Consider the following 47,415-nt stretch of genomic DNA (forward strand, 5'->3'; position numbering starts at 1 on the left):
CCGAAAGATTCGCCCCGCGACCACCCACGCCCGATGATCTCGGGCGCTAACCTGCGAGTTCGCGATCATGAGAGCGTCGGAAACCTCGCGGGTGAACCGAGAGACTAGTCCCTCGACCACCCCACGCCCGATGACCCCAGGCCCTGATCTTGCGAGTTCTCATGGGAGCGTCGGAAACCTGCGGGGCGACCTGACAGATCCGTCCGGCGACCACCAACAGCCGATCAGCCAGGCGCATGAGCTTGCGGCTTCTCGATCACAAGAGCGTCGGAAACCGCGCGGTCGAACCGAGAGACCCCACACGCTGTGCCCGATTCATCGGGCCCTTCTCTCTGTCCCGTGCCCACTGATCACGCGAGGATCCGGGTAACTCCCCGGCCACCTCGAAGCCGCACCCCCGAAAACGTGAGGCCGACTGCCAACGGTCGCGCTACCGGAGCTTCCGCTGAGTCCCGGGGAGGCGGTCGAGTGTTTTCCCGTGCTAGCGTTTTAGGCGCACATTCGGCCGAGCTCCGTAGCTCATTCAAGCGAGCAAGTGGGGGAATTGTGACCACCAACGACCAGAATCTGACGTCGCCGCCTTGGCTGCAAACTGCGGCTGGTGAGTCCGATGAAGCTGCTGCTCCCGATGCGGCCAGCTCCACGTCCGGCGACGCTGACGCGGATGCGGTCGCTGCTGACGCGAAGGGCGATACGGAGAAGCCGGTCGACGCAGAGACCGCGACGGCCGATTCCGGCGAGACCGACTCCGCTGCTGAGCCCGCCGTTGGCCCCGCTGACCAAACCATTTACCAGCCAGGCGGTTTCGCACCGCCCGGTTTCGGGCCGAATGGAGAGCCCGGGTACCCGTCGGGCGAGTTCCCGCAGGGCGGTTTCGCACCACCGCAGCTCGGGCCGAATGGTGAGTTCCCGCCCGGCTTCGCGCCGCCGACGGGCCCCAACGGCGAGTTCGCCCCAGGTTTCGTTCCCGGCTTCGCGCCTGGTTTCGCTCCCCCGCAGGGCCCCAACGGTGAGTTCCAGCCCGGCTTCGCACCGCAGGGCCCCAATGGCGAGTTCCCGCCCGGCTTCGCACCAGGCGGATTCGCGCCGGGCCAAGGTTTCGTACAGTTCGGCCCGAACGGTGAGCCGATTCCCGGCGGACCCCAATCAGGCTTCCCCGCAACTGGTTTCGCGCCAGGCCAAGGTTTCGCGCCGCCCCAATTCGGTCCGAATGGTGAGCCAGCTCCCGGCGGACCCGAATCCGCAGCAAATGGCTTCGCACCAGGCCACGGTTTCGCGCCACCCCAGTTCGGACCGAACGGGGAACCACTTCCCGGTGAATCCGGCGCTGCCGCAACCGGTTTCGCGCCTGGCTTCGCATCCCCCCAGGGGTTCACTACTCCACAGGGAGACCTAGCCGCTGGCGATCCCGAATCCGGTTCAGCCCAGGGCGGTTTCGCTCCCCCGACCGGCGAGCACCCGGCTCCTACCGGCGAGCCGCAGAACCCGCAGAGCGAAGCGATCTACAGCTGGGCTCCCCCGCCCCCGCAGCCGATCTATCAGCAGCCGATGCAACCGGGCATGCCCCCGCAGGGCGCGCCCGGTCAACCAGGTCAACCACAGTGGCAGCAGAGCCAGTACCAACCGTTCCAGCCGCAGCATGTGCCCGCGCCCGGTCAGCCTGGTCATTCGATCAATGACCTGAATCTCCTTCGGCGCGCACGCAAGTCGCCGCGTGGCGGTTGGCGCAAGGCTGTGCACAAGGCATCGGGCGGGATGATCAACCCGGGCGAGTCAGCCGCTGACGTTGTCCACCGCGACCTCGCCGAACGCGTCAACCAGCCGGTGCGCGGCGACTACCGAATCGCGATCCTTTCGCTCAAGGGTGGCGTCGGAAAGACAACGACCACAGTCGGTTTGGGCTCGACCTTCGCTTCGCAGCGTGGCGACCGCGTGATCGCGATCGACGCCAACCCCGACCTCGGCACCCTCGCGCACCGCGTTCCGCGCCAGACCCGGTCGACGGTCCGCAACCTGCTCGAAGACCAGAACATCAGCCGCTACTCCGACGTGCGCGCCCACACCTCCCAGGCCCCGAGTCGCTTGGAAGTGCTTGCGTCCGAACAGGATCCGGCTGTTTCGGAAGCGTTCAGCGAAGCTGATTACCGCAAGGCGATCGGCATTTTGCAGTCGTTCTACAACATCATCCTCACCGACTGTGGCACCGGTCTGATGCACTCGGCGATGGCGGGCGTGCTCGACATGGCCAGCTCGCTTGTCCTGGTAACAAGCCCCGCCATCGACGGCGCCCGCAGCGCATCGGCAACCCTCGACTGGCTCGACCACCACGGCTACAGCAAGCTCGTTGAGCGAACTGTGGTGGTAGTCAACGCTTCTCGTCGCGGCGCATCGAGTGTCGACCTAGACCAGCTACGCAAACTGTTCCTAGACCGCACCCGCGCGGTCCAGATCGTCCCCTTCGACGACCACCTGGCCGAGGGTGCCGAAATCGACTTGGAACTGGTAAGCAAGCCAACCCGCAGGGCCCTCCTCGAATTGGCCGCGATGGTCGCCGACGACTTCGCCTACCAGGCAGTCCAACAGGGCGGCTTCCACCCAGGCCACATCCCCCCTGGCCAAAACCCCCAACCGGGCTACACCCCGCAACAGCAGTACCCGGGAGCCCCGACCCAGTCCTAGGCGTGTGATGCCCCGCCTGACCCAAACGGTCGGGGCACCACCGCCCAGCGCGATACACCCGACGTCGCGCCTACCGCAACCACCTGGTTGCGAAGCGATTGGCATTTTCGTGCACATTCACGCGCAAACTCCCGCTTAAGGACCTGCGACCCCCGAACCCGCACGAATATGCCACCCGTTTCACCCGCGACACGCCTACCAGCGACCCTGCGTCCCGTCATGTGACAATTCGCGCCCTAGAAGTGCGCCGCGTAAATCTCCCGCGCCAACTCATCGCGAAACCCCGCAAACTCTGGATGACCACGCACCGCACCAAAATCCGTCGGGTCACCAACCGCGGCCTTGAACTCTGGCCGCACATCCGCGACTACTCGCCCCGGCTTAGTCCCCATCACAAGCACCCGAGTACCAAGCAAAATCGCCTCGTCGATGCTGTGCGTAACAAACACAACGGTCTTACGCCGATCACGCCACAACGCGAGCAATTCCAACTGCAACCGCTCCCGAGTGAGCGCGTCCAAAGCGCCAAAAGGCTCGTCCATCAACACAACTGACGGATCATTAGCCAGCACCCGTGCGATCTGCGCCCGCTGCTGCTGCCCACCCGACAGCTCATATGGCTTGCGATGCCCCAGTTGGTCAAGGCCAACGAGCTTGAGCAACCGGTCAGCTTCCGCGCGACGCACCGCCTTCGATACCCCGCGCACCTTCGGGCCGAACTCAACATTGCCCCGCACGGTCAACCACGGGTACAGGTTGGCCTGCTGGAATACCACCCCACGCGCAGGATCGGGACCATCGACCACCGCGTCACCCGCCCGCACGAAACCTGTTGTCGGCGTGAGGAACCCAGCAAGCAGGTTCAACAGCGTTGACTTGCCGCAGCCGGAAGGACCGACGACGCAAACGAATTCACCCGTCTCGATGGTGAGATCGGTCGGGGCGAGCACCGGGGTGTCGTAGGACTTGCTGACCCCGGTCAACGTCAGCGTCGTCGGCCCGGCGCTCACTTGGCCGAACTCGCTGCCGGAGTAGCCGCGATGCCGTCCTTGTAAGACTGCGTGCTCCCAACCGCCGCGATGCTGCCCTGGCTGAGCAGGAAGCGAGCGGTGCCTTCGAGGTCACCGGCGAAGCCGCCGCCGAGGTAGCGATCGCCCGCCTGCTCAGCAGCGGTCAGGTATTTGTAGCCGGTGAGCTGGGGCGCAACCTTGTCGGGCGCGATGCCCAGCTGCGCGCCAATCGACACCGCCGCATCGGCAGGCTTCCCGATGATCTCCTTCACTGCCGCATCCTGGACCTTCGCCCACAGCGCGGCAAAGGCGGCGTTGTCGGCGAGGAACTTGCGGTTGCCAAGCGCGACGTCGTACGTCGGCGCGCCCGCGGCAGCGGTTTCGGCGCTGCTGGTCACGACCTTGCCGCCCGCTTCGGTGAGCTTCGACAGCGTGGGGTCCCACACCCACGCCGCGTCGATCTGGCCGCCGTGCCACGCTCCCGGGATCGCTTCGGGCTGCAGGTTGATGAGCTCAACCTGCCCGGTCAGTCCCGCCTTGTCGAGCGCGGCCAGCAAGCTGTAATGCGACGTGCTGCCGAACGGTGTCGCGACCTTCTTGCCGCGCAGTCCGGCGAGCGCGGTAACCGACTTATCCCGCACCACAAGTGATTCCGACGTCCCGATCACATCGTGAATCCACACCACCTGAACGGGGAGGTTCAGCGGAGACGACAACGCTTTGGTCGCGGGCGACGAACCGAGGGTCGCGATATCAAGGCTGCCCGCGCCGAAGGCCTGCACCACATCGGCACCGGAGGAGAACTGGCTCCAGGTGATCTTCGCGTTCGGCGCGCACGCCTGCAACAGGCCGCGATCCTTGACGATGAGGTCCGCATTGGGAATGGCCTGGTAGCCGAGCCGCACGGTGGAAGTGATGCTCGAATCCGGCGCGAACGGGCATGCCGCCGCCTTGGACTCGGTGTCGGTGCGACCCGACTCGACGCAACCGGCGGTCACCGCGGTGACCGCCGCGAGTGCCGATACCGCGGCGACAACGCGGAGTGACTTCATGACTTTCCTTTCCAGGGAACAACTTTGGTGCCGATCGCCGCGATGATGGCGTCGAGCAGCACAGCCGCCACCCCGATCACGATGATGCAGGCGATGGTCAGTGGCGTATTGAGCTGCGTGCCGGAGATGTAGGCCAAGCCGCCGATGCCCGGGATGCCGTTGTTGAGTTCAGCGGCGACAACGGTGGTCCACGCGAACGCGGTCGCGATGCGAATACCGCTGATGACCTGCGGCAATGTGGCGGGCAGGACAACGAGTGCGACCACTTGCGCGCGATTCGCGCCGAGCGACCGGGCGGCGTTGAGGTAGTCGGGTTTCACGGCGAGGACGCCGTCGAGGGTGGCGATCACGATCGGCGGGAAGGCGGCGAGAAAGAGCAACCAGATCTTGGAGGTGTCGCCGATGCCGAACCAGACGATCAGCAGGCCGATGTAACCAAGCGGCGGCAGCGCGCGCAGGAAGTTGATGATGGGCCCGGTGACCCACCTGACCGGTGCGACCATGCCCATCAAGAACCCGACTGCTGGCCCGACGAGTATCGCCGCGCCGACGCCAATCGCGATGCGCTGCATGCTTGCGAGCAGGTGTTCCCACAGGTAGTAGCCCTGTTCGCCGATCACGACCCGGTCGACCCCGTTGGCAATGGTGTGCCTGGAATTCGCGCGAACGAACGCGTCCCATACCGCCGCGGGCGACGGAAGATAAAGCGGGTCGACGAGTTTCAGCGCCGTGACGAGCGTCCACCCGCTCACCACCAAACCGATGGCGACAACCCCAGCCCAGACTGGTCCAACCTGCCATCGCCGACCACCCGGCTGCACGTCGACAGTCGGTGCGGCCATCGTCACCTCAGCGACATCGGTCACCGCACGCTCCTTCGACTAACCCCGCAATGAAGGTATCCGCGCAGGTAGGTCGCTTGGGAGGGTAAAAGTCATGCTGAGTAGAAGCCAGCCGCGCCCACGAGGCAGCGCCTGCCGCAACTAAATGGTTGCCAAACGACTGGCATTTTCGTGCACGTTCACGCGCAAAACCTCACTCGGGCCCCTCAGCGCCCCGAACCCGCACGAAAATGCCACCCTTCCCGTGCGGCTGAAGAACCTCTTCTCGACGGTGAGGTCCATAACCCTCACTCCCCGCCGACAACACCCTGCGCAGCCGCGACAAACGCCTCAAGTACCGCACCAACTGCCGCCCCCTGCGTCCCCGCCCGCGTCACCAACTCATACACCCGCGCCGCGCGCACCCCCTCCAATCGCAATATCACCAAATCTGGGTGCGCGACCGCGTATCGCGGCATCAACGCGACCCCATACCCCGACGCAACCAACGTCTCGATCACCCGAAAGTCGTTCAACCGCTGCACGATTCGCGGACGAACCCCGGTAACTGTCGCGATCGACTCAAGCACATCGTCGACCGGAAATCCGCCGCGCACGCTGATCCAACTCTCGTCGGCCAACTCGTCAGGTCGCACCGATTCCCGACCGGCAAGCGGATGACCTCGTGCGACAACAACATCGATCGGTTCACGCATCAACGGTCGACACGCCAAGCGCGGTCCCGACAACGCGGGAGCACGTTCGTCGCGGTGACTCAACACGATGTCGTAGTCGGCCAACAATGACCCCGCCTTGCTCGGCGGTAAATCCTCGTCACCCGCGATCACCTCGACGCCGCTACCGGCAAGCAACGCGAAAACCGGCGGCAGTAGCAGCGCGGCGCCCGACGGGAACGACGCGACGCGAACCTGCCCGCGCGGCATTCCCCGATAGCTCGCCATCTCGTCGACGGCGCGGTCCATCGCGGCGAGCACGTCGTCGGCGCGCAGCACAAGCGCATGACCCGCGTCGGTAAGCCGCACCCTGCGCCCGTCGGGCTCAAGCAACGCGACCCCAGCCTCGCGCGCCAGCACCTTCAACTGCTGCGACACCGCTGACGACGTCATCGACAGCGCTTCGGCGACCGCAGCAACCGTCCCGCGATCTGCGAGTTCCCGCAAGACCCGCAACCGCTCAACCGAAAACATGAAGTAAAACTACCGTATTAGTCCACAATAATTCGATTGTGCTGCACATTTAGCGACCCGCACGATAAACAGCGTGACCCCTCGTGACCGCATGCTCGCCCTCTTCGTCGTCCTGCTCTGGGGCCTGAATTTCCTCGCGTTGCGCGCGGGCCTTGACCACTTCCCGCCCATGTTCTTCGCCGCATTGCGCTTCGCGGTACTCGCGATTCCGGTGCTGATCTTCATCCCCCGCCCCGACGTCCCCGTCCGCTGGCTCGTGCTTTACGGCCTCGGTTTCGGCGTTGGTCAGTTCGCTTTCCTTTTCACCGCGATGCGACTAGGCATGCCAACCGGTTTGGCCTCGCTCGTGCTCCAATCATCAGCACCGTTCACCGTCGTGCTCGGCGCGATTCTGTTGCGCGAGAAGCTCACTCGCGTGCAGATGATCGGGCTCGCTGTCGCGGTCGGCGGCATGGCGATCATCGGCGCTGACCGGCTCGCCAACGCCACCTTGGTGCCTGTCCTGTTGTGCCTGGCGGCAGGGCTGTCCTGGGCATTCGGCAACCTCGGCGCGCGCAAGACTCCCGCGACCAACCCGCTGCACGTGACGCTATGGATGTCGGTAGTGCCACCGCTGCCACTGTTCGCGCTCTCGATGGCGATCGAAGGCCCAACGGCAGGCATTAATGCCTTCGCCCGCGCCACCCACGACGGTCATGCCGCCTTCGTCGCACTGGCCTACACCGTCATCGCCGCGACGATCTGCGGCTCGGGCCTGTGGACATATCTGATGAGCCGCTACCCGGCCGGAGTGGTAGCCCCCTTCTCACTGCTCGTCCCGATTGTGGGGTTCACCGCGGCCTGGCTGGTGCTCCACGAGGAGCCGAGCGTGTTTTCGCTGGTTGGCGGGGCGATCGTCATTCTTGGCGCGGCAGCGGCAACTGGCGTTCGCATACCGGGCGGGCGGCAGGTTTCCCCAGAACTTGCTCGGATCTGACAGGAAGCAACCCGCAACCGTCGGTGACCTGGTTAGCATGTGGCTCGTTGCTGGTACTCGCGTCGCTATACAGTAATAGCTAATTGCAAGCAATACTCCCAACAGGTAGCTGGACAAAAACCATGGCGAAAATGCGGTGGCCCGTCTCGCGAAGGACGTTTCTTCGCGGCACGGTCGCAGCGGGGGCGATCACGGCGGGGGCCGCATCTATCGCACGTGGTGTCGCGTTTGGCGCACCGGCTGGGCGTCGCGTCGCGGTGATTGGCGGCGGCGTCGCTGGCCTCACCGCAGCCCATGAGCTGGGCGAACGCGGCTTCGATGTCACCGTTTATGAGGCTCGCGAGTTAGGCGGAAAAGCGCGCAGCATCGGTTTCGCTGGCACCGGACGCGACGGTCGACCCGACCTCCCCGGCGAGCACGGCTTCCGTTTCTTCCCTGGTTTCTACCAAAACTTGCCAGAAACAATGCGTCGCATTCCGGTTGCCGGCAATGCCGACGGCGTCTGGTCGAACCTGCTTACCGTCCCCGAAGCGCGATTCTCGCGACGCGACGCCGATGACGTTCTCCTCGCACTTCCCGAGGGCCTGCTCAGTCCCGCGAGCCCGGAATCCATTTCCGAAACCATTGGCGCGACGCTATCGACAATGACGAAAATGTCGTCCCAGGAACTTGCCTATTTCACTAACCGGCTCATGGTGTTTAACACCAGTTGCGATGCCCGCCGTTTCGGTCAGTGGGAACACACGTCATGGCATGACTTCGTCCACGGTAATCAGCGTTCGCATGAATTCCGGGCGCTGATTTCTCGCTCGCTCACGTCAATCATGGTGGCAGCCAAGGAGAATCTGGCGAGCACGCGAACCATTGGGGCGATGGGTGAACAGTTCCTCGGCAACCCGCTCGGCCTTGGCAACGACGGTGGCCTCGACCGCGTGCTCAACAACACGACCAACGCCGCGTGGATCGACCCGTGGGTCGCGCATCTGCGCTCGCTTGGCGTGCGGTTCGAGACCGATGCGCGCGTTGACGCGTTGAGCGTGCGCGATAAACGCATTAGTGCCGCGCGTACGAGCTCGGGTAAGACGATCGACGCCGACTACTTCATTGTCGCGCTGCCCGTAGAACAGGCGCGAAAGCTGTGGTCAAGTGAAATCCTTTCTCTCGCACCGGAATACGAAGCGATGAACAATCTGTTCGTCGACTGGATGAACGGCATGCAGATCTACTTCCGTTCGCCGTTGAATATTTCGCGTGGTCACGCCGCCTACGTCGACTCGCCGTGGTCGCTCACGTCCATCAGCCAGAACCAGCTCTGGACAACCAAGCTCCCAAGTTTCGGCGACGGCACGGTCGCCGACTGCCTTTCCGTCGACATCTCCGACTGGAACACGCCAGGCATGCTTTACGGCAAACCCGCAAAGGAATGCACGCACGAGGAAATCTTCCGCGAAGTGTGGGCGCAACTGACCGCGCACCTCAACGATCGCGAACAATTGCTCCGCCCAGCGGATGCGCATTCCTGGTTCCTCGATCCAGGCATTACCTGGCAGGGCAGCCGAAATGACAACGCCGATCCACTGTTGATTAACACCGCGGGGTCGTGGGATTCGCGGCCAAACGCACGCGGGCCGATCGAAAATCTATTCCTCGCCGGCGACTACGTGCGCACCGACATCGACCTCGCGACGATGGAAGGCGCGAATGAATCGGCGAAGATGGCGGTGAACGCGCTGCTTGACGTCGCGGGATCATCGGCCCCACGCGCGACGACGCTGCGGCTGCGGCGCACGCCCGAACTCGAACCCATGCGCGCGCTCGACGCCCAACGGTACGCACAGGGTTTGCCCAATATCTTGGATGTTCAGCCTTAGCGGGTCCGCCAAGCGCGTGCACCCGTCGCGCACATAGACTCGCTGCGTGGCAGACATCTCGATGCGCGGGCGCCTTGCCCTGCGGGCAGCGGCGGCGGCGTCGTGGGCTTCGCAGAAGGCCGGACGCGGCAAAGGTTCGATGATCGGCGGCCTGATCGCGTTGCAGATCGACCCGTCGATCATGACGCAACTTGGGCGCGGCAGGCGGACCGTGCTGGTCACCGGCACGAACGGCAAGTCGACGACTACCCGCATGACCACCGCTGCCCTCGGCACGCTCGGCCCCGTCGCGACCCAGGCCGACGGTGCCAACATGGACGCGGGCATTGTCGCGGCATTAAGCCAGCACCTCGACGTGCCGCTCGCCGCGATCGAGGTCGATGAACTGCACTTGCCGCACGTCAGCGACGCGCTTGAGCCGTCGGCGATCGTGCTGTTGAACCTGTCGCGCGACCAGCTCGACCGCGTCGGCGAGATCAACATGATCGAACGCAAGCTGCGCGCCGGGCTCGCGAAGCATCCGCAAGCGGTCGTGATCGCCAACTGCGACGACGTGCTTGTGTCGTCGATCGCCTACGACCACCCGAACGTGGTGTGGGTCGCCGCGGGCAGCGGGTGGGCTGTCGACGCGACAAGTTGTCCGCGCAGCGGCGAGCCGATCGTCTGGGAAGGCGACAACTGGCGTTCGACTGGCACGGATTTCCAACGCCCACAGCCGGATTGGTGGCTGGATGGCGAATTCGTCTGCGGCCCTGACGGTTTCCGCGCACCACTTTCGTTGGCCCTTCCTGGTCGCGCGAACCGGGGCAATGCGGCACAGGCCGTTGCCGCCGCTGTCGCGCTTGGCGCGGACGCGCTGAAGGCGGTCGACGCGACTAGCACCGTGCGCGAGATCGCTGGGCGATACCGCACGGTCACCGTTGGCGACCACGACGCGCGACTGCTCCTCGCGAAGAACCCGGCTGGGTGGCAGGAAGCGCTTTCGATGATCGAGCCGAGTTCGGCTGGGCTCGTGATCGCGGTCAACGGGCAGGTGCCCGACGGCGAAGATCTGTCGTGGCTGTGGGACGTGCGATTTGAGCACTTCGAAGGAGTGCAGGTTGTGGCATCCGGTGAGCGCGGCACCGACCTCGCGGTGCGCCTGACCTACGCTGGCGTCCCACACACCCTCGTGCCCGACCCGCTCGACGCCATTAAATCGTGCCCGTCCGGCCACGTTGAAGTGCTGGCCAACTACACCGCGTTCCGCGACCTCAACCGCGATCTGGAGGCGCGCGCATGAGCGAATCGACAATCCGCATCGGCCTTGTTTTGCCCGACGTCATGGGCACGTACGGCGACGGCGGTAATGCTTTGGTCCTGCGACAGCGGTTGCGGATGCGCGGATACGACGCCGAAATCGTGGAAATCACACTGGCCGATCCGGTGCCGGATTCGCTCGACATCTACACGCTTGGTGGTGCGGAAGACTCCGCGCAGCGGTTGGCGACGCGCCACTTGCAGCGGTACCCGGGGTTGCAGCAGGCGGCAGCGAAAGGCGCTCCGGTGCTTGCGATTTGCGCCGCGATCCAGGTGCTCGGCAATTGGTATCAGACCTCCGCTGGCGAAAAGGTCGACGGCGTAAGCCTTTTCGATGTCACCACGTCGCCGCAGGACACGCGCGCGATCGGCGAGGTGACGACCACGCCCGTGCTTGAGGGACTTAGCGCGCCGCTGACCGGCTTCGAAAACCACCGCGGCGGAACCCTGCTCGGCGCTGCGGCGTCGCCACTTGCCCGGGTGACGCGCGGTGTTGGCAACGGGGTTGGCGATGGGACTGAAGGCGTGGTGCAGGGTTCAGTACTCGGCACGTACCTGCACGGCCCCGCCTTGGCGCGAAACCCAGAATTGGCCGATTACTTGATCGCACGGGCTTTGGGTGTATCGCCGAACGAACTTGCCCCACTTGACCTGCCGGAAGTCGCACAGCTGCGACGCGAGCGATTGCGCGCGTAAGGGGACCCGCGAATCGTCACTTGACGGACGTGGAGCATGCGCTTCGGCGTGTCGCACCCGAACTGGTTGGCATTTTCGTGCACGTTCGAGGCTGAACCAGCCGAAAACGGCCTTTGCACGTGAACGCGCACGAAAATGCCAACGACGGCAGGTACGACACGCCTGGACGCACCGCTTCTTACCCGACCGGCACCAAGCTCCCGCACAGCTCGTGCACCAACCGCATCTTGCGAAGCACTGGTTCGGGCAGCACGAATGGGTACAGGTCATCGTGGCCCATGCTGCGGTTCAGCATGTTCAGCGACCACGCCAACGGCAACCACAGTTCGATGATTTTGTCGAAGCCCGCGCGGCCGACCTGTGGGCGGTCGAGAGTCGCGCCTGCGGGCGCGAACCCGAAGGCCGCGGCCGTATCCAGGGTGTCGCGGATATGCAGGTAGTGCGCGAAGGTTTCGGCCCAGTCTTCGGCCGGGTGCATTGTCGCGTACGCCGACACGTAGTCGCGTTCCCAACCCGGGGTCGCGCCGGATGCGTAGTAGCGGTCGACGGCGGCGCGGTAGTCGCTGTATGGGTCGCCGAATAGGTCCGTGAACTGGGGTGATGCGCCGGTTTCGGCGACCAGCACGGTGAAGTAGTAGTGGCCGATCTCGTGCCGGAAATGGCCGAGCAAGGTGCGGTACGGCTCGGCCATCGCGACGCGCAGCTGTTCGCGATGGGGGTCGTCGGCTTCGGCGAGGTCGAGGGTCACGACACCGCCAAGGTGACCGGTGCGCACCCGGGTTGTTCGGCTCGACAGCAGGTCGAAGGCGAGCCCGTTCGGGTTGGCATCCGAGCGTCCATCGACCGGCAGTCCCAGTTCAACAAGCTCAAAGATCAAGCGGCGCTTCGCTGTTTCCGCTTCGGCGAACGCCGCGAGCCCGTCCCGGTCTGAGTCGTTGGGACGGGTACGCGTGAGCTGGCACGATTCGCACAGCCCCTCTTCGGCGACAAGCCAATTGCACCGCGCCACATGCATATTCGCGCACAGTCGGTAGCGCTGCGCGTCGACAACCCCTTGTTCCGGTGCGTCGGCTTCGCTCAAGATCACGAGTGCGCGGTCGCGTAGCGAGAAACCGAGTCGGCTGGAGCAGGCTAAGCAGACCGAATTTTCAAAAGCCAACCGTTGCCCACAGTTTGGACACGTGAAATCGCGCATAGCCGCACCTCCGCATAAGCAACGTTGCCCTACCAGCGGGCTTCGCGCCGCGCTTGCGCCGATAATGTCACGCGATCGCCGCCGAACCGACTAGACACCGCCTAGTAGGGAGCGCCCGGGCGGTCTCCCGCGCCTATGTTCCGCCAAGCAAGCGCCAGGCACCATCGCGCGCGCGTGCCACACCGACCGCGTCGCCACCCCACAACCGCGAATTCCCGTCGGCGGGTCGCGAACTCGCAACGCTGCCGTACCGCCCGGCCGACCCCGCTCCTAAGTTCCGCCAAGCAAGCGCCAGACAACCTCGCGCTCACGTGCCACGTCGATCTCCGCACCGCCCGACAGTCGCGAAAGTAGCTCGGACAGTCCCCAACTCGCCAGGTACCCGTAGCGCGCTGAGTAAATGCCGACCTCGTTGATCCGGTACGTATCGCTGTGGTCGAACAGCGCGTACGTGATCACCTGGTACAGGTCGACGGTCGACAGTGAATCCGAGCGCAGGCCCGTCCTCGCGTTCTTCGCGCCCAAGTGGGTCTTGATGTCGATCAACAACCCATCCGCGATCAGGTCCGCGTCCGCGTTCACCAGTTTCGACGCGTCGAAAGTTGGGCCCGGGTAGAACGGCGGGCGCAATTTGGGAAGAAAGTGCTGGTCAGCGACTCCGCGCAGCTCCCACAACTGGCGGATCGCATCGGGCGGCGCGAGCGACAACAGCGACGCGGGGTCGAACCGTCCCGCCTCCAACAACGACGCCAACGCCGAATCACGAAGCAACCCACGGCGATACACATCCGTACACAGGGCAAGTGCCCAGCACGCGCGACTCAGTCGATCAACATCCTCCGAGTCCGCCGAAGCCGCCGCCGATGCGCTCGCGACCCCAATCACGTCCTCGATCACCGCCAACTCGTGCGGGTGCCCGAAGAAGCCGAGCAGCGCGATCACCGGCGCGTGGTTGGGGACAAGCAGGAACCGAACGAGGAAGTCGAAGGCCGAACCGAGCGTCGCGGGGTTGGCCGGGTTCACTGTCGCGGAATCGACGAGCAGCGGCCCACTCCCCCGCCGAAACTCCGCCTGAATCGGCCTTACGTCAGGAAACCGCTGGTCAAGGTACTCCCGCAGCGGCGACTTCTTGTCGCGAAGAGCGGCCGACAAGTTCGTGTACACATACATCGACCGGCCCTCGCTTCATTAGGGGATGGGTGCAACGTCGACGGAAACGCGAATGGTCGACTGTTTGGCGTCGGTGTAAATGATGCCCCGCAACGGCGGCACATCGGCGTAATCGCGACCCCACGCCACAGTCACGTAGCGTTCGTCGGCGAATTGGTCGTTGGTCGGGTCAAAGGCGACCCAACTGCCCGTCCGGTCGTCGTCGGTCACCCCGGGCACCCAAACCGCCGCCCACGCGTGCGTCGCGTCGACCCCGACCATGCGTTCTTTGCCCGGCGGCGGGTCGGTCGCGAGATACCCCGACACGTATCGGGCGGCTAACCCATGCGACCGCAGGCAGGCCGCCCCGATCCGCGCGAAGTCCTGACAGACGCCTTCGCGCGCGGCGAAGACGTCGGCGACCTTGGTGCTCACGGTTGTCGACCCCGAGCGATAGCGAAAGTCGTTGTGTATCCGCGTATTTAGCTCGGCAACAGCATCAAGCAAACTGCGACCGGGCGTGAAACTCTCCGCAGCGTAATCGAATACCTCGGGCGTGATCTCGGGCGGCGTGAGGTCGAGCGTGAACTCGACAGCGAGCGGCCCGTTCGCCCCGCTCGGGCGCGCCTGCTCCCACGGCAGATCGACGCCAGGCACGGTAGCTGGGTCGATCGGGTCGACCTCAACAAACGACTCGCCGGTCACGTCCAACGCGCGATGCTCGGCGGTGACGTGAAAATACGTTGTCGTGTTGCCGTAAACGTCGGTGCCGATCGAGCGGTCCGAAGGCACGGGGTCGATCACAATATCGTGGTCGGAAAGCCGCTGACCAGGGCATTCCCTGGGCGTCAGATAGGCGCGACCGTACGAACTCGTGACAGCGTCGGAGTAGCTGTAGGTGGTCTTGTGCGTGACCTTGAAGCGCCTCATCCCACCATCCTCGTGTTGCCCCAGAGCGGTTGAATATCAACGGGCAGTGCCAGTTTGGTCGTCTCAAACGATTCCGACAGCTTCCGTAATCGCAGATGCACCCCGTCGAGCAGTTCGACCAGTTCCGTGCGCGCCTGCCCGTCGTCGGTGGCATCCAGGTCAGCGGGGTCAACGCGACGCAGCATCCGTTGCGCGTCGGCGAGCAGTCGCTGCGAACGCGACGAGCCGGTGCCGCCCGGCAGGGCGTGGAAGTCGGCTTCGAGGCGGTCGAGTTGGTAGACGAGCGAACGTGGGTTGCCCGCGTCGAAGAGCAACAGCCCACTAAGTGCGGCGACGTCCGCCGAACCACGGTGTCGCCGACGGTAACTCACTGCTGACTCTGTCGCGACGAGCACCGATTCGGTGACAACCCGCTCGACCTCCGGCGAATTGAGCTGTCCGAGCGTCGATTTCAGTAGCGCGGTCAGTGCGAGACCACGCTCGATCCGCTTGCCGATATCCATCACGTACCAACCTGTGTCGCGCACCAGCGATTCCGCGCCGATGCCCGACAGCGAAAGCAATGCCGCGAGAGCCAACGAGTGCACATCTTGGAGCGCGTTCTCCTGCTCGGCGTCGGCATTGCGGAAGGCGGCGAGCGCGCGGTCGACGGCACCGATGATCATCCAGGTGTCGCTCGACAGCTGGTCACGCACCGCGCGCGCTGCCGCGCCATACCGGTCGACGGCATGCGCGAGCGAACCCGATAGCTCGCTGTCGCCGGTAAGCGACGCGAGGTATTTGAACCCGTCCGCCGACGCGCCTGCCACGCGCGCGCCGATCGCGGCGGTTGTCGCGGCGTCGGATGGCGGGTGCACCGCGCTGCGGAACCGGCCCTGCGACTGACGCGGAACTTCCGCGACGAGAGTCAGCGGATCGTCGAATTGTGATCGCACCGAGCGCTTTTCCTCCGCAGATTCAACCTCGCTCGCGTCCGAATCGCGACGAGGCGCGGTTCCCGTAGTCCGCAACGCACGCGCCAGCGCGCTCGTACCGGTGTGTTCCCATGCGGAATCTGCCTGTGGTGCACCAGCTTCCACGGCTTCGGGCCCGTCGACCGGAACCGCGGGCGCGCTCACCGCGTCAACGTCGGCATCAAGTTCGAGGTCCAAATCAGCGGGTGGCTCCGGCGGCGTGACCGCGTTTCCCGTCGCGCTGCGCAAAACCGCTTCTGGCGCAAAGGTTCCCGTTGTCGCGGACAACGCGCGCATCAAGATCGGCAAGGCGTCTGCACCATCGAGCCACGGTCGGTAGCGGTAGTCCTGATACACGTCGTGCGTGGCGGCAAGCAGCCGAACAACCGACTCCGCCCGCTCGCTGTAGCGGCCCATCCAAAACAGGTCGTTGAGCACACGCGGCGAACTGACAGCTTCCACAACGGGCACCGCACGACGCGACCGGTCTTCGAACGCCGACTCAGTGGTGGCGGCAGGCGACGTTGTCGCCGCGCGCACCCAAATGTCTTTTGCCGCAACCTTAATCACGCTGCGCGTAGGTTCGAGACGCATCCGCTGCTGACCAAGTCCGCCTGACATCGCGGTATAACCACCACGTCTTGCCAGCGAAAACAGTCGCATCCCGACTGGTACCGGCGAGAACCCGCCATCGAAATCGACAGCCGGGGCAACCGAGAACTCGGCAGGTTCGACGCCAATCCACTTCCACGGTTCGGCTTCGATGCGCGCGGAAAGTTCGGCTCGCTCGGCGGCGCTCAGTGTTGGCCCGAATTGCGTCGAACCATCGACCGTCGACCGAATTACCAGGTCAGGGAGGTTCGTGAGCAGGTGTGAGCGCTCCAGCGCATCGCCAGCCCAGTACGTGGGCGGGCTGTCGAGCAGCAGGTCCTCACTCACGAGCGACCGCGCGATCTTCGGCAAAAACGCCGCGATCGCAGGCGACTCAAGCAACCCGCTGCCGAGCGTGTTGACCACCGTCACCGCGCCGCGCCGCAGCACCTCAACGAGGCCGACAACGCCGAGCCGCGAATCTGGGCGAAGGTCGAGCGGGTCGGAGAATTCGGCGTCGACGCGGCGCAGCACAACGTCGACGCGTTCCAGACTGCCAAGCGACCGCATCCACAGCGCACCGTCGCGCACGACGAGGTCGGCGCTCTCGACGAGCGGAAAGCCGAGCATCTGCGCGAGATATGCCTGGTCAAACGCGGTTTCGGAATTTGAACCTGGGCTCAGCACAACCACAACGGGCTCTTCGCCATCGGCCAATTCCGGCGCGGCTTCGGCAAGCATCAACCGCATCGCCCGCGCGAACGGCGTGAGCGGACGCGGCCCAGCGTGTTCGAACGCGGCCGGAATCGCCGACGAGACGACGCGCCGGTCGGCAAGCGCGTAACCGGCCCCCGACGGTGCCTGCGCCCAGTCGGCGAGCACGCGGAACTGGCCGTCGCTCCACCGACTGATGTCGCACGCGTGCAGGAAAAGCTGGTGCCGCCCGGGCACGGTGATGCCATGCGCGGCCCGCACGTACCCGGTGTTGCCGAAAACCAATTCCGGCGGCAGCAAGCCCGACGTCAGCAGTCGGCGTGGGCCGTATAGGTCGGTGAGGACCTCGTCGAGGACGAGCGAACGCTGTGTGAGACCGGTTTCGAGGCGCGTCCAGTCGTCAGCCGAGACCAACAGCGGGATGGGGTCGAGTCGCCACGGCTTCGGCGTCGCGGTTTCGACGCCCGGCACCATTTCGGTGTAGGTGACGCCGTCGTCTTCGATCTGGCGACGCACGCGGTAGTCGATGCGGTTGAGGCCGCCTTCGCCCTGCTCGACGAAGTCGGCCGACAGCTCCGACCACATCGACCGCACCTCGCCGCGCCCGTCGACCAGCTCGTCGTAATAGCCGTCGGTCGGCAAGCCGCACTCGTCAAAGCGGGCTTGCGCGCCACTGTTTGCCCGGTACCGCGCGAACTGTCCACGCATCGCATCATCGCGCTGTGCCACCGAGCCGTCCTCGCTTCTGTTGTTTACCGCTATTGGCGCTGTGCCCACTCCCACACCGTGCGTGCGCGACGTAGGTCAAGAATGCCTGGTGCGCCAACGTCGGTCGAGGCTGCCGCGATCTTGGCACGTAATCGTGCTGGGTCCATCGGCTTCACCGTATGTCCCGTCGTCTCAAATCGACGATTCCGTCGCGACTGCGCGGCGACCGCGTTCACCGGCGGCTCCTCGTACGCCATGCCGCCGGGGTGGGCGACGTGGTAGGTGCACCCACCGTGCGACACGCCCGTCGCGGGGTCGACCAGGTCGAAGACCAGCGGCGCGTCGACGGTGATCGACGGGTGCAGCGAGTTCGGCGGCTGCCACGCGCGGTAGCGCACGCCAGCGACCTGGACGTCGGCTTTGTCGGTCGCGAGCAGTGGGACCGGCATGCCGTTGCAGGTGAGGACGTAGCGACCGCGATCCGCGCCGACGACGCGGACTTGCAGCCGTTCCACCGACGAGTCGACGTAGCGGGCGGTGCCCTGACCGGTTGTTTGTTCGCCGAGGGTGAGCCACGGTTCGATCGCGCCGCGCAGTTCGATTTCCACGCCGTCGTGCACTGCGGTGCCGATGCGCGGGAACCGGAATTCGGTGAAGGGGTCAAGCCACGCCGTGTCGAAGTCGATGCCCGCTTCGCGCAGGTCAGCGGCCACTTCGGCGATGTCGTTGGTGAGGAAATGCGGCAGCAGGTAGCGGCCGTGCAGGTTGGCACCGTGGCGGATGAGCGGGGCGCGATAGGGCTTGTCCCAGAACATCGCGACGAGGCCGCGCACCAGCAGCGACTGCACCATCGCCATCTGGAAATGCGGCGGCATTTCGAAGCCGCGCAGTTCAAGGAGGCCGAGGCGACCGCGTGCCGAATCGGGGCTGTAGAGCTTGTCGATGCAGAACTCGGCGCGGTGGGTGTTGCCGGTGAGGTCGGTGAGCAGGTGCCGCAACGCGCGGTCGATATGCCAAGGGGCGGACTGAATTTCGCCGCCTTCTTCGTGCTCGGCACTGAGTCGCGCGATTTCGGCGAACGCGATTTCGAGCTCGTACAGCGCGGTCTCGCGACCTTCGTCGGCCCGTGGTGCCTGCGACGTCGGACCGACGAAGCGACCAGCGAACAGGTACGACAGGCTCGGGTGCCGCTGCCAGTAGGTGAGCATGGAAACGAGCAGGTCAGGACGCCTAAGCAACGGTGACCGCGCGGGCGACGTGCCGCCAAGCGTGATGTGATTGCCGCCGCCGGTGCCGCCGTGGGTGCCGTCGACGTCGAACGATTCGGTGCTCAGTCGCGCTAAACGTGCTTGCTCATACAGGGTTTCGAGCACCTGCGCCTGTTCGGCGAAGGACGAGGTCGGCATGATGTTGACCTCAATCACGCCCGGGTCCGGGGTTACCGAGAAAGTGTTGAGTCGCGAATCACTAGGAGGCGCATAGCCTTCCAGCACAACCGGCTGATTGATCGCGACCGCCGCCGCTTCAACTTTCGCGATGAGGTCGAGGAAGTCGGCGAGTTCGGCGACTGGGGGAAGGAACACATGCAGTCGGCCTTCGCGGACCTCGGCGACCAGGGCCGTCGTTGGGGTGAAGGTTGCCGGTTCGACGACAGCGGGGGCTGGCGGTTCATCACTTTCCGGCAGCGGGCGCTGATGCAGGGGGTCGGCGTCGGGCAGGATCGGCGGCGCGAACCAGGAGACCGATCCGATCGGGAGCCTGAGCCCGGCGGGTGAATCACCTTCGGCAAGAACGATTTTCCCCGGGCCGCCGCTGTCGTCGCGACCGCGCCGGAGCTGCCAGTCGGCGCTTGCCCACCCGGTTCCGTCGGCGCGCCGGTGGATGGGGAGGACGAAGGCGGTCGGCTGTTCGACGGACTGTTCGAGCTCGTCGAGGAGGATTTGCCGGACCTCGGGCGAGTCCTGCTCGGGGTCGATGTCGAGGGTTGGCGGTTCGCCGAAGGGCGCGCCAACGGTTGCGGCGAGGCGGGCAAGAGGATCCTCGAACGCGGGCCTGACCTGCTTTTCGGGCAGCCCAAGGGTGTTGGCGATGGCGGCGACGAGCTGTTGAGCGGCATCGATGTCGGCTGCGGCTGGGCGCGCGGCGAGGCCATTAGGCGCGGCATTGGCCGACTGCGCGACGGTTGATTGCACGTCGTTAGCTGATTCCGCACTCGCCTGCTGCGGCTGATCAGGGGTGGACGATGCGGGGGCGCGTTTAGCGGTTTTCCCCTTCGCCGACTTCGCGCTAGCGCGGGCGAGCTTGGCGGCCTTGCGACCCGCCTTTGCCGCCGCCTTAGCCTCTTCCCTCGCGAGCTTGGCAGCTTCCTTCGCGGCGGCCTTCGCCTTCTTACCGCTTTCGGCCAGCTTCGCCTTTCGCGCGCCCTTCCCGCTCTTTTTTGCGCTGGAGATTTCCGCATCAGGGACGGTTTCCCTTGCCGCACTGAGCGATTCATCGGCGAGGCCAAGCGCCTCCACCGCAGCCGCGACCTCGCCCGTCGGAGACTCAGGCGACGAAGGCTGGGCGGCAAGCTCCGGCTCATCATCGGTCAACCCAAGCGCGCGGACCGCAGCAACAACGTCGCCAACGCCTGTCGGGTCGAGAGCATCGACTTCAGTATCGAATTCCGGTGCGGCAGCGTCGGTTTCGTCAGCCAATCCCAGCGCGACTACCGCAGCCGAGACCGCACCACCGGGCACATGACGTCGCGCGTCGAACACCGCGGCCATGTCGAGCACGCTGTCGGGGTGCAACGCGAAGTGTTCGACCTCATGACGCGGGGCGTCCAGCATCGAAACTCCGGCTGAGCCATTCAAGCCGACATTGACCGAGTCGCCATCAGGCGAATCAGGTTCGGCAACAACGGAATCCGCGAAGTCGTCCGCATCAGCCAACCCCAACGCGACAACCGCGGCCGCGATCTCCGGGCGCGCGGCGGCAAACTTGCTCGCGGCAACAGCGGATTCTTCGCGAATCTCCGGTGACCACCCCGGCGCACCGACGCTGGCGGCAATGGGCGTCCACGGGTTCGTCAGCAAATCTTGGCGCTGCCAAATCGGCACCCCATCGGCCCGCCACGCGATCGCGATTTCCCAGCGTGGCAGCGGTTCGCCCGGGTACCACTTGCCCTGGCGGTACTGCACGATGCCGCCGGGAGCGTAGATGGCACGGAGGCGGTCGCCAAGGTCGACGGCACGTTCGCGCTTGTGCTGACCGTCGGCGTCGGTGGTCCACTGCGCGCTGACCTGGTCGTCAATGGAAACGAACGTCGGCTCGCCACCCATCGTGAGACCAACACCAGCCATGCGCTTGTCGATCGCCGCACCGGAAGCGACGATGCGCTCCCACTGAGACTCCGTGTAGGGCAACGTAACTCGCGGGTCTTCGTGAATCCGGCGAACCACGTTGCTGAATTCGAGCGTCGACTCGGTGATACCGGTAGCGCCCGTGATCGGCGCTGCCGAACCAGGGTGCGGCGTCGCGGCGAGCGGAATGTGGCCTTCACCAGCGAAAAGTCCCGACGTCGGGTCCATGCCGACCCAGCCAGCGCCCGGCAGGTAGACCTCGGTCCACGCGTGCAGGTCGGTGAAGTCGGCGCTTGGCCCGGACGGCCCATCGAGCGACGGAACGTCGGAGGTCAACTGCACCAAATACCCCGAAACGAACCGCGCGGCCAGCCCAAGTTCGCGCAGCGCGGCAACAAGCAACCACGCCGAATCGCGGCACGAACCGAGCGCGGCGCGCAGCGTGTGGTCGGGGGTTTGCACGCCGGGTTCGAGGCGAACGGTGTAGTCGACGCGGTTGCGCAGCGCGTAGTTGAGGTCGACGAGGTAGTCGATCGACCGAATCCGCCCCTGCGGCCGATGCGCGCGCACCCACTCGCGCAGCAGCTCGCCAGGGCCAGAACCGGGACCGTCTTCGTCGACCGGCTTCAGGTAGGGGGCGAGGTCGTCGGCGAGGGCGTCGTCGTAGCGGAAGGGGAAGTATTCGGCGTAATCCTCGATGAAGAAGTCGAACGGATTCACCACTTCAAGATCGGCGATCAGCCCGACGGTGATCGACAACTCTTTCGTCGGCTCTGGAAATACAAGGCGCGCAACGAAATTGCCAAACGCGTCCTGCTGCCAGTTGATGAAGTGCTCAGCCGGGGTCACCGCTAGCGAATACGCCTCGATCCGGGTGCGCGAATGCGGCGCGGGCCGTAGCCGCACCTCATGCGGATGCACCTCAACTAGCCGGTCAAAGGAGTACGCGGTCCGGTGTTCCAGTGCCACCTTGATACCCATGACCCCAGTTGACCACAGACGACCCCCACCTCGTCGGGCTACGAAACGCGAGTTTCCAGGTCGAAACACCGTGGTAATCGCAACGCGGCCCCTTGCCTGGTCGCTGCCTGGTCCCGTTTGTCATGTCGTGGCCGTAAAATAATCCCGTGAGCTACGACCTGATCCTCTTACCGTCCGGCGTTGCCACTTCCATCGACGAAGTCGACGCCTACCTGGCCGCTCAAGAGGGCCAACCTGAGTCCGCGACCGTCGCCGACATCGCCGCGGAGATCAACGCGCGCAACGCCGCGCTACCCGCAAGCGACACCTTCCTCGCGACCGATTCCGTCGGCGGCGCGCCCAGCGGAACAACGCTGACCGTTTCGTCGCCGTACGACGCGCTCGGCTTCGTCCGCAACCTGCTTTTCGATCTCGCAACCCCACGCGACTACGCCATCTACGACCCGCAGCTCAGCTGGTTGATTGATCCGAAGGATCACATCCCGGTCAGCGTCACCCACGGCGGGGCAGGCGAATTCCCTTATCTCACTGAGGAATTGGCGCACAACTGGGTAGCCGGCCTGTCGGACCCGAACCCGTACCTGATTGTCGAGCGCGGCGACCAGCGCTACATCCAGACCTACCGCGACCAGCGCGGCGAATACACCCTCGAATACCGCGACGGCTCACCGCAACGGCATTTCGGGACTGTGCTTGCCGACCCCGACGAGGTCGCGCGCATCATTTGGGACTGGACAACCGATCCGGCCAGCGTCGAAAAAGACGTGGCCTGGACCGGCGTCGAGCTCTAAAGCGTCCGCCGCCCCGAAAGCGCACGGCCGAGCGTCAGCTCGTCGGCGAATTCCAGATCGCCACCCATCGGCAACCCCGACGCCAACCGCGTCACGGTAAGCCCGGGGAAATCGCGCAGCATCCGCACGAGGTAAGTCGCGGTCGCCTCACCCTCGGTGTTGGGGTCGGTCGCGATGATCACCTCGCTCACATCAATGCCATCTTCTTGATTTCCGATGCGCGTCAACAACTCTCGAATGCGCAACTGATCGGGACCGACCCCGCTGAGCGGGTCGAGCGCGCCGCCGAGCACGTGGTACCGCCCACGGAACTCGCGCGTGCGCTCGATCGCCTGCACATCCTTCGGCTCTTCAACCACACAAATCATCGTGCGGTCGCGACGCGGGTCGGCACAGATCCGGCACAGCTCACCATCGGCGACCGTGCCGCATGACGCGCAAAATCGCACACCGTCGCGCACCTTTTGCAGGGCCGATTGCAGCCGGTCGATTTCCGGCGGCTCAATCCCGAGCAGGTGAAAGGCGATGCGCTGCGCGCTTTTTGGACCAACTCCGGGCAGTTTGCCCAGCTCGTCGATCAGATCCTGAACCGGACCCTCATACATCAGAAGTCGGGCAGACCGGGCAGCGAGCCGCCACCGAGACCGGCCGACAGTGGGCCGAGGCGTTCGGCGGCGAGCGCTTGCGCGTTGGTCATCGCGTCGTTGACGGCGCCGATGATGAGGTCCTGCAAGCCGTCGACATCGGCCGGATCGACGACCTTCGGGTCGATCGTCAACGCGGTGATTTCGCCGCTGACCTTGATGGTGACCTGCACAAGTCCGTTGCCAGCCGAGCCCTGCACCTCCGACTCAGCAAGCTCAGCCTGGGCAGCCATCACGGCCTGCTGCATCTGCTGCGCCTGGGCGAGCAGGGCCTGCATATCGAACTGTCCACCGTCAGGTTGCACGGCAACTCCGTATCGTTTGGCGGCTTACGCCGCGAGGGTTTTAAGGCTTTACAGCCTTGTCCGCAGTCTAGTCGCGCGCGACCTCGTGCCCGCGCCTGCTTGACCCTCCCCCAACGGGAGAGTGTTCGCTAGAACACATGACAGCGACCGTGGCGATCGGCGAGTTCGCCCGCCTCACCCATTTGAGCGTCAAAACTCTGCGCTTCTATCACGAGATCGCCCTGCTTGAGCCGGTCTCGGTCGACGCGGCGACGGGGTATCGACGCTATGGCACCAACCAAATCGAGCGCGCGCAGCTCATCCGCCGACTGCGCGCGCTGGAAATGCCGTTGAGCGAGATCCAAACGGTGGTTTCGACTACCGACCCCGCCGTCCGCGACGACGCGTTGCGCGCGCACCTGACCAGCATGGAAACGCGACTGCACGACACCGGCGCGGCGATCGCGTCGTTGCGCGCGCTGCTCACCGAGCCGACCGCGCCAATTCGCGTGCAGTATCGCGTTGAACCGGCCTTCCCCGCGCTCACGCTCACCGCCCGCGTTGCCCACGCCGACATCAGCGGATGGTGCGGCGACGCTTTCGAACGCATCTACGTCGCGCTTGCCGACGCGGACCTACTGCCCGCTGGCGTCGCGGGCGCGACCTATTCGACCGAGTTCTTCGCCGACGACGTCGGCGAGGTGACCGCTTACGTCCCGGTCGCTGGCGATGCTGCCATTACCGACGCTGACCTGCGCATAGTCGAACTGCCCGTTCGCATCTACGCGGTCGCGCTGCACGACGGCCCGTTCGAAGACTTCGACCGAACCTACGGCGCGTTAGGCGCGCACGTCGCCGAACACGCGAGTGCCCTACCCGACGAGCCCATCCGCGAGCGCTACCTCATCGGCCCTGATCAGTCCCACAATCCAGCCGACTACCGCACCGAAGTCTGCTGGCCAATCACCGCAAAAGGAGCAAACTCATGACCATCGAACTCGGCAACATCACCTTCGACTGCGACAACGCACAGACCCTTGCGACGTTCTACGCCGAACTGCTCGGGCGCGAAGTCAACCCGGACGCGTCGGAATTGTTCGCGACGGTCGCGGGCAGCCCGATCCTGATGTTCCTCAAAGTCGACGACAAAACACCAGGTAAAAACGTGATTCACCTCGACCTGCACGCCGTCGATTGGCAGGAAGAAATCGCGCGAGCGGTAAGCATCGGCGCGAAACACATCGGCGACTTCAACGAATACGGCACCGAATGGGCCACCCTCGCCGACCCGGAAGGAAACCTCTTCGACATCGGTCGCGGATAAAAAAAGTCGCGACCCGAACCAACTCGGGGCGCGACTTCTGTACTAGCTCAAGCTAATTCGCGCTGCAGGTTCGCAAGCACCTCGGCCTGAATCTTCTTGAGCCCCAACGGCGCGAAGATTCCTTCGAAGATGCCAGCGATGCCGCCCGCGCCGGTCCAGGTGGTTGCGATGGTTACCCGCGAACCACCATCTTCGGGCGTGACCGTCCAGGTGTTGACCATCGACGAGTTGCCGTCACGCTCGGTGACGATCGTGTCGGCAACGGTCACGTCGGCGCGCACGTTGCGCGAACGCTTCTCGGTGGCCTGCAACGTCCACTCAACGACCGTGCCCGCGCCCTTGCCGCCGGAAACCACCTTGTAATCGCGGTAATGCGAGGAAAGGATGCGCGGACGAACCGTCTCGTAATCGGCGATCGCGTCGAGGGCCCGCTGCGGGTCCGCGGCGACGACGATCGAACTGCTTGCGCTGACCTGTCCCACTATTGACTCCTGATGTGCTGAAGGTTGCGTCTTTCGAGTAGGTCTCATCCTGCCCTAACTCAACAGCTGAGTGACATTTCCCCGGCGCGTACCCGTATCCAGTGGCCCGGAATGGCCCGGCGTACTAGCGTCGGTTGGGTGGCAGTCAGTCTGTTGGGCAGAGCCGGCCACGAACCGGCCGCACGCGAGTCTGGATTCCCCGCGCACCGGGAAGGTGTGCAGCGATTGTTGGCGAGTTATCACGCGATTCCGCCCGGCGCTGTCGTCCGATTGGCAAAGAAAACCTCTAATCTCTTCCGCGCACGAGCGGCCACTTCAACCCCTGGCCTCGACGTTTCCGGCTTGGCGAGCGTGATCGCCGTCGACCCTGTCGCCCGCACCGCCGACGTCGCGGGCATGACAACTTATGAAGACCTCGTCGCGGCCACCTTGCCGTACGGGCTCGCGCCTTTCGTCGTTCCGCAGCTCAAGACCATCACCCTCGGTGGCGCGGTAACCGGACTTGGCATCGAGTCGACCTCGTTCCGCAACGGTCTTCCGCACGAATCGGTGCTGGAAATGGACATCCTCACCGGCGCTGGCGAAGTGATCACCGCGACACCCGACAACGAGCACGCCGACCTGTTCAAAGGTTTCCCGAACTCCTACGGCACGCTCGGTTACACGGTTCGCCTCAAGATCGAACTGGAACCGGTTAAGCCGTTCGTCGCACTGCGTCACCTGCGCTTTCACTCACTGCGCGAACTCGAAACCGCACTCGACCGCATCGTCGCGGACCGGGAGTTCGAAGGTGAAAAGGTCGACTATCTCGACGGCGTTGTTTTCACCGCCGACGAGTCCTATCTGACGCTCGGCCGCCAAACCGACGAGTCCGGCCCCGTCAGCGACTACACCGATATGGACATCTACTACCGGTCGCTGCAGCACCCCGACGGCGTCAAACGCGACCGCCTCACCATCAGCGACTACCTGTGGCGCTGGGACACCGACTGGTTCTGGTGCTCACGCGCGTTCGGCACCCAGAACCCGCGTATCCGGCGGTTTTGGCCGAAGAAGTATCGTCGCAGCAGTTTTTACTGGAAGCTCATCGCACTCGATCGCAAGTACGGCATCGGCGACAAACTCGAAGCGCGCCAAGGCAATCCACCGCGCGAGCGCGTCGTGCAAGACATTGAGGTGCCAGTCGAGCGCACTGCTGATTTCGTCGAATGGTTCCTCAAGGAAATACCGATCGAGCCGATCTGGTTGTGCCCGTTGAGGTTACGCGAGAACGCTGTCGATGCCGACGGCGAACGCGCGTGGCCGCTCTACCCGCTTGAGCCGAATCGCACCTATGTCAACGTCGGCTTTTGGTCGGCGGTACCGACTGTCGCGGGCCAGCCCGAAGGCACGGCCAACCGTGCCATTGAAGCCAAGGTCACCGAACTGGACGGCCACAAGTCGCTCTATTCGGACTCCTACTACGACGAAGCCGAATTCGCCGCGCTCTACGGCGGCGATGTGTACGCCCAACTCAAGAACCGTTACGACCCGAACCAACGACTGCTGAATCTGTATTCGAAGGCGGTGCAACGTAAATGACGACATTCAAGGACCGATCTGAAGTTTTGGCTGAGCTGGGCACCCGGCTCACCATCGCTGAGGTCGTCGACACCCTGGTCAAGGGCGACCTGCCTATCCGCATCAACGCCTACGACGGCAGCGCGACCGGCCCCGACGACGCCGAGTTCACCCTCGACATCAAAACGCCGCGCGGCATCAACTACCTGGCGTCGGCTCCTGGCGACCTCGGGTTGGCACGGGCCTACATCGCCGGCGACATGATCGCCAACGGGGTACACCCCGGCGACCCGTACAACATCCTAAAAGCCATGCAGGGCATCAAGTTTCACCGTCCGTCGGCGCTGTCGCTGGTGACGATCGCCCGCTCGCTCGGCTGGGAGCGGCTCAAGCCCATCGCGCCGCCGCCGCAGGAAACGCTGCCGCGCTGGCGGCGCATCGCGCTAGAAGGCTTGCGCCACTCCAAGACTCGCGACGCCGAAGCCATCCACCACCACTACGACGTGTCGAACACGTTCTACGAATACGTGCTCGGTCCGTCGATGACCTACACCTGCGCGGTTTACGATTCGCCCGAACAGACCCTTGAGCAGGCGCAAGAGAACAAATACCGCCTGATCTTTGAAAAGCTGCGGCTCAAACCCGGCGATCGACTACTCGACATCGGCTGCGGCTGGGGCGGCATGGTCCGCTACGCGGCGCGACGCGGCGTGCACGTGATCGGCGTGACGCTGTCAGCTGAGCAGGCCGGTTGGGCGCAAGCCAAGATCATCGAAGAGGGTCTTTCCGAATTCGCCGAAGTTCGCCACAGCGACTACCGCGACATCGCCGAAGGCGACTTCGACGCGGTCTCGTCGATCGGCCTCACCGAGCACATCGGCGTGCACAACTACCCGTTCTACTTCGGGTTCATCAAGGACAAACTGCGGGTCGGCGGCCTTTTCCTGAACCACTGCATCACCCGCCCCGACAACACGCGAACCACGAAAGCGGGCGACTTCATCGACCGCTACGTGTTCCCCGACGGCGAACTCATCGGCTCGGGCCGCATCATCTCCGACATCCAAAACCTGGGCGGTCTTGAGGTGCTGCACGAGGAGAACTTGCGCGAGCATTACGCACTCACGCTGGAACAATGGTGCAAGAACCTAGTCGACAACTGGGAGAAGTGTGTCGCCGAAGTTGGCGAGGGTACGGCGAAGGTGTGGGGCTTGTACATGGCGGGCTGTCGCCTTGGTTTCCAGCGCAACGTGGTCCAGCTGCACCACGTTTTGGGCGTGAAATTGGACGAAAACGGCACCTGGGACGTCCCGTTGCGCCCGTGGTGGACCCCGTAGCGAGCTGGACACTCGCCCATCAGGCTCTCAGGTAGAAACGCACTCGGCCGTTGTTTACCTGAGAGCCTGATGATCTTGCTCTACGACTTCGCGTAGTCCGCGTAACCCTGCCAATCGAGCATTACGCAGGGTTCTTCGCCGACTACCCACGCATCATGGCCGGGCGGTACGACCATTAAGTCGCCAGGGCCGAAGTCCTGGGCTTCGCCGTCGTCCATTTCCACGTGCAGGTGGCCCGACAGGCAGTAACCGATGTGCGGGGCCTCGCAACTATCGGTGCCCGCGATTGGTTTTACGTGGTCTGACCAGCGCCAACCCGGTTCGAACACCGCGCGCCCAACCGGGCCGACCTCGGTGGTGAGCAGGTCGAGATGGCCCATATCGCCCTCGAACGGGCGGATTTCCTCAGGTGAGTTGAAGTTCTTCCTAACCATCGACATGACGAGACTCGTTCCAGCAGCAGGTCGGCAAGCCGCCATGTCGTGGTCCACCGTCCCCGAACGGCCTGCGGCGGTCGGCGCTCGTTTCAATGTGTTCTCGCCACAGCGCCGAATCTCCACCCGATGGATGCTCTATCAAGCTAGCTTGGTTATGTAGGGCTTCGTTTGTACAGGCAAGCCGGTGCCGCCGATTTACGAGAGGTGGTCACATGGAACCGCAGCAGCTGCGTACGCAGCGGGGGCTTGGCGAAATGCCGCCTGCCGCAACGGGTACGCAGCGCGCGGTCGCTCCGGGGGTCACCGATGAGATGGTCATCGCGGAGCTGGCCGCGATGGGACTCACCGAAGCGCGCGAAATCGGGCGCGGCGGGTTCGGCGTTGTCTATCGGGCGCATCAGCCCGCGCTCGACCGGGTAGTCGCGGTCAAAGTGCTTTCCGCCGAGATCGATATGGAAAGCAAGCAGCGGTTTCTGCGCGAAGAGCAGGCGATGGGTCGACTGTCTGGTCACCCGAATATCGTCGATATTCTCGAAGTCGACGTCACGCCGTCGGGGTTGCCGCTCATCGTGATGCCGTTCAGTTCGCATGGGTCGCTTGAGCGGCTGATTCATGATCGCGGACCGTTCACCTGGTCAGACACCTTGCGTGCCGGGGTGAAGCTCGCTGCCGCGATCGAGTCGGCGCATCGCGCGGGGATTTTGCACCGCGACGTCAAGCCTGCCAACGTCCTGATCAGCGACTATGGCGAACCGCAGCTCACCGACTTCGGCATCGCGCGCATACCCGGCGGTTTCCAGACGTCGAGTGGACTCATCACCGGTTCGCCCGCGTTCACCGCGCCCGAAGTATTGAAGGGCCACGAACCGACCGCACAGTCTGATATTTACGGACTTGGTGCCACGTTGTTCGCGCTGCTCACCGGCCACGCCGCCTTCGAACGTCAGGCTGGCGAGAAGGTATTCGCCCAGTTCCTGCGCATCACGACTCAGCCCGTCCCCGACCTGCGCGACCAGGACATCCCGGCCGACGTCGCCGCCGCGATCGAGCGGGCGATGTCGCCGGAACCGGCCGACCGCCCCCTCACCGCCGCCGACTTCGGCGAACTGTTGCGCGGGGTGCAGCGGGACCACGGGCAGTTGCCGGACGAAATGGCACTGCTTGAGGCTGACGGACTGCCCGCCGACACGTCGGCTCCGCAGGCATTGCGTGGGGTAACGGCACGCCGAAGCAGCCCGTTGACGTTGCGTTCGGCGGGTCCGTCGGTGGGGATTGATCGGCCCGAACAGGGTGGAGATGGTCAGGGCGACGGGTCGGACGGGGCCGCGCTCACGGGCAGCGGCTCGCACGACATCATCGGTGCTCCAACCGGCGACCGCACGCGTACCTTTCCGCCAACTGCGGCGACCAAGTTTCGGCCGCCGACCCCCGCGCGCGAGCGGCTCCCCCGACAGCGCCTGCTCGACGTCTTCCGTGCGGGCGGGCAACGGCGGTTGGCGCTGGTCCACGCGCCCGCCGGGTTCGGCAAAAGCACGCTGGTCGCACAATGGCGGGCCGCGCTCGTCGCGCACGGGATCGCCGTCGCGTGGCTTGGCATCGACTCCGATGACGACAACGAGGTCTGGTTCCTCGCCCACCTCATCGAAGCCATTCGCCGCGTGCGCCCCGACGTCGGCGAAGGGCTTGAGCAGGTGCTTGAGCAGCGGCCCGCCGACGGCGTCGCGTTCGTGATCGCCAAGCTCATCGACGAGATTCACGCGAGCGACCAGCCCGTTGTCGTTGTCGTCGACGACTGGCACCGCGTCCGGAACCCGGGCGCGCAGCGCGCGATGGCAACGCTGCTCGACAACGGTTGCCATCACGTGCGGTTCGTCGTCACCAGTCGCGACCGCACCGGCCTGCCGATCAGTCGCCTGCGGGTGCGCGACGAACTGGTCGAACTCGGCGCGCCGCAACTGCGCCTCACTGAGGCGGAAACGCGCAACATCCTCGTCGAACGCAACGGTTTCGCGTTGTCGGACGGGCAGGTCGAACAGATTCATGCCGCTACCGACGGCTGGCCCGCCGCGATCCAGCTGATCAGTTTGTCGCTGCGCGGCAACGCCGACCCCGCGCAACTGCTCACCTCGCTCGCCGAGGGCGGGCACGGGATTCGTGAGTATCTCGCCGAGAACGTCCTCGACGCGCTCGAACCCGACATGCTCGACTTCCTCATGACCATTTCGGTGGTCGAACGCGTGAACGGCCCGCTCGCAACCGCGCTCACCGAACTTCCCGACGCGGCGGCCCGGCTCGACGTCGCTGAGCAACGCGAGCTGTTCCTGCATCGCCTCGAGCAAGATCCCGGCTGGTATCGGATGCAGCCGCTCTTCGCCGAACAATTGCGCGACCGACTCGAACGCATCGACCCGGCACGGTCAAAGTCATTGCACCGCAAGGCTGCTCGCTGGTTCGCTGAGCACCAGCTTTTGCGCAAGTCGGTCGACCACGCGCTCGCGGCGACCGACCTCAAGCTCGCCGCCGACCTGCTGGAAAGTGGCGGTATGGACCTCATCGACGGTTCACGCCTCGCAACCTTGCTCGGCAGCGTCTCCAAACTTCCTGTGCAGCAAGTGACTTCGCGGTCGAAGCTGTTGATGGCGGTGGCGCGAGCGAACATGAACCTCCAACAGACGAGCGCGCTGGGCCGACTGTCCAACATCCTTTCGCGCGGTACGGGGGCCGACGCTCCACTCGAACAGCGTTGCGCGGCAGCCGTTCTCGACGCAGCGGACCGCGTCGCGCACGATGACACATCGTCGGTTGCCGATCGACTCGCCGAAACGCTCGCGTCCGCAGACCAACTCCCGGCATGGCTGGTTTCGACAGCAGCCAACCTCACCTCCTTTGTTCGACTCTGCGACTTCGATTACGCGGGCGCGATCGAAATGCAGGACTGGGCCGAGGACTACCACGCGCGATCGAAAGACCCGCTCGGCCCGGTTTTCGGTCTACTCGCCCGTGGGCACGCCGCCTACCAGCAGCTCGACATCGCCACCGCGGCCGCCTGCTACGACGAGGCGTACCAGCGCGCCCGCGCGACGGCCGGTCCGCGCTCCGACGCCGCGCGCATCGCCGCCGCACTGTTTGGCGAGGTCGCGTATCGACGCGGCGACCTCGCGACGGCCGACCAATTGCTCGATGAGAGTCACGAACTGGTGAGTCGCATTGGGCCCGTTGAGTTTTTGATCGCGACCTTCGTTGTTGGCGCGCGGGTGAAAGCGGCACTCGGCGACCACTACACCGCGGCCGCTCGACTCGACGAGGGCGCGCGGGTTGCCGCTGAGAACGGCCTCGCCCGACTCGACGCGCACGTGCGGGCGGAACGGTCGCGCCTCGGCCTGCCCGGCGGGACCACCAGCACCGACCGATTCGCCGACCCTGCGGGCAACGTCGTTCGAGGTCGGACGGGTGCGGCAGCGCTAATTGTGGAGACGCGCGAAATCGCCGAAATCCGTGCGTTGCTCGCCGAACAGCGCCTGCGGGCCGACGACCGCGCGGCCCGTCGGGCGCGAGTGCTGCACGCGCGAATGCTCGACCAGGCCCGCCCCCGCGCAGAACTCGACACCACGCTGTTGCTCGCCGAGTGCCTGGCGGCGGCGGGGTGGGTCGGCGAAGCGGCCGGTTTGGTGCTGCCAGTTTTGCGAACGTGCGCCCAATTGGGCTGGACCCGACCGCTTTTGGACGCTGGTCCTGGCGTAGTCGGCCTACTGCACGTCCTGCACACCCAGTCCCACGACGGCCAGCCGCACCCGGTCCTCGCGGAGGTCCCGGTCGACTTCCTAGACGAACTCCTCGCCTAACGGGCTCGATAGCTGGTTCGCAAGTTCCCCTTTGGCAGTGATGCGTAGGGTCTATCGCGACAGTCAGCCAAGAGTTGGGGGTAAGCAGTGACGTTTCCCGGTGCGCAGCAGGGTCAGTGGGGCCAGCCCTACGGAGCGCCTTTACCACCGAAGCCGCCGCGCAAATCCGGTGCGGCGTGGCTGGTCGTCGCGTTGGTCGCCGTTATTGGGTTACTCGGCGGAACGGTTCTGCTCGTTGCCAGCCGCGACGGGGTGGCGGGCGTCGCGATCGCTGCCGAGCCAACAAGCCTGCCGACAACAACGTCGCTTACCCCGACAACAACGGCGAAGAAGCCGCCCGCGCAAGGCGCACGCCTGAGTTACACCGATTACGACGGTAATTGGGACTACAAAATGGGCTCGGTCGAACTCCGGGCGACCTGGGTCGAAGGCCGCGACCACACAACGTGCGCGCCGATCGAAAAAGACGGAAAACTCAGCAGTTTGGGCTGCCAGTACGCGGCCGAAATGGTCTTGACCGCCGAAAACGGCACGGTGAAACTGACCCAGTTCATCCTCTCGATGCCCGACGCCGCGTCGGCGAAAACGGCTGCCGAAAAGATCACCGACGCCGACCTCAAACTGCGCCCCGGCACCACGATCGACAAGTTCGAAACCGGAAAGTGGCGGGCAGGCGACAGCAGCACCTACGTAGTCATCACGCTCGCGACCGGCGCACCGGGCGTCGCCGTGCCGGTTGTCGAAAAGTACTTGAAGCACCGCCACGTAGACATCGTGAGCGCGATCCTGTTCCGCTAGTCAGGAACGCGAAAGCCCCCGCTCGCCTAAACGAACGGGGGCTTTGTGCGCCTAAGCGCCGCTAACTACTTGCGCAGCGAAGCCGGAACCTCGAAGCGCGGGCCGAACTTCGCGGCCAGCTCGTCGGCGCGAGCGACGAACGCTTCCTGGCCGCCCGGGTAGCCAACGATGAACTGGTGCGAACCACCGGTCCACGCCGGGAAACCGATGCCGAAGATCGAGCCAATGTTCGCGTCGGCGGTGCTCGTGAGCACGCCTTCGTCGAAGCACTTCTGGGTCTCGATGGCCTCAGCGAACATCATGCGGTCCTTGAGGTCATCGAAGGTGACACCCTCAGGGAGCTCACGGCTGCTGTTGAAGGTCTCACGCAGACCGTCCCAGATGCCGGTGGCCTTGCCGTCGACGTAGTCGTAGAAACCAGCGCCGCCAGCCTTGCCCTTGCGGGCGAACTCGTCGACGAGCTTGTCGATGACCTCGGCCGACGCCTTCGACGCGGCGTTGATCTCGTCCTCGCGACCAGCGTCGATGAGCGCCTGACGGGTCTCCTTGGCGATCTTCTGCATGGTCGTGAAGTTGAGCTCATCGCTCAGCTTCAGCGGCGCGGCAGGGTAACCGGCCTGGAGGCCAGCCTGCTCGACGGTCGACGGGTCGACACCCTCGGCGACCATCGCGATGGCCTCGTTGATGAACGTGCCGATGACGCGCGAGGTGAAGAAGCCACGGCTGTCGTTGACGACGATCGGGGTCTTCTTGATGGCGAGCGTGTAGTCGTACACCCGGGCAAGCGCCTCGTCAGAGGTGTTGTCGCCCTTGATGATCTCGACCAGCGGCATCTTGTCGACGGGGGAGAAGAAGTGGATGCCGATGAAGTCCTCGGACCGCTTCACACCTTCGGAAAGGAGGGTGATGGGCAGGGTCGAGGTGTTCGAGCCGAGCAGCGCGTCGGGGTCGACGATGTCTTCGATTTCCTGGAAGACCTTGTTCTTGAGGTCAGGGTTCTCGAAGACGGCCTCGATCACGAAGTCGACGCCCTTGAAATCAGCGGCGTCGGCAGTCGGGGTGATGCGAGCGAGCAGCTCAGCCGACTTCTCCGGGGTGGTCTTGCCACGCGAAAGCGCCTTGGCCTCAATGGCTTCCGAGTACGCCTTACCCTTTTCGGCAGCGGCGAGCTCGACATCCTTGAGCACAACCTCGTAGCCGGCCTTGGCCGAAACGTAGGCGATGCCCGCGCCCATCATGCCGGCACCGATGACGCCGATCTTCTTGATGTCGCGCTTGGGGACGTCCTTCGGACGCGAACCGCCACCGTTGATGTGGTTCAGGTCGAAGAAGAACGCCTGGATCATGTTCTTCGCGACCGGCCCGGTGAGCAGGTTCGTGAAGTAACGACCCTCGATGGTGAGCGCGTTGTCGATGTCGACCTGCGCACCCTCAACCGCGGCAGCCATGATCGCGCGCGGCGCGGGCATGTTGGCACCCTTGATCTGCTTGCGCAGGTTGGCGGGGAAGGCCGGGAGGTTCGCGGCGAACGCGGGGGTCGACGGGGTGCCGCCGGGGATGCGGAAGCCCTTCTTGTCCCACGGCTGCGCGGCATCCGGGTTAGCGGCGATCCACGCCTTGGCGGCCGGGATCAGCTCGTCGACCGAGGAAACAACCTCGTCGACAAGGCCGATTTCCTTCGCCTTGGTGACACGGTGACGCTGACCCTGCAGCAGCACCTGCATCAGCGCGTTCTGCAGACCGAGCATGCGGGTGACGCGGGTGACGCCGCCGCCGCCGGGGAGCAGGCCGAGCGACACCTCGGGCAGGCCGATGGCCGAACCCTTGACGTCGGCGGCGATGCGGTGGTGGGTGGCGAGGGCGATCTCAAGACCGCCGCCGAGCGCAGCGCCGTTGATGGCCGCGACGACCGGCTTGCCGAGCTGCTCGAGGCGACGCAGCGGGCCCTTGACGCCGTCGAGCATCTCGACGACCTGAGCCGCGTCGTTCGGGCCAACCTGAAGCATGTTCTTCAGGTCGCCGCCTGCGAAGAAGGTCTTCTTGCCCGAGGTGATGATGACACCGGTGATGTCGTCCTTCTCAGCCTCAAGGCGATCAACGGTCGCGGCCATCGAGTTGATGTACGCGTCGTTCATCGTGTTCGCGCCCTGGGAGGGGTCGTCGATGGTCAGGACGACCACGCCGTCGGCGTCCTTTTCCCAGCCGATGATGTTGTCAGTCATAGTTTTTCGTTCTCTCCTATGAGGAAGGTCGGCTGGCTTTAGACGCGCTCGATGATGGTGGCGACGCCCATGCCGCCGCCGATGCACAGGGTGATCAGGCCGTAGCGCGCGTTGCGACGCTCCAGCTCGTCGACCACGGTGCCGGTGATCATCGCGCCGGTGGCACCAAGCGGGTGGCCCATCGCGATCGCGCCACCGTTGACGTTGAGCTTCTCGTCCGGGATGTTGAGGTCGCGCTGGAACTTGAGCACGACCGAGGCGAACGCCTCGTTGATCTCGAACAGGTCGATGTCGTCGACCGTGAGGCCCGCCTTGGCAAGCGCCTTCTGCGCGGCCGGGGTGGGGCCGGTGAGCATGATGGTCGAGTCGGCACCCGAGGTGGCGGTCGAGACGACGCGCGCACGCGGGGTGAGGCCCGAAGCCTTGCCAGCCTCTTCCGAACCAACGAGCACGAGGGCGGCGCCATCGACGATGCCCGAGCTGTTGCCACCGTGGTGAACGTGGTTGATCTTCTCGATGTAGGGGAACTTCTGCAGCGCGACAGCGTCGAAGCCACCCATTTCGCCGATGCCAGCGAACGCCGGGTTCAGCTTGCCGAGGTCGGCGGCGGTGGTGCCGGGACGCATGTGCTCGTCGTTGTCGAGGACAACGAGGCCGTTCTGGTCGAGGACCGGAACGATCGACTTGGCGAAGTAACCGCCGGTGGTCGCCTTAGCGGCAAGGTCCTGCGAACGCACGGCGTAGGCATCGACATCGTCGCGGCTGAAGCCCTCGATGGTGGCGATGAGGTCGGCCGAGATGCCCTGCGGCACGAAGTACGCGTCGTAGTTGGTTGCCGGGTCGAGCGCCCAAGCGCCGCCATCGGAACCCATCGGAACGCGCGACATCGACTCGACGCCACCGGCGATAACCAGGTCGTCGAAGCCCGAACGCACCTTCTGCGCGGCCAGGTTCACGGCCTCAAGGCCGGAGGCGCAGAAGCGGTTGAGCTGGAAGCCGCCGACAGTGTCGGGCAGGCCAGCGATGGTGACGGCGGTGCGCGCGATGTCCATGCCCTGGTCGCCGACCGGGGTAACAACACCCAGGATGACGTCCGAGATCTGGTCCTCGTCGAGGTTCGGGAAGCGGTTACGCAACTCCTGGATCAGACCGACGGTGAGGTCGATCGGCTTGACCGAATGCAGCGAGCCGTTCTTCTTGCCGCGGCCGCGCGGAGTGCGGATGGCCTCGTAGATGTAGGCCTCTGTCGTCATATCGGACGGTTTCCTTCCTTGGGGTGCGGTGGCCGCACTACATGGACGCGAACGCTCCGGCCACGATGTTCATAGTACCGTGCGCGTGCGAACTCCGGTTAACTTAACGCCGTTGAAGCGGCGGCTGTCAACCGTCTAGCTTGCGTGCGCCTAGCTCGCTGCGCAGCAACGCGATGGCGACCTCGTCTGGGTCCTGCCGATCGCCCGGCGCAACCGGCACGGCGGCCGCGGCGAGCATCTCCTGTTCCTCCTCTGGGGTCGGTGGAGCGGGAACAGCCGAGCGGGCGAAATCGGGTGGCGCGTCGGGGCCTGGATCGTCGGGCAGGTCGGGGAAATCCGGCGGCGGAATGTCGTCGTCGCTTGCGCGATTGGCACGGTTGGGCGCGGTATTGGCCGCGTTCACCTGGCTCGGTCGGGAAAACTGCGGGCGGGTTGCCGGCTTACTTTGTTCGCCCGTTGTCGGTGAATCGGGACGCGACGCTGGCCCTCGCGTACTAGCCGCACGAGCGTTCGCCGCGGCGGCGGGCCGTTGCGTTGGCCCGCCCGTTTCCCAGCGCACATCCAGCGCGCGACCTAAGACAGCGGCGACCGCCGAACGGACCGCGTCGAGGTTGCGCGGATCGGAAAGTCGCTGGGCGAGCGGGGGGCTTTGGTGTGCGAAGACGACAACGTCGCCTTCGACGCGGGCGACGGATGCGCCGGAGAGAAGGGCTTGCAAGGTTGGCCCGAATTCCCGAACGCGCGTTTTGATGTCGGGCCATGCGGCGTCGACCATCGTGAGGAGGTCTTCGGTTGAATCCTGCTGGGCGACACGAGGATTGGTGTCGATGTCCTCGGGCGCGGAAGGCTGCTGTTCCTGCTGACGGGCCTGCTGCGGTTGCGCAACCGGCCGCTGCTCAGTTGGCGACCCCGGCGACGTGGAAACGGACACAGCGGGTGACGTGGACGCAGCGGGCGACGTGGACGCAGGCGATCCAGCAACCGGCGGCACGCCGCGTTTCGGCGCACCGGCAGAATCCGGACCAGGCACCTCGGCAATTGGGCGGGCAGGCGACGGTGCGGCAGCTTCGGCGCTCGGGCGGTCGGCTGGCGGTGCAGCCGCTTCGGCGCTCGGGCGGCCGACTGGCGGTGTAGCCGTTTCGGCAGTTGGGCGGGCAGCAGGCGGTGTAGCCGTTTCGCCGATCGGGCGCGCAGCGGGAGCGGGCTCAGGGTGAGCGACTGGCGCATCCGGGGCCGAACCCCGAACGGCTGCTTCCTTTTCCGCACGCGCCGCCGCCAACAACTCGGCACCACGGCGGCCCGAGCTCGGGGCAGGTGACGCGGCCGAAGGCGCGGCAGCGGTCACTTCCGCAACCGAAGTTTCCGCGCGCGGCACCACAACCCCGCTACTCATCCCCCGCTCAAGCCGCTCCAACCGCTGCAACGTTGCCGACTCCGCGTCCGACACCGACGGCAACAGCATGCGAGCCGCGATGACCTCGAGCAGCAACCGCGGCGCGGTTGCCCCTCGCATCTCGCCGAGGCCCTCATGCAGCAGCTCGGCGTAGCGGGTCAGGGTGGCTGGGCCGACACTTTCGGCCTGCCCGCGCATGCGCTCAAGCACATCACCCGGGCCCGAAACCAGGGCGCGCTCAACGGCATCGGGCACCGCGCGCATAAGAATGAGGTCGCGCAGCCGCTCCAACAGGTCGACGGCGAAGCGACGCGGGTCGTGTCCAGCTTCGACAACGCGGTCGATCGTCCCGAACAGCGCGGCACCGTCGCTAGCGGCGAGCGCGGCGATCGCGTCGTCGATCAACGCCACATCGGTAACGCCAAGCAGCGAAACCGCGCGCGGGTACGTGACTCCCTCAGGTCCGGCACCGGCAAGCAACTGGTCGAGCACACTGAGGCTGTCGCGCGGTGAACCGCCGCCAGCGCGAATAACCAAGGGGTACACGGCTTCTTCGACGGCAACACTCTCTTGCTCGCAGATATTGCCGAGCAGCCCGCGCATCGTGGCAGGCGGCAGAAGCCGGAACGGGTAGTGATGCGTGCGCGAGCGGATGGTTGGCAACACCTTTTCCGGCTCGGTTGTCGCGAAGATGAAGATCAAATGGGCTGGCGGTTCTTCAACGATCTTGAGGAGCGCATTGAACCCCGCCGTGGTGACCATGTGCGCCTCATCGACGATGAAAACGCGATAGCGCGACTCGGCAGGGGCGTAAAACGCGCGATCGCGCAGTTCACGAGTGTCGTCGACACCGCCGTGGCTTGCCGCGTCGAGTTCGATGACGTCGAGATTGCCGCTGCCGCCAGGCCCGAGCGCGACGCACGACGGACAGACCCCGCACGGCTTAGAGGTAGGTCCCTCAACACAATTGAGCGAACGAGCCAGGATTCGAGCCGACGACGTTTTGCCACAGCCGCGCGGGCCGGAGAAGAGGTAGGCATGGCTGATTCGTCCGGTGTCCAGCGCCGTGCTGAGCGGGTCGGTTACGTGCTCCTGACCCACTACTTCGGCGAAGGTCGCCGGTCGATATTTCCGGTACAGAGCCACGTCCACAGGCTACTAGCGCGCACCGACAGACATTTTCGCGCATCGCGACCGTCGCCAGCCGCCACGCTCCCATGTGATGCAAATCACATTCACATCAGGAGTTGGCTCACACCCGCAAACCGTACCCAGCAGTGCAATGCGCGAGCTATCCCGCGTAGCGGCAGTGTGAAAAAGCTATTCATTCCGAACATCAGCGCTGGTAAGTCGGGCAATACCAACCCAGTCCCCGCTTGCCGCCCCGATTTTGTACGTAACGAAAAAATCAAGCGTGGTGACAGCGACGCAACGAACTGGCTACCGTAGGACGCGGCAACTTCGGTGGCCAAACCTTCATCAGGTTGGTGGCTCCGGCCGGTCCCTCATCCCGGCCGGGGCACAACAAATCCCCAGCTCGCGCCCCGCCCGGACCTACCCGGAGGAACGTTTCACCGTGCTGTGTGATGACATCGCAGCCGCTTGGCTCGCCCACACCGACTTCGCTGGCAACAACACCGCTGTCGGGCTGCTAAGTCGAGCCATCGCGCCCCAAGAATTCGACATCAAGCGCGACTCCCTACCCGTCGCCGCTGCTGCCGACCCCGCGACCGCCGCTGCCATTCTCCAACTACTCCAGCGCGGCCAGGTGCCAACGATGGCCGCGATCCGCACGCTAACCACGCAAAACGAGATGCGCTGCGAAGCCGAGCGCATCGAACGCCTAGGCAAACGCGCCCAACGCAACATCGACGAGTTCGGTCGCGTGCTTGCCCGGCTCGCCAACGCGTATTGGACCGAGCACAACACGGGGCCCACTCGCCGCGACATCCTCGCCGAGCCAGAGGTCACGGCACTCATCGCCGAGCGCGTTGGCGATGTCGCACCGAGCGCGGTCAAGCACCTATGGCTCATCGAACGCGCCCAACGCGCGGGGTGGATCGCGTCGAATGCCAATCCCGGCTCGCTCTGCGCGGCACGGCGCTGGCACACAACTAAGTACGGCAATCGGGTTTCGCAAAAGCCGGTGAACCTCGTTGGCAAGCTGGTCGCGGGCTTTGTGATCGAGTACACGTCAACGAAAGGTCGGCCGCCGACCTGGTCAACGCTGGCACGCGAGACCCGCGACGATCGCGGCCGCCGCGTTTTCTTCGACGTCGCCGACGCGCACGCCCAACGGCGTTGGCTCACAACAGCCGAATGGCTGCACCCTGACGAAGATCAACCGGTCGCCGGTCGCCGTGGTGCCCGCGCCGTCGCCAAGGACAGTCGCGTCTAGCTGCATGAAAGCCCATCCGCCGCTAACAACCGCTGTGCGCATTCGGTAATTTCTTCGCAACGCATTCACGCGTGAAAGAAGGAGTTACCCCGTGCCCGCAACCATCGACCCAGCGGCGACCGCCTGGCTACTCGCGGCCACCGCGATGGTGTTGCTGATGACGCCCGCACTGGCCCTGTTCTACGGCGGCATGGTCCGCTCAAGCGGCGTCCTCAACATGCTGATGATGAGTTTCATCTCGATTCCGCTGGTCACAGTCGTGTGGATCGTCGCCGGATACAGCCTTGCCTTCAGCGACGACGCGGGCGGCGGCCTCATCGGCAACCTCGCGCACGCGGGTTTGTCGGGCATCAACCCCGACACCGTCCGCAGCGGCATCCCCGAACTGCTGTTCGTGACCTTCCAGCTCACGTTCGCGATCCTCACCGCGGCGCTGGTTTCCGGCGCGATCGCCGACCGCGCGAAGTTCACCGGCTGGATGGTGTTCGTTCCGCTGTGGACGCTCGCGGTGTACGCCCCGATCGCGCACTGGGTCTGGGGACCCGACGGCTGGCTCAGCGCCTTCGGCGCGCTCGACTACGCGGGTGGTCTCGTCGTCGAAATCGCTTCTGGCGCTTCGGCATTGGCGCTCGCGCTCGTTCTCGGTCCGCGTATCGGCTTCAACGTCGACGCGATGCGTCCGCACAACCTGCCCTTCGTCCTGCTTGGCGCTGGCCTGCTGTGGTTCGGCTGGTTCGGCTTCAACTCCGGTTCGGCATTGGGTGCGAACGGCCTCGCCGCTGGCGTCTTCCTGAACACGCTCATCGCGGGCAGCCTCGGCATGCTCGGCTGGTTGATCGTCGAGCAGGTGCGTGACGGTCGCCCGACCACCTTCGGTGCGGCATCGGGCGCGGTCGCTGGCCTTGTCGCGATCACGCCGTCGTGCGGCGTGGTGAACACGCTCGGTGCGATCATCGTCGGCCTCGCTGCTGGTGTTGTGTGTTCGTTCGCGGTTGGCTGGAAGCACCGCGCGGGCTACGACGACAGCCTCGACGTGGTCGGCGTGCACTTCGTCGGCGGCGTTGTTGGCACGATCCTGATCGGCCTGCTCGCGACGCACGTCATGACCGGCGGTGTCGACGGCCTGTTCTACGGCGGCGGACTCGCCCAGCTTGGCAAGCAGGTTGTCGCGGTCCTCGTTGTCGCCGCGTACGCGTTCGCGGTGTCGTTCGTGCTCGCCAAGGGCATCGACAAGCTGCTCGGCTTCCGTGTCAGCAAGGAAGATGAGTCGTCAGGCATCGACTTCGCGCTGCACGCTGAGACGGCATACGCCGAGGGTGTGCACGGTCATTCGCCGCGTCGCTTCGGCGAAGGTCACCAGTTCGGCCACTAGCTACGGGTGCGGCTGGGGTTTAACTAACCTCGGGTTTAACTAACCTCAGCCGCGCTAGCCGCGAAGGTGTTGCACGACGTCGTGCGGTTGTTCGATACGCCGCTTTCGAACCACTTTCCGCCGTTTTGGGCGGTGCCGTGGTCGCGCATATCGCCGGTGCTGTCGCCGCGACCGTAAGCATCCTTGGTCGCGAGCTGCACCTGCGATGACGACAACGAACCGCCGCCCTTCGACGAAACGATGTACATCCCGTCGAAGCAGTTGGCCTGCAACTCGACTCGACGCGAAAGCTCAAGGCCCTGCGGTGAGCGCGCGCCAACATCGACGCGCTCGCTGTTGGCCTTGCGCAAGATTCCCGATTGCGCCTGCACGTGATGGCCGTATTCGTGCGCGAAAACCGAAAGGTAGACGACCCAGTTGTCACGGAAGATGTCGGTTTGTAACTGGCTGATCGGCATGTAAATCGTCTTGTTCGCCGCGCAGTAGAAGGCGGCGAAGTTGCTGGTAGAGCCGGTGCACGGGGTTGAAATACCCGCTGTTGTCGCCGAAATATTGAGCTTCGGCTCTTCAAACGACAGGTTGTTTTCGGCGAAAATCGGCTTCCACGCGGTCGACAAACAGCTAGCCGCCGACTCGAAAAACGCGCGCGCCTTCGCGACCTCGGTGCCCCACGACGCGTACTTGCATGACGCGGGAACCAATGTCGCGTTCGCATCGGTGAGCAGCGGATTGTCGACCGTCGCCGACGGCGGGTTCGCCGGGTCGGGGGTGTAAGTGGTTGTCGGCTTTGGGCCGAGCGCGGTTGACCCAAGGTCGATACCAGTCGCGACGGCATAGCGAACAAGGCCAAATACCGCGAGCAGAATCACGACGAGAAGCACTGCGGTGCCGCCGCTTTTGCGCTTGCGCGGCGGGCGGACTGGTCGACCGGGCGGGCCGTAAGGCATGGGCGGCGGACGGTAGCCCGAGTGTTGGCCGTACTGAGGTTGGGCTGGCTGGCCGTACTGGGGAGGTTGCGGTGCGTACCGTGGCTGCTGCTGCGGATAACCCGGTTGCTGCGGGTAGCCCGGTTGGGGCCGATACCCGGGATGAGGTGGAGTTCCAGGGCGCGGAACAGGTTGTCCGCCACCAACATTCGGGCCATAACCGTACGGTGGTTGGTTCACTCCCCCGTACCCCCTCGCTTTGTAAGTCGCCGACAGCCGCTGACGCGACAATAGCAAGCTGTCTAGAGTAGGCAGCCATGCTGACTTTTCGGGGGGCCGCCCTAGGCGCGCTGTTACTCGCCTCGGGCTGTGTTCTCGCTGGTGCACCGGTTGCTACCGCTGACCCTGGCGCGGGTGTCTCCATCGTCGCCGATCTCACACTCACCACCGATGGAGTGCTGCGCGTCGTCGAAACCGTCGACGTTCCCGCCGACGGCACCTTCAAAATGTCGCTGCCGCTGCGGTTAAAGGTCGCCGACGACGTCGAGCGCACGTTCAGAGTCACCGATGTCACCGCGACGGGCTCCGGGTCGGCGGTCACGGCAAACGACCAGTTCGTTGTCTCGGCAACCCCGGGCGAAGCGAAATTCGCCTACACGATTCACAACACCGTCGCCGATATGCCAGGTGCGCAGACCTTTCACTGGCTCGGTGCGCTGAATGCCGACATTGCGGCATTGGACGTGTCGGTGATCAGCCCGAGTTTCCAAATGGGAATTGTTGACTGCAAACTCGGACCTGCGGGCAGCGCCAAGCCGTGCGCGGATATTCGCGTTGAGCCCGACGGCACGCTGTATTTGACCCAGCGCGACCTCCATAAGGGCGACGCGATCGACCTCACGTTGCAGATGCCGCCGGGCACTGTTGCCGCGAATGCCGACATTCGCGATGGGAACGCACCCGGTCCGTTCTCGTTCACCGCACCGGTTTTCGCTGCCTTTGGCGCGGTATTGCTCGCGGTGCTCTCGATGGTGGCCTATGTGCTTTTCGCGCGAAAGCGAACTGCCGCCGCGCTGGTTGGCAACGAGGAGTTCAATCCGCTCGCGAGCAATGGCGATCGCGTGGAATTGGTTTCGCCCGATGGGTTATTGCCTGGTGAAGCCGGTTTGCTGCTCGACGGATATGTCGATCCGGTTGATATCGCGGCGACCGTTGTCGACTTGGCCGTTCGACGCTATCTGCTGATCACGCCGATAAACGCACGTGGCGAAGACGACTGGCGCATTAGTCGCGTGAACGCCCCCGACGACCAATTGCGTGAATACGAACGCGCCGTTTACGACATGCTGCTGCCCGCGGGTACTGACACCGTCGCGGTGCGAGAATTGCGCGCGCCGAACCGTTTTCAACTCAAACCGTTGCGCGAGGCGATTCGCGCCGACGCGATCGAGAACGGCACCTTCGCCGACCCGAAGCAACGACGAATCCCGCAGCTCATCGGTGGTGCGCTGATCGGTATTGGGCTCGTGCTCGCCGTCGTGCTCGCGCTGACCGTCGGGCACGCGCTCATCGGCGTCGCGATCGCGCTTGGTGGCGTCGCGGCCACTCTGCTACCCAAGTACCTGCCAACGCGCACCCCACTCGGCGACGAGCTCGCAAGGAAGATGCGCGCGATGGGTCGCGGACTGGAAAGCGTTACGCGGCAACAGGTTCCGCCGATCGATCAGGAAACCCTGTTCTCGCGCGGACTGCCGTACACGGTGGTGACCGGCCGCGTCGACAACTGGATCCGCACGTTCCGCGATATGGACCCGTCCGCCGACGCGCAACCGGGCTTGTACTGGTTCGCCGGCTACCACCGAGACCGCGACCTACACCGCTTCGCCTCCCAATTCCCGTTCTTCATCACGGCACTACAGGCGGCTTGCTAGCGCCTTGAGCCGTGACGGTCCGCACTGTGGCAGACCCCGACACGGGAGGTCACGGCGCACGGCGAGGTTGGCCGCCCCGCGGCAGACAGCCCCATGTCGCGCGACCGCTGCGGACCTGGTCATGCTGCGAGGTCGGGCAGATAGCCCACGGCGCCCGGTCACCGCGTGTGACCTACTTAAGCGGCGATGGCGTGCGCGGCCGTCGACCGCGACAGGGTCGACGGCGGCATTCAAACTCTGTTCAGCTGCGGCGGATTGCGGAGAGCGGGTCGGCGTAAAGGGCGCTTACCGACGTGACGACGGCCGCGAACTCCTGCACCTTGCCGCCGAAACCGCTGATGCGGATGTCGGTCTCGGCCAGCTGCGTGCTCTGCCGGAACGCGCGCGCGACGTGCGGGAGCGCGGGGCGGTAGCCCGTAAACGCCTGGCCGCCAAGGACAACGCGGTCGGGGTTGAGCATGTCGCGGACAAGGGCGACAGTCTGACCGAGCATCGTCGCGCGCTCAGCAAGCAGTTCGCGTGCGGGCTCCGAACCGCCTTCGGCCGCACGGTAGAGGTCGTTGATGGTGGTGCCAGCGGTGCCGTTGTGCGCGGAGATGATGCCGCGGCCAACCGCGCGCGCGTGCAGCGCACGGTCGCCGACGGTCACTTCCAAGCAACCACGTCGACCGCATTCGCACTGCACGTCCGAGCCGGTCGGCAGGTGCGCGATCGACCCTGGCCCGTTGCTCGGCGTGTGCACGCGACCGTCGAGAGTGACCGCGATGCCAGCCATCTCACGCACGTAGAAGTACAGGCTGCTGCCGCCCGGCGTCGGGGCGAGCGCGGTTTCGCGTGCCGCACCGGAGGCGTCGAATGTGGGCAGCAACAGCTCCGACGCGGCCATCGCCTCAACGTGCGGCGCGACCGAAACGGGCAACTCAAGCACGTCACCGAGGACCTGCCCGATGGGCGCGTTCTTCCACGCGAGCTTGGGGTGATCGACGATGCCGGTAGTCACGTCGACGCGTCCACCGATCGCGACGCCCGCCCACAGCGGCTTACGTCGATGCCAGCGCTGCAGGAACGCCTTGGCGCTACGAGCGACGGTTGTTACCGCGAATTCTTGGCCGCTCTGCGGCGTCGCGATGGCGAGGCCGCCGAGGATGCGACCACGCAGGTCGGCGGCGACAATCTTGGTCTGCGCGGCACCGATGTGGATGCCGAGCGTCAAGTACGACTCGTGGTCGATTTCGAACGGCACGCGTGGGCGGCCGACAGCGCCAGCGGCGGTGAGGTCGGAGCGTTCACGCAGGAGACCGGCCGAAAGCAGCGCTGCCACCTGACGATTCACCGTCGCGATAGAAAGGCCGGTCGACTTGGCCGCCTTGTCGCGCGAGATCGGACCACCGATCGCGCTACGCAGGACAGCGGCGGCAGGGTTGTCGCTAATGCGAAGTTCTGGAGCAATCACCGGACGAGAGACACGAGGGCGGGTGCCGACCACACGAGTTGCGGGACGGTCGAGAATGGGAGCAGACATATGAAGTTCCAAGCTGTAAATCCCGCGATAGCGACGCGAGATTGCCTACATGAGCGGCGTGGCAGCGCACGAACCGCTAAGGGTTCAGCTGCAGCGACAGGAACGACACAGTTCACGGGTCAACGGCAACCGCAAACCGAGCGCGGTGGTCACGTACGTGACTCGCGTTGCGGAGATGTGGTTACCGGACATAACAATCAAGTTAACACCCAATCTAGGTCCGAAACAACTGAAACCGGCGGAATGTGCGGTCAGGCACAACGTTTCCGCAGGTCAATAAGTAGGTCACGACAGCGCAAAGCGCCCCACCCGGGCGAGCCGGATGGGGCGCTTACGGTCCCTCAGAAGCCGTTATGCGGCGAGGTTTCTTACTTGGCGGGAGCCGCCGGTGCCGGCTTGGGAGCAGGCTGGGTGATGGTGACGAAGTACTGAATCGCCGCACCAATGGCGAACGGGGCGGTCACGAAGATCTGACCCGCGATCACACCGAGGGCACCGATGGTGGTGGCACCAACGACGCAACCCGCGATCGGGCCCGCACCGAACAGGCCGAGGAGCACGCCGGTGGCGACCAGGCCAGCGCCAGCGCCAGCGATGCAACCGACAGCCGCGCCGCCGAGGCCGCCAACGAGGGTGCCGATGCCGGCGCCCAAGGAGATGGTCGAGGTCAGACGCGACCAGGCGGCCTGCTCACGCTCGTACTCGTTCTTCCAGGGAGCCTG

The 47,415-nt window shown here is 65.0% G+C and carries 33 protein-coding genes and 1 pseudogene; 15 read left to right on the plus strand and 19 right to left on the minus strand.

Annotation, left to right across the window (positions count from 1 at the left end; all coding sequences use genetic code 11):
- Positions 1-1,128: 1,128 nt before the first annotated feature.
- The gene (locus tag IEX78_RS24350) at positions 1,129-2,679 is read left to right on the plus strand and encodes a MinD/ParA family ATP-binding protein (protein WP_229684097.1); all 1,551 of its coding nucleotides are present in this window, start codon (positions 1,129-1,131) and stop codon (positions 2,677-2,679) included.
- Between the two features lie 236 nt (positions 2,680-2,915).
- On the opposite strand, the gene IEX78_RS18345 is transcribed toward IEX78_RS24350, so the two are convergent.
- The 4 genes from IEX78_RS18345 to IEX78_RS18360 form a co-directional block, all read right to left on the minus strand.
- A complete protein-coding gene (locus IEX78_RS18345; RefSeq protein WP_188830181.1) occupies positions 2,916-3,689 on the minus strand; it encodes an ABC transporter ATP-binding protein in 774 nt (257 codons plus the stop codon).
- Positions 3,686-4,741, minus strand: coding sequence for a taurine ABC transporter substrate-binding protein (locus tag IEX78_RS18350; RefSeq protein ID WP_188830182.1), 1,056 nt, complete (start codon positions 4,739-4,741; stop codon positions 3,686-3,688). The genes IEX78_RS18345 and IEX78_RS18350 overlap by 4 nt, the downstream gene beginning before the upstream one ends.
- On the minus strand, positions 4,738-5,607 hold the full coding sequence (locus IEX78_RS18355) for an ABC transporter permease (RefSeq protein WP_229684079.1): 870 nt from the start codon (positions 5,605-5,607) through the stop codon (positions 4,738-4,740). Before IEX78_RS18355 ends, IEX78_RS18350 begins: the two co-directional genes overlap by 4 nt.
- A gap of 263 nt (positions 5,608-5,870) precedes the next feature.
- A complete protein-coding gene (locus IEX78_RS18360; protein ID WP_188830183.1) occupies positions 5,871-6,770 on the minus strand; it encodes a LysR family transcriptional regulator in 900 nt (299 codons plus the stop codon).
- 73 nt (positions 6,771-6,843) lie between these two features.
- On the opposite strand from IEX78_RS18360, the gene IEX78_RS18365 reads away from it, so the two are divergent.
- The 4 genes from IEX78_RS18365 (at position 6,844) to IEX78_RS18380 (ending at position 11,612) form a co-directional block, all read left to right on the plus strand.
- Positions 6,844-7,746: an EamA family transporter gene (locus IEX78_RS18365; protein WP_188830184.1), complete on the plus strand. Its 903-nt coding sequence runs from the start codon at positions 6,844-6,846 to the stop codon at positions 7,744-7,746.
- Positions 7,747-7,877: 131 nt separating this feature from the next.
- Complete coding sequence (locus tag IEX78_RS18370) at positions 7,878-9,617, plus strand: hydroxysqualene dehydroxylase (RefSeq protein WP_188830185.1); 1,740 nt, start codon at positions 7,878-7,880, stop codon at positions 9,615-9,617.
- Between the two features lie 61 nt (positions 9,618-9,678).
- The gene (locus tag IEX78_RS18375) at positions 9,679-10,899 is read left to right on the plus strand and encodes a Mur ligase family protein (protein WP_188830294.1); all 1,221 of its coding nucleotides are present in this window, start codon (positions 9,679-9,681) and stop codon (positions 10,897-10,899) included.
- Positions 10,896-11,612 (plus strand): type 1 glutamine amidotransferase, encoded by a 717-nt coding sequence (locus tag IEX78_RS18380; protein ID WP_188830186.1) that lies wholly within the window; start codon positions 10,896-10,898, stop codon positions 11,610-11,612. Before IEX78_RS18375 ends, IEX78_RS18380 begins: the two co-directional genes overlap by 4 nt.
- Positions 11,613-11,790: 178 nt before the next feature.
- Here the strand turns inward: IEX78_RS18380 and IEX78_RS18385 are convergent, their stop codons facing one another.
- The 5 genes from IEX78_RS18385 to IEX78_RS24355 all read right to left on the minus strand — a co-directional run bounded on the left by IEX78_RS18385 (position 11,791) and on the right by IEX78_RS24355 (position 22,177).
- On the minus strand, positions 11,791-12,807 hold the full coding sequence (locus IEX78_RS18385; protein ID WP_188830187.1) for a zinc-binding metallopeptidase family protein: 1,017 nt from the start codon (positions 12,805-12,807) through the stop codon (positions 11,791-11,793).
- 270 nt (positions 12,808-13,077) lie between these two features.
- Entirely contained in the window at positions 13,078-13,977 is a 900-nt protein-coding gene (locus IEX78_RS18390; RefSeq protein ID WP_188830188.1) for a hypothetical protein, read from the minus strand.
- 18 nt (positions 13,978-13,995) lie between these two features.
- Entirely contained in the window at positions 13,996-14,886 is an 891-nt protein-coding gene (locus IEX78_RS18395) for a transglutaminase family protein (RefSeq protein WP_188830189.1), read from the minus strand.
- Positions 14,883-17,852: a circularly permuted type 2 ATP-grasp protein gene (locus tag IEX78_RS18400; RefSeq protein WP_188830295.1), complete on the minus strand. Its 2,970-nt coding sequence runs from the start codon at positions 17,850-17,852 to the stop codon at positions 14,883-14,885. The genes IEX78_RS18395 and IEX78_RS18400 overlap by 4 nt, the downstream gene beginning before the upstream one ends.
- 50 nt (positions 17,853-17,902) lie before the next feature.
- The gene (locus IEX78_RS24355; RefSeq protein WP_229684080.1) at positions 17,903-22,177 is read right to left on the minus strand and encodes a transglutaminase family protein; all 4,275 of its coding nucleotides are present in this window, start codon (positions 22,175-22,177) and stop codon (positions 17,903-17,905) included.
- A gap of 146 nt (positions 22,178-22,323) precedes the next feature.
- Between IEX78_RS24355 and IEX78_RS18415 the strand changes: the two genes are divergently transcribed.
- The gene (locus tag IEX78_RS18415) at positions 22,324-22,968 is read left to right on the plus strand and encodes a hypothetical protein (RefSeq protein WP_188830190.1); all 645 of its coding nucleotides are present in this window, start codon (positions 22,324-22,326) and stop codon (positions 22,966-22,968) included.
- On the opposite strand, the gene recR is transcribed toward IEX78_RS18415, so the two are convergent.
- Together recR and IEX78_RS18425 are read right to left on the minus strand one after the other, a co-directional pair.
- Entirely contained in the window at positions 22,965-23,573 is a 609-nt protein-coding gene (recR, locus tag IEX78_RS18420; RefSeq protein WP_188830191.1) for a recombination mediator RecR, read from the minus strand. The genes IEX78_RS18415 and recR overlap by 4 nt on opposite strands.
- Positions 23,573-23,890, minus strand: coding sequence for a YbaB/EbfC family nucleoid-associated protein (locus IEX78_RS18425; protein WP_373291618.1), 318 nt, complete (start codon positions 23,888-23,890; stop codon positions 23,573-23,575). Before IEX78_RS18425 ends, recR begins: the two co-directional genes overlap by 1 nt.
- 164 nt (positions 23,891-24,054) lie before the next feature.
- Between IEX78_RS18425 and IEX78_RS18430 the strand changes: the two genes are divergently transcribed.
- Both IEX78_RS18430 and IEX78_RS18435 read left to right on the plus strand, forming a co-directional pair.
- Positions 24,055-24,885, plus strand: a complete 831-nt coding sequence (locus IEX78_RS18430) for a MerR family transcriptional regulator (protein WP_188830193.1) — start codon at positions 24,055-24,057, stop codon at positions 24,883-24,885.
- Entirely contained in the window at positions 24,882-25,220 is a 339-nt protein-coding gene (locus IEX78_RS18435; RefSeq protein ID WP_188830194.1) for a VOC family protein, read from the plus strand. Before IEX78_RS18430 ends, IEX78_RS18435 begins: the two co-directional genes overlap by 4 nt.
- A gap of 47 nt (positions 25,221-25,267) precedes the next feature.
- Here the strand turns inward: IEX78_RS18435 and IEX78_RS18440 are convergent, their stop codons facing one another.
- Complete coding sequence (locus tag IEX78_RS18440; protein ID WP_188830195.1) at positions 25,268-25,702, minus strand: SRPBCC family protein; 435 nt, start codon at positions 25,700-25,702, stop codon at positions 25,268-25,270.
- A gap of 138 nt (positions 25,703-25,840) precedes the next feature.
- Here IEX78_RS18440 and IEX78_RS18445 point away from each other — a divergent pair, with 138 nt between their 5' ends.
- On the plus strand, positions 25,841-27,283 hold the full coding sequence (locus IEX78_RS18445) for an FAD-binding oxidoreductase (RefSeq protein WP_229684081.1): 1,443 nt from the start codon (positions 25,841-25,843) through the stop codon (positions 27,281-27,283).
- Entirely contained in the window at positions 27,280-28,599 is a 1,320-nt protein-coding gene (locus IEX78_RS18450; protein WP_188830197.1) for a class I SAM-dependent methyltransferase, read from the plus strand. Before IEX78_RS18445 ends, IEX78_RS18450 begins: the two co-directional genes overlap by 4 nt.
- An 80-nt stretch (positions 28,600-28,679) precedes the next feature.
- Here the strand turns inward: IEX78_RS18450 and IEX78_RS18455 are convergent, their stop codons facing one another.
- On the minus strand, positions 28,680-29,039 hold the full coding sequence (locus tag IEX78_RS18455) for a cupin domain-containing protein (protein ID WP_229684082.1): 360 nt from the start codon (positions 29,037-29,039) through the stop codon (positions 28,680-28,682).
- 209 nt (positions 29,040-29,248) lie between these two features.
- Between IEX78_RS18455 and IEX78_RS18460 the strand changes: the two genes are divergently transcribed.
- Both IEX78_RS18460 and IEX78_RS18465 read left to right on the plus strand, forming a co-directional pair.
- Positions 29,249-32,878, plus strand: a complete 3,630-nt coding sequence (locus IEX78_RS18460; RefSeq protein ID WP_373291610.1) for a serine/threonine-protein kinase — start codon at positions 29,249-29,251, stop codon at positions 32,876-32,878.
- Between the two features lie 87 nt (positions 32,879-32,965).
- The gene (locus tag IEX78_RS18465) at positions 32,966-33,676 is read left to right on the plus strand and encodes a hypothetical protein (protein ID WP_188830198.1); all 711 of its coding nucleotides are present in this window, start codon (positions 32,966-32,968) and stop codon (positions 33,674-33,676) included.
- A 65-nt stretch (positions 33,677-33,741) separates the two neighbouring features.
- On the opposite strand, the gene IEX78_RS18470 is transcribed toward IEX78_RS18465, so the two are convergent.
- The 3 genes from IEX78_RS18470 to IEX78_RS18480 form a co-directional block, all read right to left on the minus strand.
- Complete coding sequence (locus IEX78_RS18470) at positions 33,742-35,898, minus strand: 3-hydroxyacyl-CoA dehydrogenase NAD-binding domain-containing protein (RefSeq protein WP_188830199.1); 2,157 nt, start codon at positions 35,896-35,898, stop codon at positions 33,742-33,744.
- A gap of 38 nt (positions 35,899-35,936) precedes the next feature.
- On the minus strand, positions 35,937-37,151 hold the full coding sequence (locus IEX78_RS18475; protein WP_188830200.1) for an acetyl-CoA C-acetyltransferase: 1,215 nt from the start codon (positions 37,149-37,151) through the stop codon (positions 35,937-35,939).
- A 127-nt stretch (positions 37,152-37,278) separates the two neighbouring features.
- Complete coding sequence (locus IEX78_RS18480; protein WP_188830201.1) at positions 37,279-39,690, minus strand: DNA polymerase III subunit gamma and tau; 2,412 nt, start codon at positions 39,688-39,690, stop codon at positions 37,279-37,281.
- Between the two features lie 430 nt (positions 39,691-40,120).
- On the opposite strand from IEX78_RS18480, the gene IEX78_RS18485 reads away from it, so the two are divergent.
- Together IEX78_RS18485 and IEX78_RS18490 are read left to right on the plus strand one after the other, a co-directional pair.
- Positions 40,121-40,942: a hypothetical protein gene (locus IEX78_RS18485; protein ID WP_188830202.1), complete on the plus strand. Its 822-nt coding sequence runs from the start codon at positions 40,121-40,123 to the stop codon at positions 40,940-40,942.
- Between the two features lie 91 nt (positions 40,943-41,033).
- Positions 41,034-42,314 carry an ammonium transporter gene (locus IEX78_RS18490; RefSeq protein ID WP_188830203.1) on the plus strand — a complete coding sequence of 427 codons (1,281 nt, stop codon included), beginning with the start codon at positions 41,034-41,036 and terminating at the stop codon, positions 42,312-42,314.
- Positions 42,315-42,349: 35 nt separating this feature from the next.
- Here the strand turns inward: IEX78_RS18490 and IEX78_RS18495 are convergent, their stop codons facing one another.
- Positions 42,350-43,261, minus strand: a complete 912-nt coding sequence (locus IEX78_RS18495; protein ID WP_188830204.1) for a neutral zinc metallopeptidase — start codon at positions 43,259-43,261, stop codon at positions 42,350-42,352.
- 296 nt (positions 43,262-43,557) lie between these two features.
- Here IEX78_RS18495 and IEX78_RS18500 point away from each other — a divergent pair, with 296 nt between their 5' ends.
- Positions 43,558-45,171 carry a DUF2207 family protein gene (locus IEX78_RS18500; protein ID WP_188830205.1) on the plus strand — a complete coding sequence of 538 codons (1,614 nt, stop codon included), beginning with the start codon at positions 43,558-43,560 and terminating at the stop codon, positions 45,169-45,171.
- Between the two features lie 241 nt (positions 45,172-45,412).
- Here IEX78_RS18500 and IEX78_RS18505 read toward each other — a convergent pair whose 3' ends face one another.
- Complete coding sequence (locus tag IEX78_RS18505; RefSeq protein ID WP_188830206.1) at positions 45,413-46,693, minus strand: ROK family transcriptional regulator; 1,281 nt, start codon at positions 46,691-46,693, stop codon at positions 45,413-45,415.
- 368 nt (positions 46,694-47,061) lie between these two features.
- Positions 47,062-47,415: pseudogene (locus tag IEX78_RS18510) on the minus strand (hypothetical protein); the annotation flags it as partial.

Origin of the sequence: Nocardia camponoti (assembly GCF_014646135.1) — a bacterium.
Classification (GTDB): domain Bacteria; phylum Actinomycetota; class Actinomycetes; order Mycobacteriales; family Mycobacteriaceae; genus Nocardia; species Nocardia camponoti.

Coding starts and splice junctions, on each gene's coding strand:
- IEX78_RS24355 (WP_229684080.1), bottom strand. CDS start 22,177: ATGGGTATCAAGGTGGCACTGGAACACCGGACCGCGTACTCCTTTGAC.
- IEX78_RS18350 (WP_188830182.1), bottom strand. CDS start 4,741: ATGAAGTCACTCCGCGTTGTCGCCGCGGTATCGGCACTCGCGGCGGTC.
- IEX78_RS18395 (WP_188830189.1), bottom strand. CDS start 14,886: ATGAGGCGCTTCAAGGTCACGCACAAGACCACCTACAGCTACTCCGAC.
- IEX78_RS18380 (WP_188830186.1), top strand. CDS start 10,896: ATGAGCGAATCGACAATCCGCATCGGCCTTGTTTTGCCCGACGTCATG.
- IEX78_RS18400 (WP_188830295.1), bottom strand. CDS start 17,852: ATGCGTGGACAGTTCGCGCGGTACCGGGCAAACAGTGGCGCGCAAGCC.
- IEX78_RS18370 (WP_188830185.1), top strand. CDS start 7,878: ATGCGGTGGCCCGTCTCGCGAAGGACGTTTCTTCGCGGCACGGTCGCA.
- IEX78_RS18375 (WP_188830294.1), top strand. CDS start 9,679: ATGCGCGGGCGCCTTGCCCTGCGGGCAGCGGCGGCGGCGTCGTGGGCT.
- IEX78_RS18430 (WP_188830193.1), top strand. CDS start 24,055: ATGACAGCGACCGTGGCGATCGGCGAGTTCGCCCGCCTCACCCATTTG.
- IEX78_RS18425 (WP_373291618.1), bottom strand. CDS start 23,890: ATGCAGGCCCTGCTCGCCCAGGCGCAGCAGATGCAGCAGGCCGTGATG.
- IEX78_RS18500 (WP_188830205.1), top strand. CDS start 43,558: ATGCTGACTTTTCGGGGGGCCGCCCTAGGCGCGCTGTTACTCGCCTCG.
- IEX78_RS18450 (WP_188830197.1), top strand. CDS start 27,280: ATGACGACATTCAAGGACCGATCTGAAGTTTTGGCTGAGCTGGGCACC.
- IEX78_RS18435 (WP_188830194.1), top strand. CDS start 24,882: ATGACCATCGAACTCGGCAACATCACCTTCGACTGCGACAACGCACAG.
- IEX78_RS18390 (WP_188830188.1), bottom strand. CDS start 13,977: ATGTATGTGTACACGAACTTGTCGGCCGCTCTTCGCGACAAGAAGTCG.
- recR (WP_188830191.1), bottom strand. CDS start 23,573: ATGTATGAGGGTCCGGTTCAGGATCTGATCGACGAGCTGGGCAAACTG.
- IEX78_RS18385 (WP_188830187.1), bottom strand. CDS start 12,807: ATGCGCGATTTCACGTGTCCAAACTGTGGGCAACGGTTGGCTTTTGAA.
- IEX78_RS18460 (WP_373291610.1), top strand. CDS start 29,249: ATGGAACCGCAGCAGCTGCGTACGCAGCGGGGGCTTGGCGAAATGCCG.
- IEX78_RS18505 (WP_188830206.1), bottom strand. CDS start 46,693: ATGTCTGCTCCCATTCTCGACCGTCCCGCAACTCGTGTGGTCGGCACC.
- IEX78_RS18455 (WP_229684082.1), bottom strand. CDS start 29,039: ATGTCGATGGTTAGGAAGAACTTCAACTCACCTGAGGAAATCCGCCCG.
- IEX78_RS18495 (WP_188830204.1), bottom strand. CDS start 43,261: ATGCCTTACGGCCCGCCCGGTCGACCAGTCCGCCCGCCGCGCAAGCGC.
- IEX78_RS18475 (WP_188830200.1), bottom strand. CDS start 37,151: ATGACGACAGAGGCCTACATCTACGAGGCCATCCGCACTCCGCGCGGC.
- IEX78_RS18360 (WP_188830183.1), bottom strand. CDS start 6,770: ATGTTTTCGGTTGAGCGGTTGCGGGTCTTGCGGGAACTCGCAGATCGC.
- IEX78_RS18470 (WP_188830199.1), bottom strand. CDS start 35,898: ATGACTGACAACATCATCGGCTGGGAAAAGGACGCCGACGGCGTGGTC.